This window comes from Streptosporangium minutum (genome assembly GCF_002149035.1).
In the GTDB taxonomy this organism is placed as follows: domain Bacteria; phylum Actinomycetota; class Actinomycetes; order Streptosporangiales; family Streptosporangiaceae; genus Streptosporangium; species Streptosporangium minutum.
In genome coordinates, this window is the sequence record NZ_NGFP01000017.1 from 1 (window position 1) to 57302 (window position 57302).

Consider the following 57302-nt stretch of genomic DNA (forward strand, 5'->3'; position numbering starts at 1 on the left):
TCTTGATGACGTGCTGCGCGGCCTGAGCCGCCAGCCCGTAGTTGTCCTTGATCTGCCCGTAGGCGTGCTTGCGCAGGTCGTAATTGCGAAATACCCGCTGGCTGTGGGCGAGCGCCGCCACCCAGGTGGCCGCGTCGTTGACCGCGCGCAGTGTCGCCTCCAGCGCCGCCGCCTGCTCAGGCGTCGGCAGGAGTCTCACCTGCACCACCAGCTTCACATCGCCCACACTATCCTTTGGTCTATGTCACCGTGATGGGAACCCGACTCCGACCTCCGCCGGGGCCGAACCGTTGTCCACACGCTGCACGCGCATTCGGTCGTCACCTCCAGGTATCGGTGCGGGGCCTTCACCGGCGAACCGCTGCGCCACTGCAAAGACATCACGATCGAGGTGTGCGGCAGCCTCGGCGCCCAGCTTGTCGAGTTCAACGGCGAGGAGGATCACGTGCACCTGCTCGTGCACTACCCACCCAAGGTCGCCCTCTCGACGCTGGTGAACAGCCTCAAGGGCGTGTCTGCCCGGCTACTGCGCAAGGAGTACCCGCTCACGTCCGCACGTACCTGTGGGGCGGCCATTTCTGGTCACCGTCCTATTTCGCCGCCTCCTGCGGCGGCGCACCCTTGAGCATCATCAAGGAGTGCATCGAAAACCAGAAATGCCCGGGCTGACGACCGGACGTTCACACCCCCAGGGCCGGGAAGCGATTCCTCCCGGGCGTGAACGCCTGGGGTTCCTCGCTAAACAACGCTGAAGATCGAGCCGCCCGGTGGGCCCGAACGCATCGTGCGCGGCTGCCGGGCCCGATTCGAGCGGGCGTTCTGTGAGCGGGTGACCGGGTGCCTGTCGGCCGACTCGACCGCCGCGCTGCTGGAGCTGGCCACGGGAGCGGACGCTCTTACTCCAGCTACTACCGGCGGATGTTGCCCAAGCTGCTGGCCGCGATCGAGTTCAAGTGCAACAACACCGCCTACCGGCCGGTGATGGACGCCCTGGACCTGCTGGGCCGCTACGCCGACGTGCCAAGCAACATCCGCCACTACGGCGGCGTCGACAAGGTGCCGATCGTCGGCGTGGTCCCGGACGGCTGGCGGGAGGCGGTGGTGGACGGCGATGGTGTGGTCGAGCGGGTCTCCTACGAGTTGTGCGTGCTGATCGCGGTGAAGGACGCGCTGCGCCGCCGGGAGATCTACGTCGACGGCGCCGCCCGCTGGTGCAACCCCGAAGAGGACCTGCCGGCCGACTTCGAGGACAACCGCGACGTGCACTACGAAAACCTGCGCCAGCCCCTGGACGCAGCCGAGTTCATCGCCATGCGTCTTCTCCCAGCTCAAGTCCTGTTCGACCTCGGAGGTCTCGGGGATGATCGAGGGCGTGCTGCGGCACTGCACCGATGCCACCATCGACCGGCAGTACACCGACACCCACGGCCAGAACCTGGTCGACTTCGCCTTCTCCCACCTGCTGGGCTTCAAGCTGCTGCCCCGGATGAAGAACGTCTCCCACCAAAAGCTCGTCCGCGTCGACGCCGAGCAGCCCGTACCCACATGCCTAGCCGACATCGTGAGCGAGCGCACCATCACTGGTGGAGGGGAGTTATTTCGACCGTGCGCTATTCCTCCAGTCTGGAGGGTCGCTCGCGAGGTTTGGTGAGCAGCGCAGCCGCCCAGAGGAACACCTTGGGATCGCCAAGACCTGAGTCGGTGAGCCATTGAGCGGCCTGGCGCGCGTCTTGTTCGTCCTGGATCAGCCCATTGAGATCCGGCTGGACGCCGGTGGCTTGGTGAACGTCGGTGACGAGGTCCCCGATGCAGGTCCAGGTGTGCCAGTGTCCGCTATCGAAACCGACCAGCTCGAAGCCCAGCCGCCGCTCGCCGGACCCGGGAAACTTCTCACCCCGGGTCAGCCGCTCCGGGAGGCTGCCGGCCGATGTGTCCCCGCCGCCGTCAGCCATGTCGGCCAGTAGCGCGGGAACATCGGTAGCGGCGAATCCGATCCCGAGCACGTGCAAGCCCGACGTGCCGGCTTGATCGCGGGCGATCTCAGCCTCCTGTGGACTGGCGAACCAGTCGTCCCAACCAGTGGGATCTACTGGCACCAGGTCCACCACGCAGTCGCTCAGCGAGAACAGATGAGGAGCAGGAAGTCCGGCCTCCTGCCAATCTTGCCGATCAGTGCGTGTAGCGACCCGATAGCCGGCAAGGACGTAACCCGGTTCCATGGCGCTATCCCCTCTCACTTGTTGCTGCATTACTGGGCAGGGCTTCCCTTCTACTCTGCGGCGCGGTCGGCGAGATAGCCGGCCCAGTCACTGCGGGCGTAGGTGACCCGGCGGACGGCGGTGTTGACGTGAAGGCCAAGGAGATCGGCGAGGATCGCGGCGGGAAGGTCGGAGGCCAGGGCCGCGAGCGCTCCGTTGCGGGCAGGTCGAGCGCTGATGCCGTGGCGGTTGAGCTGGTTGATGAGGCTGCGCAGATCGAGGGACTGGCCGGGAACCCGGCCGGGGAACAGCCAGCGGGGTGCGGCGGGCCCGTGGGAGATCATGAGGCAGGGTGGTGGCTGGGCGGCCAGTTCGCGGAGGAGGGCGCCGAGCCGCGGCGGCAGAAGCACAGGGTGACGGCCGACGGTCAGGTAGGTGCGGCCATCCTTCTCGATGATCTGGTCTGCGGTGAGATGGCGGATCCGTTGGACTTGGAACCCGAAAGGTATGGCGGGGTCTGGATGCGAAACTGCCATGCCTACTTCTCCCATCAGAAGCCGATGCCCTCTGATGCTTCTCGGACCGGATTTTCCGCATCGGAGGCGAACGTTCTGCCGTCAACCGCTCTCATCTCCGGCCTTCACGGCGAGTATGAGGTCAGCGACGGAGGCGAGGATGCACATCGAGCAGGGTGTGTCGCACTCCGTGGTCCGCTCAACGGAGCGGCCTATACCTCAGTCATAGGTGTGGACGGTCACTAGGAACTTCTGGCTGACGGTCATGCGAGTCCGGATACACGGCCACGAACCTCCTGGTGGGCGGCCGGCACCTCCTCCGCCCCATGGCCACTGGACTCGGGCGAAACTGCCCGAGGGAGGAGCCTGGTCAAGGCCCATCGGGAACAATCGGACACTCGTTGGCGATAGCCAGCCGTCGGGCCGGGGGATAGCGTCAATCACCGTTCCACTGCATCATGGGCCGGTCCGGCGGTGCTGGTAGGAAAGCGTGACGGCGGCGAGGAGCGGGGCCCACGCCACCAGCGGCAGGTAGATGAACCCGACGAGCAGACGTCCAGTCACGGTCATGCCGGGGTGCGGCAGCGTCCACCAGAACAGGAACGGGGTCCACAGCAGGGCGAGAACCCCGACGCCGAGCCAGGCTGGCACGGTAACGGCCGGGCGCGGGATCGTCCGGCCGCCGAGCAGCGGGATCCAGCGCGGTACTGCTTCGCCCCAGCGTCGCACCAGGCCGAGAGTGAGCAGGGCGGCGGCTTCGGTCAGCACGGAGAGGGCGATCAGGTACAGCGGCCCCCACGCGGTCGTGCCGACCAGGTCGCGCAGGCCCTGCTCGGTGTAGCCGAGCGGAAGTCCCAGGGCTAGGCCGATCCGCCACAGACTCGACGGCAGCGCGAGCAGGGGCACGACGTGCGCTACCCCGACGGCCCAGCGCGGGACCGGCCGTTCGGTGTCGATTGAAGGGGGGCGTACCGCCGCATCCTTGATCATCATCAACCCTTTCGAGACTGCAGTTTCGAAACTATAGTCTCGTATGATGATGGAATGGAGCACAACGGGCAACAGGTCGGGCGGCCGCGCGACAGCCGGGTGGACGAGGCCATCACCGCAGCCGTCCAGGAACTCCTGAGCGAGGTCGGATATGCAGGTCTGACGGTGGCCGCCGTGGCCGAGCGCGCGGGGATCGGCAAGGCCTCGATCTACCGGCGGTACGCCACCAAGCACGAGATGATCTTCGCCGCGATAATCCACGGAGAAGTGCTGGAGGTTCCGCCCGACACCGGGTCGCTGCTCGAGGACCTGACCGCGCTGGCGCGGGTGATCGTTGGCCATCTGAGCAACCCCGCGGCCGCCGGCGCATTGATGAGCCTGCTCGGCGAGATCGCAGCCGATCCCACACTCGCTGAACGGTTCACCACGACCTTCGTGGAACCGGAACGGGCCGGCAACGCCGAGCTGCTGGAGCGAGCAGTGCGGCGCGGCGAGCTGGAGCGGCTGCCTGACATGGACCTGTTCCACGCGATGTTCGGCGGCACTGTGTTGTCCTGGCTGTTCATCTCCCACCATGACCCGCATGACCTGCCCGAACGGCTCGCCCGGTTTGCCTGTGCCGCACTCCGGTCCACCGCCCACCAGCCGCTCCCATCCAACTGAGTCCCCGCTATCGCCGATGAACGTTCGGTTGCTCCTGATGGCCGGTCAAGGCCGTGCCGATCGCCGGCGAGCGTCAGACGCCGCTCATGGTCGGGGCGATCGGAGCCGCAGGTCTTTCCTCCGTCGGGCCCTACGGCATCGGGGCATCGCTCACGGTCAGGGGCTCGATGCCCGACCGGGCCACAGGGCGAGGGCGAAGGTGACCGTCCCCCGGGAGGTTTCGTGGCCGCCTGCCAGGAGCCATGTGGTCGCTCAACAGAATCGCCATGGCCGCCGACCGGGGTTTTTCCACGACCGCTTACAGCAGGCCCTCCACTCGGGTCGGTGTCATAGGCCGCAGTACCAGTAGGAACGTATCCCCAGGTCAGGACAGCGCGCTGATGGCTGTCGAAATCCGCTCACCCACCCGTTTACCGACGTCGATTCTCGGCACGAGTTCTCGACGCTCACCACCTGCGACCTCGTAGTTTCCCGGCGGAGTGTCGACAGACGAGGGTCTGCCGACACTGACACGCGACTACACAGAGCTACTTTCCGTCCTATGGCACCGACCCGAGCGCCGGGCCTCACAGGGCGGCCGCGAGGAACTCCACCAGCGCAGCGAAATGTTCCCTCGTCCGTTCCGACACCCACGGCCGCCGGAACGGTTCCGCCTTCTCCTCAACCCCCTGCACCTCAGCGACCAGACGCCGCGCGGCCGATCCGCCACCGCACCAGGCCGGCCATATCCCGGGCTGAGCCGACCTGTGCCGACAGCAGCTCCTCGACCTCGCTCGGCGGCATGTACCGCAGCAGCAGCGACACCAGATGCTCCAGGGAAGCCAAGCCGGTCTTGGTCGGCACCTCCGTTCCGGCCGGTACCCCTCCGTCCCGCTGCATCCGCCACACAGCCACGCACCTGTTCAGCACGTCCCGGGCCGCTCCTCATCCGTCGCTGCTGGTTTTGTCCCCCCACGGGCTGAGCCCGTGATCGTGCTGGACTCCGGGGTTCAGGAACAGCGGGACAGCCATTAGCGGTGAGAACGATCTTTCTTCTCGTAGCTGCCCTGAACTGGCCAAACGTGAAGTGCCAAGAAGCTCGGACCATCTGCGACAAAGCTCACGGCCACGAAAAAGGCTGCTGCGGCATCCTGCCTGACCTGCCCCTGACCTGCGACGGGATGCCCCAGCGCTGACAACCGCCCCGTTGTTCCTCAATCCCGGAAGAGCAGGAGAAATTGATCAAGCTCAACACCCTGCTGCTCAACCTGGTCGTCTTCCACAACGCCCTGGATATCTCCGACATCGTGCGCGACCTGGTCGCCGGAGGCTGGAGCATCACCGCTGACCAGCTCGGCCAGATCGCCCCCTACCTGCGGGCCCACATCAGCCGCTTCGACAGGCCGGCCGGCTCACCCGGGATCTGGGTGAACCGTCCTGAGTTCCCGGCGTAGCCGGGCCGGGTCGACTTCGGTCACGGCCGTCTTCCCGTCCAGCTTCCCCCCCTTCCCGTACGCCGCGGCGAAGGCTTCCTCTCCCAGCGCGGCCCGCCCCCGGCGGGTGAGCTCGCGAACCTGCCGATCGGTGCGGTCGTGAGCGCCGCGCAGCCGGGAGGCGGCGCCGAGCAGGGCGGCCGACTCGTGATGCCGTCCGTGCGCCTCGGCGAGCGCGGCCGCGTTCACCGCCACCAGCGACAGGATCGGCAGGTCCCGGGTCTCCAGCGCCGCCGCGTACGCCTTCTCCAGCGCCTTCTCCGCGCCGGCCAGGTCACCTGTCTCCAGGCAGAGCGAGGCCCGTACGCTGCCGGCCAGCGTCCGCGCGTGGTCACCGGGGAACGTGGTGTCGCCGCGCAGGCCCCGTTCGGCGTCGTCGAGCAGTTCCCGCGCCCGGTCCAGATCACCGAGCCGCACCCGGAAGACGGCCTCCCACGCGTCGACCAGGGCCGGCATCTCCGGCGAATTCGCGCGCAGCGCCCGCTCCCGGGCCGAGTCGATCACCGCGATCGCCAGGTCGGTGTCGCCGCGCCGCAGGTGCAGGTCGATCCAGCGCACGTCGATGAACACCTCGTCGCCGAGGTCGAGCGGGCCGAACTCGCCGGCCAGCGATCGGGCCTCGCGCAGGTCGGCCAGCGCGCCGTCGAGATCGTCGTACTGCCGCAGCTGGGCGCGCATCGGCAGCACGGCGGCCTGGCCCCAGCGGTCGCCGGCCTGCCGGAAGCAGGCCAGGGCCGCCTCCACGTCGGGGCGCATCCTGTCGAGCTCGCCCGCGTTCTCGGCGAACTGGGCCCGGAACATGCGGGCCAGCCCGGACAGCCAGACGTCGTCGCCGTCGGCCAGATGCTCGATGATCGTGGACGCGGTCTCCTCCTCCTGCAGGAACGCGAGCGTGAGCGCGGTGAGCGCGCCGTACGGACCCGGCAGCTCCGGGTACGCGAGCAGCCGGTCGGCCGGCTCGCGCATCCGCGCCCGGTCGTCCGCGGCCTTCTCGGCGGTCCTCCCCTGCCGGGTGTCGACCCGGTCGATCAAGGAGATCACGTGAGCGCAGTCGCGCTCAGGCGTCGGCTCGCCGCCGGGCACCGCCAGTGCCTCGCCCAGCCAGTAGGCCGCGTCGGGGTGCCGGCCGAGCATGTGCCAGTACCAGGTCAGGTTCAGGGCGAGAGCGACCGCGCCGGAGGCGTCGCCGGTGTCGCACCGCCGGCGCAGGGCGGCCAGCGCGTTGTCGTACTCGGCTCTGACGACTCGCATGGCCGCCAGCTGGCCGGGCCCGCGCAGCTGCGGGTCGTAGCGGGCCATCAGCTCGGCGAAGTAGCCGGCGGCCAGGTCGCGGACGGCGCCGAGGTCGCCCGTCCCGGCCAGGCGGCCGGTGCCGTACTCGCGCAGCGTCTCCAGCATGCGGTAGCGGCCCGGGTCGGGCGCGAGCTGCAGCAGCGACCGGTCGACCAGGCCGGCGAGCAGCTCGGGGATCTCGGCGGCCGGTACGGCGGTGCCGGCGCAGAGCGCGGCGGCCGAGGCCGGCGTGACGCCGCCGGGCAGGATCGAGACGCGTTCGGCGACCGTACGCTCGTGCTCGCTCAGCAGCTGCCAGCTCCAGGCGATGACCGCGCGCAGCGTGCGGTGCCGGGGCAGCGCGGCGCGGCTGCCGGTGGACAGCAGCCGGAACCGGTCGGACAGCCCGTCGGCGAGCTCGGGCAGCGACAGCGTCCGCAGCCGGGCCGCGGCCAGCTCCAGCGCCAGCGGCATCCCGTCCAGGCCGCGGACCACCCGCCGGATCTCGGGCAGCGTCGTCTCGTCCACGTCGAAGCCGGGGCGTACGGCCGCGGCCCGCTCGGTGAACAGGCGTACCGACGCCGCCCGCCGGGCCTGCTCGGCGCCGTCGTCCGGCCCGGGCAGCGCGAGCGGGCCGAGCGGCACCAGCGCCTCGCCGTCGACCGCGAGGGGTTCGCGGCTGGTGGCGAGCACGCGCAGCCCGGAGCATCGGGACAGCAGTGCCGCGACCAGGTGGGCCACGGCGTCGATCAGGTGCTCGCAGTTGTCGACCAGCAGCAGGCTCTCCCGGCCGCTGAGCTGGTCGACGAGTACGTCCAGTTCGTCGCCCTCGACGCGCATCCGGGCCTCGAACATCGCGCCGCCGCGCAACCCGATCCCGGCCAGCACGGCCGCGCCGACCTTGGCCGGCTCGGTGACCGAGGCGAGGTCGATCATCCAGACGCCGTCGCGGTACTCGTGGCGGTGGCGGCGGGCGGCCTCGACGGCGAGGCGCGTCTTGCCGGCGCCGCCGGGACCGAGCACGGTGATCAGGCGCCCGGCGGCGAGCAGCGTGTCGATCCGGGCCAGATCGTCGTCGCGCCCGATGAAGCTGGTCAGCGGCGCGGGCAGGTTACTCGGCCTGCTCCGCTCGGCGTCGGCGGACGGGGCGGGCCGCTCGGCGCGCAGCAGGCGCAGGTGGCGCTCGCGCAGGGCGGCGCCCGGGTCGGTGCCGAGGACGTCGGCCAGGGTTCCGCGGACCCGCTCGTACAGGGCCAGGGCCTCGGCTTGGCGTCCCTGGGCGGTGAACGCGTCCATGAGCAGCGCGGCGGTGCGCTCGTGGACGGGGTGCTCGGCGAGCAGGGCGGTCAGGCGGGAGGCGGCCGCGTCGGCACGGCCCAGGGTCAGCTCGGCGTCGGCGAGGTCGGCGACGGCCTCGATCGAGGCGTGGGCCAGCCGGGTCACGGCGGCGGGCGCTACCGCGGCGATGACCGTGGGCTCGGCTCCGGGACGGTCTCCCCACAGCGCCACGGCCTCGCCGAGCACGGCCGCCGCGGCATTCGGGTCACCGGCGCGCAGCCGGTCACGGCCGGCGGCGGCGAGCCGCTCGAACCGCAGCGCGTCCACGTCGGCCGCGTCCACGTCCAGCCGGTAGCCGCCCGCGACCTGCGCGACGTCGCCGGCCGAGCCGAGGGCCCGGCGCAGCCGCGAGACGAGGGCCTGCAGGGCGTGGGCGGGGCCGGCCGGCGGGTCCTCGGCCCAGATCGCGTCGACCAGGACGCCCTGCTCGACGGCGCGCCCGCCGGCGAGCGCCAGCCGTACGACCAGGCCCCGCAACCGCGCACCCCGAACGGGCAGGGCGGCGTCACCACGAGACGCCTGAAAGGCGCCGAGCAGCGTGACGCGAAGCCGCATGTCCCCGTCCACCTCCCGATCTTCGCGCACGCACCCTCGAGTCCCCAAATCACGGCAGGGCTCCGGCCTTCCTTCGCTCACGGGCGCCACCGCCCCTCCCCACCACGCCACCGGCCGAAGCGTGCCGGGTGCTCGAACGCGGCGCTGACGCGTCGCAGGACGGGAGTGTCAGCGCCATGTGTGCCCCTGTCAGCGCCGTGTGCGCCCCGTGTGAGCGGCCCGCGCCAGTCTTTGCGTGCCTCGGAGAACAGCCTGAAGGAGCCACCGTCTTGGACAGCCCTGTCACGATCATCGGCGCCGGACTCGGCGGACTCACGCTCGCACGCGTCCTGCGCGTCCACGGCATCCCGGCCACGATCTACGAGGCTGAGCCCTCCCCGACGGCGCGCGCTCAGGGCGGGATGTTCGACATCCACGACTGCAACGGGCAGCTCGCCCTCGAAGCGGCAGGCCTGATCGACGAGTTCCGCGGCCTCATCCTGGAGGGCCGCCAGGCGACACGGGTCCTCGCCCCGGACGGGACCGTCCTGCTCGACGAACCCGACGACGGCACGGGTGGACGCCCCGAGGTGCAGCGCGGCGGGCTGCGACGGATCCTGCTCGGCTCGCTCCCGGCCGGCACCGTCCGGTGGGGCCACAAGGTCAATCGAGGCCGCTCTCACCGAATACGAGCAGGCCCCGTTCCCCCGCGGCACCAAGGCCGCCACCCAAGGCGCCCGCGTCTACGAGCTCATGTTCGGCGACAACGCGATCCACAACCTGACCGACGTGTCCAGGGCTTGGCACCGCAACCGCATATCGGTGATGGATGGGCTTCAAGAAGGGGATCTCTCGTGCATGACGTAGTGATCGTGGGCGCCGGCCCGGTCGGTCTGTTCCTCGCCTGCGAGCTCGGTCTCGCGGGCTGCTCTGTCCTGGTGCTTGAGCGGGAGCCGGAGCCCCGCTCCCCGTGGAAGGCGGACCCGCTCGGGATGCGGGGCCTGTCCGCCGCGTCGGTCGAGGCGTTCTACCGCCGCGGGATGCTCCAGCCGCTGCTGGAGGCGTCGGGCGTCAACGACCGTCCCGGCGCGGACGAGCCGGCACCCCCTCGTGGCGTGGGCCATTTCGCCGGCATGATGCTCGATCCGGCCAAGGTCGACGTCACCGCCCTGCCCTTCCGGCTTCCCAGCCCGGCGATGGAGGGCGTGATGACAGCCCTCGAAGCGGTCGAGACGGTGCTGTCCGAGCGGGCATCCATGCTCGGTGTGGAGGTCAGGCGCGGTGTCACGGTCTCAGCCGTCGCGCAGGACGATCAGATCGTGGTCGCGCGAGCCGGCGGGCGCGAGTATCCGGCGCGCTGGGTCGTCGGCTGCGACGGCGGACGCAGCGCGGTGCGCAGGCTCGCGGGCTTCGACTTCGCCGGCACCGAGCCGCAGTTCACCGGCTACGTCGTGCTCGCCACCATCGCCGACCCCGACAGGCTGCGCCCCGGGTTCAATCTGACGCCGACGGGCATGTACCTCCGGACGCCCGCGAAAGAGTACATCGGCATGCTGGAGTTCGACGGCGGCGCTTTCGATCGCTCGCGGCGTCCGACTCGCGAACATCTCCAGGCGGTTCTGCGCCGTGTGTCCGGCACCGACGTGACGCTGAGCGACGTCCATCTCGCTTCGAGCTTCACCGATCGGGCGATGCAGACGACGACCTACCGGCAGGGGCGCGTCCTGCTCGCGGGCGACGCCGCTCACATCCACTCCCCCCTCGGGGCGCAGGGGCTCAACCTCGGCATCGGCGACGCCATGAACCTGGGATGGAAGCTCGCGGCGACCGTGCACGGGTACGCCCCGGACGGGCTTCTCGACACCTACACCCGCGAGCGCCATCCGATCGGCGCACGGGTGCTCGACTGGACACGCGCCCAGGCGGCGGCCATGAAGCCGGACCCGCATGCCCAGGCGATCCAAGGAGTGATCCGCGACCTGATCGGGACCCGCGACGGAACGACCTACGTGTTCGAGAAGGTATCGGGATCGTCGATCCGCTACGACCTCGGCAGCGAGCAGCCGCTGGTCGGCCGCAACGCCCCGGACCTCCATCTCGAGGACGGCACTCGCCTCGGCGACCTGATGCGGGACGGGCGGGGCGTCGCGCTGGATCTCAGCACCGACCGGTGCCTCCACGGTTCGGCGATGGGCTGGGAGAGCCGGATGCGGTATGCGGCCGGGCCGGCGAGAAACGACCTCGGGCTGGGTGCCGTGCTTGTCCGACCTGACGGCATAGTCGCCTGGGCAGGTGATCGCGCCCCTGACCGTGAAGCGTTCGAGCGGGCCGCCGGCCGTTGGTTCGGCAGTCCGGCGATCTGAAGCAGCCGCCCCGTTCCCTTGTCGTGGCCGTGGGCGTCGACGCCACTTGACCGATGTGAACTTTTCCTCTCCTCGACCGAGTTACAGGAGCACACATGACGATCACCCTCCGAGCGGGAAGCACCGTGATGTTCACCGGCGATTCGATCACCGACTGCCGGCGGTTGGAGAGCGAACAGGGTCTCGGGTCCGGCTACCCGCTGTACGTCGCGGGCGAGTGGGGCTCGCGGTACCCGGACCGGCCCGTGACCTGGCTGAACACCGGGATCGCGGGCGACAAGGTGATGGACCTCGAAGCCCGCTGGCAGGCGGACGTGCTCGACGCGCGCCCGGACGTGGTGTCGATCCTCGCCGGCGGCAATGACATGGGCTGGCACACGTACGACCCGGACGGCTACGTGATCCCCGCGGAGGACTACGCGGCAGGTTACGACCGCCTGCTCACGCCCCTCGCCGAGGCGGGCGCGGAGCTGATCCTCATCGAGCCGTTCCTCCTGCCGATCCGCGGCCTTGTCGAGGTCGGCGACGTGCACGTCGGCGAGGAGATCCGCAAGGAGTGGCGGGCCGACCTGGACCCGAAGATCCAGGTCGTGCGCGAGCTCGCTCGCAAGTACGGCGCGCACCTGCTCGCCGCCGACGGCATGTTCGCCGAGCTCGCCGCGACGACCGGGCCGGAGTACTGGGCCGCGGACGGCGCGCACCCGACGCCGGCCGGTCACGCCGCACTCGCGGCGGCCTGGCTGCGCCTGGTCGCGTGACCGTGCCCGGCGATCGCCCGCGACACCGGTGCCCGTCGGCCGGGGCAAGCGGGCCCTCGCCCCGGAACCGCACGATCGGGACCTGGGCCTGGGCCTCGGTGTGTCTCAGGTCACCAGGCCCCTGCGGTAGGCGTAGACCACCGCCTGCACGCGGTCGCGCAGGTCGAGCTTGGTGAGGATGCGCGACACGTACGTCTTGACGGTCTCCTGGCTGATCACCAGGGTGGCGGCGATCTCGCTGTTGGACAGGCCGTCGGCGATGAGGCTCAGCACCTCCAGCTCGCGCGGGGTCAACGCGGTCTCGCCCGGCGTGGCCTGGGCGGGGCGGATCCGGGCCGCGTACCTGCCGACGAGCTGCCGCGTCACCTCGGGTGCCAGCAGAGCGGCGCCGGTCGCGACGGTGCGGATGCCGTGCAGGAGCTGCGCCGGTGGGGCGTCCTTGAGCAGGAAACCGCTCGCCCCCGCGCGCAGCGCCTCGTAGACGTACTCGTCCAGGTTGAACGTCGTCACCACGAGCACCTTGACGGGGTCCGCCACCCCGGCGCCGGCCAGCCGGCGGGTCGCCTCGATGCCGTCGAGCACCGGCATCCGCACGTCCATCACCACGACGTCGGGGCGCAGCCGGCGGGCCAGGTCGACCGCGGTGCGGCCGTCGCCGCACTCGCCCACCACCTCCAGGCCGGGCTGCGCATCGATGATCGTCGCGAAGCCGGTGCGGATCAGCGCCTGGTCGTCGCAGACCAGGACCCGGACCGGCGTGGTCACGACGGGCGCCCCGCGGGGATGCGGGCCCGCACCACGAAGCCGCCGCCCGCCTGCCGGTCCGCGCTGAACTCGCCGCCCAGGGCGTCCACCCGCTCGCGGAGCCCGACCAGGCCCCGCCCGCTCCCACCGAGGGAGCCGGCCCGCGAGCCGGAACCGTCGGTGCTCACCGCCACGCTGATCTCCTTCTCGCCGTAGCGCACCCGGACCACGGTGCGGCTGCCGTGGGCGTATTTGAGCGCGTTCGTCAGGGTTTCCTGCACGACCCTATAGGTCACGGACTCGGCGCTGCCCGCCGATTCCGCCGGCATGCCCTCCTCGGCGAACTCCACCGGCTGCCCGGCCCGGCGGGTCTGCTCCACGAGCGTGTGGAGCTCGCCGGCGGAGGGCAGGCCGACGTCGGTGTCGTGATCGGCTTTGAGCAGGTCGAGCATGTGCCGCAGGTCGGTGATGGCTCGCCGGCCGGTGTCGGTGATGGCGCTCAGCGTCGCGTCGAGGCGGTCGGGAGCGGCGGTCAGGTAGCGTGCGGCCTCGGCCTGCACGACCATCGCCGTCACGTGGTGCGTCACGACGTCGTGGAGCTCGCGGGCGATCCGGGTGCGTTCGGCGGCGCGGGTGGCCTCGGCGACGTGGCGGCGGCGTTCGGCCTCGGCGGCGCGGGTGGAGCGCAGCCAGGCTCCGATGCCCCACGCGAGGGCCAGGGCCAGGTAGAACACCACGTAGCCTTCCACCCGCTCGGTCGCGCCGAGTCGGCCGAGCGCGAGCGCCAGCGGCACGTACGCCATGGAGAGGAGGACCACGGTGACCCGCCGGTGGCGCTCCAGGTGGGCGCCCGCGCTGATGAGCGCGATGGGCATCGCGTTGCTCGCGAACACGTGGTAGGAGAAGATCTGGTCGAGGGCGAAGCCGAGCGACACCAGCGCCAGGCACCCGGCCGGCCACCGCCGCCGCACGGCGAGCGGAAGGCACTCCAGGGCGATCACCACGAACGCCAGCGCGTCGAAGGGACGGGTCGGCAGGTCACCGACCTGCGTCCCCTTGCCGTGGAGCGCCGGCAGAAGCGATGCGACGGCCAGCAGCAGCCCGAACGGTAGGTCCCGGACCACGACATCACACCGCCGCCACAGGTCCGTGACCCGCCGTGGATCGATCATCAGGCGAGCGTAGCGGGCGTACGGCGACGGCGCGGGACCACGTTTCCACGACGGCGGGCCAGCCACATGAACGCGACCGTCAGCAGCAGACCGAACACCACCGCGTACAAGCTCGCCTCCGGCCCGAACTCGCCGCCCGTGAGCAGGGCGTTGCCCGACGTGACGCCGTGCAGCAGCCCCTCCACCGCGCCGTTGCCCGAGACCTCGGTGCCGAAGATGCCGGCCGCGGCGAAGTTCCAGCCGAAGTGCACGCCGATCGGCACCCACAGGGTGCGCGTGGCGGCGTAGGCGGCGGCGAGCATGCCACCCGCCTCGATCGCGATGGCGAGCGCGCCCCACAGGCTGGCGTGCGGGTTGAACAGGTGCGACAGGCCGAACAGCAGGGCGGTCAGCGCCAGCGCCACCCACGTCCCCGTGCGTTCCTCGATGATCCTGAACAGGATGCCGCGGAACAGCAGCTCCTCGGTCACCGCGGCGGCGGCCATGAAGCCGATCAGCCCGATCGCGCCGGTCAGTGAGCCCAGGCCGTCGATCCGGTAGCCGCCCATGAGGGCGATGTTCACGATGACGGCCGCGAACAGCGCGACCCCGATCAGGGTCCCCCGGGTGAGGGCACGGGTGGCTCCCTGCCTGGCCACCTCCACCGGTTCGCGGCGTTCGGACCACCGGACCATGCGGGCGTACACGAATACGGCGAGCGCGGCCGTCGCGAGGCCGAGGAGCAGGGTGAGGAACCAATTCCCCTGCACCGCGCCTACGATCGCGCCGCCGGCGAAGGCGACCAGCGCGACGGGCACGAGTTGTTTCAAGAACCGCATGACGACTACCTCACGTGGGGGACTCCGCGACGGGGCGCCGCCGCTACGCCGAGAAACGCTAAAGATTCGGCGGTCCGGAATCGTCCCCCTGCGGTGGACATTCGCGGGTAGCTCGCACGGGGGACAGATCGGGGTACGGGCCGAACCGGTCGATCGGCAGGTAGTGCTCGATGAACTTCCACCGCTCGCCGGTGAGTCGCCTACGCGTCACCTCCGGTGCCCTAACGGATCCCGCCCCGGGACGGGGACGGAACCCGGAGATCGATCACAACATCACACAGGCCCTAGTCGAGCCCGAGCAGGCGCACGCCCTCCTCGCGCATCTCGACCTTGCGGATCTTGCCGGTGACCGTCATCGGGAACCCCTCGACGACGTGGACGTAACGCGGGATCTTGTAGTGGGCGAGCTTGCCGGCGCAGAACTCCCTGACGGCCTCGGCGGTCAGGGGTGTGCCGCCCTGGCGGATGACGACCCAGGCCATGAGCTCCTCGCCGTACTTCTCGTCGGGCACGCCGATCACCTGCACGTCGACGATGTCCGGGTGGCGGTGGAGAAACTCCTCGACCTCGCGCGGGTAGACGTTCTCGCCGCCTCTGATGACCATGTCCTTGATCCGGCCGACCACGTTGACGTAACCGTCGGCGTCCATGGTGGCCAGGTCGCCGGTGTGCATCCAGCGGGCGGCGTCGATGGCCTCGGCCGTGCGCTCCGGCTCGTTCCAGTAGCCGAGCATCACCGAGTAACCGCGCGTGCACAGCTCGCCGGGCTCGCCGCGCGGCACGGTCAGCCCGGTCACCGGATGCGTGATCTTGACTTCGACGTGCGGCATCACCTGTCCGACGGTCTCGGTGCGGCGCTCCAGGCTGTCGTCGGACCTCGTCATGGTGGAGACGGGCGAGGTCTCGGTCATGCCGTAGCAGATGGCGACCTCCGCCATGTTCATCTCGGTGACGACGCGCTTCATCACCTCGACAGGGCAGGGCGAGCCCGCCATGATGCCGGTGCGCAGGCTGGACAGGTCGTACTGCCCCGCGAGGGTGAGCTCGGCGATGAACATGGTCGGCACGCCGTACAGGGAGGTGCAACGTTCCTGCTGTACGGCCCGCAGCGTCGCCTCAGGGTCGAAGCCGGGCGCGGGGATGACCACGCACGCGCCGTGGGAGGTGGCGCCGAGGTTGCCCATCACCATGCCGAAGCAGTGGTAGAAGGGCACCGGCAGGCACACCCTGTCGTGCTCGTCGTAGTGGATGAGCTCGCCGACGAAGAACCCGTTGTTGAGGATGTTGTGGTGCGAGAGCGTGGCGCCCTTGGGGAAGCCGGTCGTGCCGGAGGTGTACTGGATGTTGATCGCGTCGTCGGCGCTCAGCGACGCCATGCGCTCGCGCAGCCGCTCCTCGGGGGCGGTCAGCGCCAGCAGCCGGTGCCAGCCGGGGTCGCCGAGGTAGACGACGTCGGCGAACCCGATCTCCTCGACCATCGCGCGGTAGTCGCTGCCCTTGTGCGTGAGCGCGCTGATGAGCAGGCGCAGGCCCGACTGCCTGACGACGTAGTCGAGCTCGTGGCCGCGGTAGGCGGGGTTGACGTTGACCAGGATCGCGCCGATCTTCGCGGTGGCGTACTGGACGATCATCCATTCGGCGCAGTTGGGCGCCCAGATGCCGATCCGGTCGCCCTTGGCGATGCCGGAGGCGAGGAGCGCAAGGGCCAGCCGGTTCACGTCGGCGTCGAGCTCGGCGTAGGTCCAGCGACGGCCGGAGGGCACGTCGACGAGTGCCTCGCGGTCGCCGAAGCGCCGTACGGTCCGCTCGAAGTTGTCGCCGATGGTCTCGCCCAGCAGCGGGGTCGCCGCCACCGCGCTCGAGTAGGACTGCATGTCACAACCTCCGGTCGGTGGGTTCATTGAAGACCATGGTGTGCCCGAGTGGCCAGCCGGGATCGCCTGTGCGGGCGAAACGCACCCAGGCGGCGTGCATCGCGTCGGCCACGGCCTGCGGCGCGTCTGGCCCTGCGGTGCGTTCGACGCCGGGCGCGTCGAGCACGTCGAAGACGAAGGGCAGGTCGAGGTTGTGCACCGCGCCCACGCGTCCGCCGCCGACCGGGCTCTCGACGGGCGACTCCCACCGGAACTCGTAGGCGTAGGCGGGCCTGGCCTCGCGGATCCAGCGCGTCTCGCGGGTGAACAGGTGCTGGGTGAAGGCGCGTCCGACGCGCTCGGCGGGCGTGAGGCCGGGTCCGTCGACCTGGACGCCGAGATGGTCGAGCACGGCCTGCGCGGCGGCCTCGTCGAGGTCGGCGGCCAGGCGGCGGACGAACACGTCGGCCTCCTGGGAGGTGCAGCCGACCAGCAGTGGAAGGTGCCCGCTCGCGCCTGCGCGCAGGGCGGCCAGCGGGACGGCCGGGATCAGGTCACCGTCGACGACCGGCTTGACCGGCACCGACTCGTTCAGTCCGCCGGAGTCGCCGGTCAGCGGCGGCGGCTGTTCGGCGACGAGCGCCTCGGGGGACAGCCTGGCGAAGGAGGACCTGGTCGGGTCGGTCCCCAGCCGGGTGGCGAGCGTCTTGGCGTAGTCGCGCGCCTCCTGCTCGGTGGCGACCAGGTTGGCCGAGCCGCTCATCACGATCGCGCGCCGGAACAGCCCTTCGGCGCGGGGCATCGTCAGCAGGGTGGCGACGGCGGCGGCGCCCGCCGACTGCCCGGCGATCGTCACGTTGCCGGGGGCGCCGCCGAAGGCCGCGATGTTGTCGCGTACCCATTCCAGCGCGGCCAGCCAGTCGAGGACGCCCCGGTTGAGCGGGGCGTCCTCCAGGGCCAGGAAGCCCTCGAACCCGAGCCGGTAGTTGATGGCCACGCAGACCACGCCGTCGCGGGCGAAGCGGGGGCCCTGGTGCCAGGCCGCCCCGTTGCCGCCGATGGAGAACGCGCCGCCGTGGATCCAGACCAGGACGGGCAGCCCGGCCCGGCCGGTCTCAGGGGTGCGCACGTCGAGGTTGAGGCAGTCCTCGCCGACCTCGAAGACGTCGGGCGCGTACAGGCCGATGTCCTCACCGGCCGCCTGCGGGGCGGCAGGGCCCCGCGTGACGGCGGGCCGTACGCCGTCCCAGGCGGGTGGCGGGACGGGCGCGCCGAAGCGGTACTCCCCGAAGGGAGGGGCGGCGTACGGCACGCCGAGGAAGGCGAGCACGCCCTCCTCGGCCCTGCCCTCGACCAGCCCGGCAGTGGTTCGCACGATCATGCGCGGCGCCATCCGGCCGTCCCTTCGACGATTCTGATCGCCGCCCGGGTGAGCGGCTCAAGGCTGGCCTCGTGCACCTTGTCGAGGGTGTCGGCCGAGTCGAACAGGTACATGGGAGCCGACAGGAAGTGCACGAGCGGCACCCCTTCGGGGTGGAAGAAGGCCCCGTCGGTGGGCGGCATCGGGGAGAACACGTCCGGCGGCAGCACGAACGAGCGTCTCAGGTCCTCGGCGACGAGGGCCGCCGCCACCAGGCTCTCCAGCTCCGGCTTCCCGGTGGTGAACCACCAGCCGGGTTCGGGGTCGCCGGTGGGCACCAGCTCGTCGTCCACGACCACGCACCGCCGGGCGGCGTGCTCCAGGTGGAGCTGGAGCACGACGTCGCCCAGCAGGCCGCGGTTCTCCTCGATGAAGGCCCGGGTGCCCGCGGCGTGCGCCATGTGACCCGCGGTCAGAAGGAAGATCAGGTTGTGCGGCCGGTCCCGCTCGGGCACGCCCGCCCAGTACTGGGCGGCGGCCAGCACCAGTGCGATCCCCGAGGCGTCCTCGACGGCCGAGGCCCAGGGCGCGTCGTGGTGCGAGCCGATGATCACCCACTGGTCGGAGCGGCCGGGGAGCGTGCCGATCACGTTGTGCGAGACGGCCGGGCCCGTCTCCGACTCGACGGTGAGCGTGCCCGTGCAGGGGCCCTCGTCGACCAGGGCGAGCACCCGCCGCGAGTCGCGGCCCGACAGCCAGACGGCCGGGAGGTCGCGGCGCACGGCGTCGTAGGGCACGTAGTAGTCGCGTGTCTCCCACGGCACCCCGGTCAGCGCCCCCGCGAAGGCGGCGCCGCCGCCGTCCATGACGCCCTGGATGACGTCGAGGTAGTCGAGCTGGAACGGCAGGGTCTGGACCAGCTCGTCGAAGACGCCCTCGGGGTCGTGCACGGCCGTCGCCAGGTCCCTGAGGTAGGACTGCGGCAGCTCGGTGAAGGTGTACTCGGGCACGACGATCGCGCCCGGCACGACCTCGCGGCTGACCGGCGCGCTCACGGTCGCCTTCGGCGTGGTGTACGGCAGGGCGGACGCCGCCACCCGCACAGCTCTCGACGGGTCGGCGTCCAGGCGCACCACCAGGGCCGCCGTCACCGGTCGCCAGACGGGCAGCTCGACCGGCGCCAGCCGTACGTCGTGGAGCCCGAACTCGGTGAAGCGCTCGGCGGCCCACGCGGCGGTCCAGTCGTCGGCCGGGTAGCCGGGACGCCTGATGCCCCGCGAGGTGACCGTCTCGATCCACTCCATCATCCGCGCGGTGTCCGGGATCATCGTTTCAGCCCTCCGAAGGTGAGCCCCGCCACGTAGTAGCGCTGCAGCGCCACCATCAGGATGAACGGCGGCACGGCGGTGACCAGTGCCGCGGTGGTGGTCAGGTGATAGTTGAAGCCGACCTCGCTCTGGAAGTTGGCCAGCCCCACCGGCAGCGGCCACAGCTCCTGCTCGTTGGCCACGATCAGCGGCCAGAGCAGGTTGTCCCACTGCGCCAGGAAATGCACGAGGAACAGGGTGATGAGCGCGGGCTTGAGCAGCGGCACGGCGATGCGCGCGAAGATGCGGAACTCCCCCGCGCCGTCGACCCGCGCGGCCAGCAGCAGCTCCTTCGGGATGCCGAGGGCGAACTGCCGCACCAGGAAGACGCCGAACGCGCTGATCATGCCGGGCACCATCATGCCCTGGAAGGTGTTGACCCAGCCGAGCTCCTTCACGATGAGGAAGACGGGGATGACCAGGACCATCGGAGTGAGCGCGAGCGTGCCGATCACGAGCGCGAACAGGACGCGGCGGCCGGGGAAGGACAGCTGGGCCATCGCGTATCCGGCGGCGGCCGAGAAGATCACGTCCAGGATGCCGGTGCCGACGCACAGGATGAGGCTGTTGCGCAGGTAGGTGGGCAGGTTGCCCTCGCCGAACAGCAGTCCGATGTTCTCGGGCAGGTGGAAGCCGTTGAAGACCAGCCCGCGCAGGTCGGTGTCGTCGGGCGCCGAGGCGACGACGAGCATGGCGTAGACCGGCAGCAGCATGAACCCGACCGCGACGATCAGCCAGACGGTGCGCAGGATCGTTCCCGCTCTCATTCGTCGCCTCCCTTCAGGAACCCGAACTGCAGCGCCGAGACGATCACCATGGCGACGAGCAGCACCATGCCCATCGCGGCGGCGTAGCCCATGTGCTCGTAAGGGAAGGCGTTGGCCCAGATGTAGTACGGCAGCACCTGGGTGGCGTCGGCGGGCCCGCCGCCGGTGAGCAGGAAGGCGGGCACGAACGCCTGCATCGATCCGGCCACCGAGATGACCAGGACGAACAGCAGGGTCCTGCGCAGCAGCGGGAGCGTGATCCGGGTGAATGTGGTCACCGCCCCTGAGCCGTCGATGGCGGCGGCCTCGTACACCTCGCCGGGCAGCGCCTGCAGTCCGGCGGTCAGGATGATCACGAACAGCCCCATGCTCTTCCAGACGACCATCACGACCAGGGCCCAGATGGCCAGGTCGGAGCTGGTCAGCCAGGACTGCGGATCGATCCCGACCAGGCCGAGGAGGGTGTTGGCCATGCCGCGGTCGGAGTAGATGATCACCCAGACCATGGACGTGGCGGCGAGCGGCATCACGGCCGGAATCATGACGAGCGCTCTGAGCCGGCGGTTGAGCCGTCCCGGCTTGCTCAGCGGCACGGCCACCAGCAGGGCCAGCACGATCGTCGGGACGACCGTGCAGACCGTGTAGACGACGGTTATCCACGCCGAGTTGAGGAAGCCGGGGTCGGCGAACATGCGCTCGTAGTTGGCGAGGCCGATCCAGTTGGGCGTCCCCGCCATCTCGTAGTCGGTGAAGCTGAGATAGATGGCGGCCAGGAACGGGACGAGCCAGAACACGACGAAGAAGACGGCCACCGGGAGGGTCAGCGCCACACCCGCCGTGGCCTGGGGCCGGGCTCTGCCCCTGTCGAGCACGACGCTCACAGGGCCAGTCGCACGGTGGAGTCGAAGGCTGCCGCGGCCTGGGCGGGGGTCGACTTGCCGTGGGCGACGGCGTCGACGGCGCCGGCCGCGGCCTTCGCCAGTTCGAGGGTGCCGGGGATGATCGGGCCGAAGTCGACATGCGGGAGGCTGTCGGCGACGATCTTCATGATCTCGGACTTGCCGCGCGGCCCGGCGTCGCGCCAGCCCTTGGTCGGGATGATGATGCCGTTGTCGAGGTTGGCGGTCACCGACGGGGCGCCCTGCAGGTAGTTGACGAGGTGCCAGGCGGTGAACTGGTTGGGCGAGTCCTTGGCCACGCCCCAGCCCCAGGTGTAGGCGGGGACGACGGGCGGGCCGCCGGCCCAGGTGGGCATGGGCGCGACGCCGTACTGCTTGCCGAAGGTGAGCTTGTCCTTGCCCAGCTTCTCCAGCGCGGGGCCGAGGAAGGCGCCGCTGATGACCATGGCGGCCTCGCCGGAGTAGAACAGGCCGAGCGCGCCCAGCGGGTTGGAGAGCTTGGGGTTGCCGATCCCCGACATGTACGTCAGGGCGTTGAGGCCCTGCTCGGTGGCCAGCGACGCCTTCGCGCCGCCCGCCGCGACGAGCTCGCCGCCCTTGCCCTGGACGAGGGCGGTCAGCGTCATGAGGGCCCACTGCGGGTCGCCGTAGAGCCATTGCAGGCCAACCCGCCTGCGGTCCCCGGTGGTGAGCTTGGCGCTGTATTCGGCGGCCTCCTCCCAGGTCGCCGGGGGCTTGTCGGGGTCGAGCCCGGCCTCCTCGAACCGGTCCTTGCGGTAGTAGAGCATGCAGGGGTTGAAGTCGACGGGCACGCCGTAGGGCACGTTCTGGTAGGTGAGCGGGGTGGTCGTGCCCGGCTCGTAGTTCTGTAGCGAGAGCGCCTTGGTGTCGACGGGCGCGAGCCGCTTCTTCTTGGCGTGCGCGGGGAAGCTCCAGTGGCCGATCTTGAAGACGTCGGGCGGGGCGCCGCCGCTGAAGGCGGTCAGCAGTTTGGCGTCGAGCTGGCCCACGGGCAGGTAGAGCAGCTTTACGTCGACCTTGAACTCGGCGATGTAGCGGTGTACGAGCTCCTGGAACTGTTGGCCGGTGTCCTGCGAGCCGTGCAGCCAGACCGTGACCTCGCCGCGCGGCCTGCCGTCCGCGGCCTGCTGCCGAGGCTGGTCCTTGCCGCATCCGGCGAGCAGGGTGAGCGCGCCGGCGGCGAGGAGCCCACGCCGCGTCAGATCCGCCATGGTGGTTCTCCTAGGTGAGGTTCTTGAGGGCCTGGTTCTGCCAGGCGGTGTTGGTGGGGAGCTCCGCGGTGCTGCCGGCGAACGCCCCGCGGGCCTGGGGGTCGGCCTGGAGGCGGTACCTCAGCCAGGCGGTCACGTAGCCGAGGAAGGCCCCGCCGGCGTTCTGGATGTCGTTGTGCCCCGCGCCCTTGAGCAGCGCCCTGCCCGCTCCGGCGGTGGCCTGGTCGTAGTAGCCCTGCACGGTCGCGGCCGAGGAGATCAGCCAGTCGTTGGCGCCGCTGAGGAAGAGCACCGGGCAGGTCAGGTCGGCGACGGAGAACTCGTCTCCCGGGCTGGCCATCCACTGCGCGGGCACGGCGATCGGCACGACGGTCTTGATCAGCCCGGCGGAGTCGTTGGCCGCGTTGATGGATCCGCCCGCGCCCTGGGAGTGGCCGACGGCGGCGACCTGGGCGGTGTTCAGCTTGCCGTGGAAGACGCTGGCGGGGTCGGCGCCGAGGCCGATGAGGTGCTGGGCGGCGGCGAGGATCTCGGCGCCGGTGCCCGTGGTCGTGTCGGTGGAGGCGACCACCGCGAAGCCCCACGAGGCGAGGTGGTTGAGCAGTCCCGGATAGTTGTCGGGGGTGGCCCACGAGCCGTTGCCCCATGTGACGATCGGGTGGGTGACGCCGCCCGAGCCCAGGGTCGAGGGGTAGTAGAGCCGGTGGCCGCCCGAGGTGCCGGTGGCGACCGGCCACGGACCCGTTGCCTTGTAGATCGTCTCGATGGTGGAGGCGGCGTTGGCCTCGGTGGTCCACGACAGGAATCCGGCCGACATGAGGCCGAGCGCCCCTGCCCGCAATGCCTGCCGACGGGTGAAGTTCTCCATGGTCACCTCGTAGATTATTTGGAGACGTGAACGTCTCCAAAGAGAGGGAAGTACGATCGGTGAGCGATGTCAAGACATGAACAGAAGGAAATTCCGGCGGTCCGGCCACTCCCCCGGGGGCGGCACGGACTCTCCCCCGACACGGTGCGCGACTCCCAGCGAGAACGCCTCGTGGAGGCCATGCTGAGGCTCGTCGCGAGGCGTGGCTACGCCGCCACGAGCGTGCCGGACGTGATCGCCGCCGCGCGGGTCTCGCGCAACGCCTTCTACGCCCAGTTCGCCGACAAGGAGGCGTGCTTCCTCGCCGGATGCGAGCGCGACCTGCCCGAGATGATCGACTCGATCTACACGGCCGCGTCAGGGGCGGGCGACCGCTGGAGCGAGGCGCTCCGGCTGGGGATGGCCGCCTACCTGCGGTGGTGGCAGGAGCGCCCGGAGTACGCGCAGGCGTACTTCGTGGAGTTGCCGAGGGCGGGTGAGCGGGCCGTCGAGCAGCGTGACGCCGCCTACCGGCCCTTCCTCGACATGTTCGGGGCACTGGCCGCGCGGGCCAGGCTGGAGGATCCCTCGCTGCCGCCGCTGCGAGCCGCGGTGCCCCGGCTGATCGTCTACGGGATCACCGAGTTCATCGCCTCGGAGGTGCGCGAGGGCCGCGCCGCCACTCTGACGTCGTCGGCCGGCGACCTCTACCACTACACGGTCGCCCTGCTGGCCGGCCCCGATCACGGCATCGCGACCACCCCTTCCGCCTGAACCAGCCAGCCTTCGGGGAAGCACTCCTCCGCCGCCATGTGGGCGACGGCGGCCAGCAGGCCGCCGTTGCCCGGCAGGTAGAGGGGCAGCAGGCCGGGCCACTGGTGGTTGTGGCCGCTGGCCAGGTAGGTGTTCTTCGGGGCGTCCATCAGCAGCGCGTCCACGGCGGTGTCGGGCTCGCCGAGCCTGGCCGCGCACATGGCGAGCATCGGATAGTCCCAGCCCCAGGTGCTCTCCATGTCCCAGTCGGCGAGCACGTCGTGCAAGGTGGCCCGCATGGTCTCGGGGTCGATCAGCGGGGTGGGCGGCACGAACCCGAGCGCGCCGGTCATCGAGGGGTGGTCGGTCCTGATCGTGTACGGCTCCACGCCGATGGCCGTGTAGACGCCGTCGCGCACCAGCGGCCGGGCCAGGCCGTGCAGGACCCGCGCCCACTCCGGGTCGGGGTCGAGGCCGAGCAGGCCCCGCCACCGCTGGGCCGTCTTCAGCCCCCACCACCAGTAGGCCAGCTCGAACGCGGGATCGCGCACCGACCGCCTGGACTCGTAGTAGGACTCCTGCGCCGGGACCAGCGGCGGCCCCAGATGCCCGCCGCCCGCGAAGGAGGCCATGAACTCGGCCGTCTCGAACACCAGGTCCCGGTAGTCCTCCAGCGCCCCCGGGCGGACCCGGCGGAGCAGCTCGGCGAAGTAGATCAGGTGCGGCTGCTGCCAGACGATGAAGGCGCCGATCTCGCTCGGGCTCTCCCTGCCCTCCGGCCCCACCTGCTTGGGCCAGCGGGCGCCGCGGAAACCCTGCCGTACGGCCGTGGCCCTGGCCCGCGGCAGGATCGAGCGGTACCACGGCAGGCTCCGCTCCAGCAGCTCGGGCCTGCCCCACAGGGCGAAGTGGGCGGCGTGCCACCAGTGCATCTCCAGGTGGAACTTGCCGCTCCAGGAGTTGACGGCCAACCCGGTCTCCTGCGGCGGGGTGGAGCCCGCGCAGTTGACCGCGGTGAGGTACTGCGAGAGCACGACCCGGCGTTCGAGCTCGGGTGCTCGCGGGTCGGTGCTGCCGTCGAAGCTCACCGCTCCACCGCTCGTCCAGAACCTCTCCCAGTGGGCGGCGGCAGCCGTACGGACCTGGGAGAAGGACGGGAGGGCGGCGCCGGCGGGGTGGCGTGCGAACTCGACGACGAGCTCCAGCTCGTCGCCCTGGATCAGGTACACGTGACCGCCGGGCGACGTGAGCCGCGCCGCCCCCGCCCACTCGGCGGCCACGTGGTATCGGTCCGCGTCCAGGACACGGGTGAAGTCGCAGCGCGAGCCGTACGGCGTGCGCGTGAGCGCGTGCGTGGTGGTGTGCCTGTCAGGTTTGTCCCAGTCGGCGGTGGTGTGCCAGCCGTCGCTGGCGTAGGGGAAGGCGATCCTGATCCCCGCGCCGCCCACGACGCGGATGGCCAGCAGGTCCCGCTCGGGGTGACAGACCGTCTCCACCTCGTACGGCAGGCCGCCCAGCTCGAAGGAACTGGACAGCGTGCCGGTCCACAGGTCGAGGGTCTGCGCCGACCGGCCGAGCGGGGCGGCCTCGTCGACGTCGAGGCCGATCCGGCCGAGATGCAGGCGGTGCGGGTTCACGTGCAGCCAGCCACCCGCCTCGGTGGCCGGATACAGGTCCGGATAGCCGACGCCGTCGTAGTCGGTGAGCGCGTCCTCCAGCACGTGGCCCTCGGGGTTGGGCATCGTGTGCCAGCCCCACTGCGCCTGCGTGCCCAGCGGCGCGAAGGTCTGCAGCCCGGTGGCGTCGGCGGTGAAGGCGAACTCCCCGTTGCCGACGGTGAGCGGACACCCGGCGTCGGCGATGGTGTGCCGACGCACGAGCGTCCTCCTGTCTATGCTCACGCACACCCCGGCGTGCCGGAGGCGCGCTGCTGGCGCATGGCGGTCACGTCGCCCGCGACGGCCGACTGGGCCATCGGTCCGAGGTCGAGCACGACGTCGGTGAAGGCGAGCGACGCCTTGCGCATCGCCGGCAGGTCGATCGCCTCGGCGCCGAACTGCGGCGAGAACAGCGTCTTGGGCGCGGCGATGGGCGAGATGACGGGCAGCAGGTGCTGGTTGTACGGCGTGCCCTCGCCGCCGAAGCCGCAGTGGTGCGGCACCGTGGCGGGGTCGGCCGCCGACAGGCCCTTGAGGATCGCGGTGCGCTTCACGTCCCAGTACTGGATGTGGCCCTTGACCAGTTCGCGCAGCGGCGTGCTCTCGCTGACGGGGACCATCAGCAGTTCGGTGAGGGTGGGGCTGGCGACGAGCTGCTTGCCCGGCAGGCCGTTCGGCCTGGCGACCGCGTCGTAGCGCTTGGCGCCGAGGTGCTCGAGCACGACGACGGAGGAGACCCCGCCCTGGTCGTACTCGGCGTCGAGCTGGGCGGCGAGCTGGCCCGCACCGCCCTCGCGGACGGCGGGGCCGGTCAGGTGCTGGTAGAGGTGGCCGGTCACGAACGCGAACTGCACGGTACGCGGACGGCACTCCACCGGTAGCGACGACAGGTAGCGGGCCATCTCGATCATGGTGAGCGGGCCGTTGTCCCACACCGGGTTCATGCCGTCGGTGTGGCTCTCCACGACGATCTTCTGGGCGCTCCCGCCGGGAAGCGTCGCGAGCAGGGTGCGGGTCGTCGTCGGCGTCCAGGCGGCGTTCACGGTCAGCGCGGCTTGGACCGGCTGCCCGGCGGCCAGCGCGTCCTTGATCTGCTTGCCCTGGTCGGCGCCGACGTACGCGCCTGGCACGCCGTACGGCAGGCCCTCGTAGGGCGCGTACAGGCCCTGGATCTGGGCATGTGGGAGCTGGCTGATCTCGATCACGCCCACCGCGCCCGCGGCGGCGGCCGCCTTGAGGTCGGCGTCGGCCGCGGCCGGGGCCTCCATCGACTCCGAGCCGAGCAGGTTGATCGTGTGGGCCGGGTCGTACATGGAGTAACCGAGGCCGAGCGGATAGAACAGCAGGTTGGGCACGCTGGTCCACGGCAGGTCCCTGACGACGATCTTCCCGGCGGCGTTGGCCGCGGTGATGTTCGTCCCTGCGGCCAGGTGGACGAGCGGCGCCGAGACGCCGCCCGCGCCGGTGGAGGAGGAGAACGGCACGGGGGCCGCGACCTGCACGGCCGTACCGCCGACGGTCAGGCCGGTGCCGAGGCTGTCCCAGCGGTCGATGGCGTAGGGCAGGGAGGAGAACTGGAGGCCGGGGATGGCCGCCATCTCGTCCTCCAGCCAGTCGACGTAGTCGGCGTGCGCGGTGGAGCCGGTCGGCCTGGGGCCGAACGCCTCCTGCCGCTCGGCCAGGGTGCTCAGGCGGGCCTCGGAGGCGAACGCGGCGGGGTCGACCCTGACCGGGCAGACCGGAGCGGCCGCCTGGGCGAAGGCCGATTGCGCGGGTGCGACCAGCGGGAGGAGAAGGGCGAGGAGAGCGAGCCGTCTCACGTGGGGAGTCCTTCCAATAAATCGTTTTAATACGTGGTCCGCGACAGTCCCCCGACGTGCGGTTGGTTCTCAGAGGCGAGGCGGTCCTGTGGTTCCGCGGACGATCAGCGTGGGCGACACCGACGACGTCACCGATCGCGAGCGTCCCTCGATGCGTTCGACGAGCAGGCGCGCGGCGGTCGCCCCGATCACATGCCCGTCCTGATCGACGCTGGTGAGCGAGATGCGTTTGAGCGAGGCGATGCCGATGTTGTCGTATCCGGCGACGGAGAGGTCCTCCGGCACCGACAGGCCCGCCTCGTCGGCGGCGCGCAGCACGCCGAGCGCCGCGATGTCGGCCCCGGCGAAGATCGCGGTGGGCCGGTCGTCGCGCGCGAGCAGTTCCCGCGCGCCCTCGAAGCCGCCCTCCTCGGTGAAGGAGGTGGCCAGCACGTCGTCGGCGAGTCCATGGGCGCGCATCGCCTGGCGGTAGCCTTCGGCGCGCACCGTGTGCGGCAGTCCCTGGGCGCGGGCCCGCTCCAGGTGGGTGATGTGCGCGATCCGGGTGTGCCCGAGCCCGACCAGGTGGTCGACCACGAGCCCCGCCCCCATCACGTCGTCGTCGACGACCGCGTCGTAGGCCGCGGCGCCGCCGTGCCTGCCCACCACGACGACCGGGACGGCCGTCGCGACGGCGGCGAGTTCGGCGTCCGTCATGACCGGCGAGATCAGGATGAGCCCGTCCATGCTCCGGTCGATCATGGCGTCGGTCATCCTGGCCTGCGTCTTGGGCTCGATCCCGCCAGGTCCGAGCAGCACCTGGTACTCGGTGTCGCCCAACCGGCCGGTGACGCCCTCGATGATGTCGGGGAAGAACGGGTTGCGGGTGTCCGAGAGCATGACGCCGAGGGTGTAGGTGCGTCCGCGCAGGGCGCGGGCCGCGGCGTGCGGGCGGTAGCCCAGCTCGTCGATGGCCTGCGTCACCTTGGTCTGCATCTCCGCGCTCACGCCGTAGGCCCCGCGCACCACCTTGGACACGGCGGCCGTGGAAACCCCGGCCCGCCTGGCCACATCGGCGATCGTCACCCGTCCGCTCGTCACACGCCGTCCTTCGTCGAGTCTCGTAGAACGAACTACACACTTTTCTGAAAAGGGAGGCTAGCCCGTCACTGCTACTCAGGTCTACCTCTTGACGGGCGATTCTCTCATGCCCTAACAATGGAGAACGTTCTACACAATCCTTAAGATGAACAGGAGCACGGGCGTGAGAGCACCATCCCGTCTGCTCGGCGCGGCGATCGGCGCCGTCCTCGCCCTGTCCCTCTCCGGCTGCGGGTCGTCCGCCCCGGAGGGGACCGGTCAGGTGAAGCTGACCCTCTGGCACAACAGCGCGGACCCGGCGCCGCTGCTGGAGATGTACAAGAAGTTCGAGAAGCAGTCCGGCCACAAGATCGAGCTCGTGTCGATCCCGTCCGACGGCTTCGAGGACACCACCCAGACCAAGTGGGCCACCGGCGACCGCCCGGACATCGTGGAGTACCACGCGACGGTGAGCGGCCTGCTCGCCCTCAACCCGGCCGAGAACCTGCGCGACCTGACAGGCGAGGCGTACATCGCCAGGTCCGGCGACCTCTACCGGAGCGCCGGGTCCGTCAACGGCAAGGTCTACGCCGCCATCACCGGCTTCCCCCAGGTCTTCGGCCTCTACTACAACAAGAAGGTCTTCACCGCGGCCGGGCTGACCCCGCCCACGAACTTCGCCGAGCTCGCCGCCTCCTGCCCCAAGCTCAAGGCCGCCGGGGTCACGCCGGTCTTCGAGTCGGGCGGGTCGATCTGGCCGGTGCAGATCCTGCCCATCCTCTATATGGCAGGCGCCAACCAGTCCAACGCGTACGGCAAGGCCATCGCCGGCCACAGCAGCACGCTGGCCGACGCGGGCTCGCCCTTCGTCTCCGGCCTGACCGCCTACGCCAAGCTGAAGGCCGACGGCTGCTTCAACAAGGACATCGTCACCGCCAAGTTCGAGGACTCCATGAAGGCCCTCGTGACCGGCGAGGCCGCCATGGTCGCCCAGCACTCCGACATGCTCCCGGCCCTCCTCGCAGCCGCCGGCGGCGACCAGAAGACCGTCGACGAGTCCGTCGGCTTCGTCGGCCTGTCGAGCGACAAGCCGCTCGTGACCTACGCGCCCGGCCCGATCGGCACGTTCTACCTGCCCAAGACCGGTGACGCGGCGCGGGAGAAGGCGTCGCTCGACTTCGTGCGCTTCATGACCGGCCCGGCCTACGCCGAGTACATCACCGCGTCCAAGACCTTCCCCGTGTTCAAGGACGTGCCCGACCCGCAGGGCGTCTCGTCCGTGCTGCAGGACGTCAAGAAGGCGTACGACACCGGCGCGGTCATCGCCTTCAACTCCGACATCCCCGGCATGGGCGGGCTGGCCCAGCTCATGTCCGAGCTGATCGCCGGGCAGAAGGATCCGCAGAAGGCGGCGACCCAGCTACAGGGCCAGGTCGAGCAGGCGGCCAAGGCGGCAGGGCTGCCCGGATGGTGATGCGGAACAGGGCGGCCTGGCTGCCGTGGGCACTGCCCGCGATCGTGCTGGTCACGGTCTTCTTCGTCGCCCCGTTCCTGCTCAACGTCCGGTTCGCGTTCTCCTCCTGGACGAGCTTCCGGGCCGAGATCACCTGGAACGGGCTGGAGAACGTCCGCACGCTGATCGACCAGGAACTGCTGGCCAACGCGGTCACCGTGACCGTGCTGTACGCGATCCTGTGCATGGCGATCCAGAACACGGTCAGCCTCTCGCTGGCCCTGGCCCTCCAGCGGACCAGCGGGATCAACACCGTCTTCCGCTCGGCGTTCTTCCTGCCGACGCTCATCTCGCCGCTGGCCGCCGGATACATCTGGCGCGGGCTGCTCGCCCCCGACGGGGCGGTCAACTCCTTCCTCGGCGTCGAGTGGGCGTGGCTCGGCGAACCGTCCACCGCGCTGGTGGTGGTCGCGTTCATCGACGCGTGGAAGTGGAGCGGGCTGATCACCCTCGTCTACATCGCGGGCCTCAACTCCATCCCGAAGTCGCTGCTGGAGTCGGCGATCGTCGACGGGGCCGGGCTGTGGACCAGGTTCCGGCGGGTGGTGTTCCCGCTGCTCGCCCCGGCGCTGACCTTCAACGTGGCGGTCACGCTGGTGGGCGCGCTCAGCGCGTACGACGTGATCGCCGCCACCACCGGCGGCGGGCCCGGCGACCACACGCGGGCCCTGAACGTGGTGATGCGCCAGCAGTGGGGGCAGGGCTTCTTCGGCTCCGCCAGCGCGCTGGGGTTCACCGTGACGCTGCTGGTGATCGCCACCGCCGTGCCCCTCGTGTGGTGGCTGCGGCGCAGGGAGGTGACGGGATGAGAACGGTCCTCAAGTACACGGCGCTGACGCTCTTCGCGATCCCGTGGGTGCTCGTGCCCATCTGGCTCGTGGTCGTCAACTCGTTCAAACCCGCGGGCGAGGCCGCCGAGCTGGGCCTCGGCCTGCCCAGGACGTGGGCGATCGCCGAGAACTACGGCATCGTGCTCGACCGGGGCGGCTACCTGATGGGGCTGGTCAACAGCCTCAAGGTGACCGTGCCGATCGTGGTGGCCGTGGTGTTCCTCGGCGCGGCGGCGGCGTGGGCGTTCGGGCGCAGCCGGTCGCGGTGGTTGCAGGCGGCCTACTTCGTGCTGGGGCTGTCGATCCTGCTGCCGCCGTCGATCATCCCGACCGTCTACCTGCTGCGCGCCCTGTCGCTGGACGGCGGCTCGCTCGGTTACGTGCTGACGATGACCGGCTGCCGCGTGGGCATCGTGATCTTCCTGGCGACCGGATTCGTCCGGGCGTTCCCCCCCGACCTGGAGAACGCCGCCGCCATCGACGGCGCCTCCCGCCTGCAGGTCTTCGTCCGCATCCTGCTGCCCCTGCTGCGGCCGGTGCTGTTCGTCGGCAGCGTGGTCCTGATCATCAACGTCTGGAACGACTTCTTCTTCGCCCTCTTCCTGCTCCAGGGCAGCGCGAACGCCACGCTGCCGCTGAGCCTGTTCCAGTTCGCCTCCGGCACCCTGCAGAGCCTGAACTGGAACCTCGTCTTCGCCCACGTCCTGCTCACCACGCTGCCCCTCGTGGCGGTGTACGTCGTCGCGCAGAAGCGCGTCCTGGCCGGTCTTACGGAAGGTGCACTCAAGGGATGACCACTCACGACATCGCGCTCGACTGGGTCAGGCGCGAGATCAAGGAGGGGCGGCTGCCGTGCGCGGTGTTCGGCGCCGCCACCTCCGACGGGATCCAGGTGCTGGAGGCATTCGGCGAGCACGACGGCCGGGAGACCAGGACCGAGGACCACTTCGCGCTGTTCTCGGTGACCAAGCCGCTGGTGGGGCTGGCCGCCCTGCGCCAGGTCGAGCGCGGGCTGCTGTCGCTGCGCCGCCCGCTGCGGGACGTACTGCCGAACTTCGCGCGGCCCGACGTGACGCTCTGGCACCTGCTCACCCACACCAGCGGCATCGCCGAGCAGACGCTCACGCCCGACGACCTGCTGGAGCATCTCGTCACCGCGCCGTCGATGTTCGAGGCAGGCACGCTCAGCCAGTACTCCAACCTGGCCTTCGCCGGGATCGCGGAGATGGTCCGCGACGTCACAGGCCGCGACGTGGCCGACGTGATCGACTCCGACCTGAACACGCTGGTGCCGGGCGGCGGGCGGATCACGTTCGACCCGGCGTGCGACGCGGCCGAGGTCCACGGCATCGAACTGCTCGGGCCCGGCTTCGACTTCGACAAGTTCGTACGGCTCCGCCACCCGGCAGGGGCTCTGTTCTCCCGCGCCGAGGACCTCCTGGCGCTGGGCGGGGCGCTGCTGCGCGGCGACCGCGAGCTGATCCACCCGACCACCCTGGCCGCCATGACGACCCCGCAGACGACGGGCCTGGTCAAGCTGCAGCCCGACCCGGTCAACGCCGGGCAGGACTGGGGTCTCACCTGGAACCTGCGCCACTCGGCTCCCGGGCTGCTCGACCGGCGGCTGTACGGGCACGGCGGCGCCTCGGGGTGCCAGTGGTGGATGTACCCGGAGCAGGACGCGTGCTTCGTGCTGCTGATCAACGTGATGGCGCCGAGCCTGTCCGGCGTTGACGTCGACGGTCTGCACAACGCCTTCACCACCGGGCTCGATGCGTGAACCGGGATTCGGGGGTGCTCGGAGTGCAGGTCTCAGGCGCGCAGGCGCCGTTCGTCCGTTCGGCCCCGCCCGGGTCACGGGCGGGCCTGACGTGCGGTCTGGCGGATCCGGTGGGCGTGGACGAGCCGTCGCCCCGGCTGTCGTGGGACGCCCGGCTGATCGGGGAGGCCACCGTGGTGGTGTCCTCGGACGGGCGCGAGGTGTGGCGGTCGTCCGTGCCCGCCGGATCGCACGACGTGGACGTGCCGGGTGAGTGGCTGGCGCCGCTGACGCCGTACACGTGGAGTGTGGAAGGGTACGCGACCGGCGCGTTCACCACGGGCCTGCGGGCGCGCGGCGGGTGGGACGCCCCCTGGCTGGCGGGCGACCCCCGGGCGGCGGTGAGCCTGCGCGGGTCGTTCACGTGGCATCCCGCTCCCGGGCGCGCCTGGCTGGCCGCCACCGCGCTGGGCGTCTACCGGGCGCTGCTCAACGGGGTACGGCTGGGCGAGGAGGAGCTGGCCCCCGGCTGGACCGACTACGGCCACCGGACGCGCTATCGGCTGCTGGAGCTCACGGAGCTGCTCGTGTCCGGCGAGAACGAGCTGGAGCTGTGGCTCGCTCCCGGCTGGTACGCGGGTCACGTCGCCGGCGGAGGGCCGCGCCGCTACGGCGACCGGCCCGCCGCCAGCGCTCAGGTGCTCGTGCGGGACGACGACGGGGTCCGCCGCGTGTTCGCCACCGACGCGGCCTGGACCCGGCGGGACCTCGGTCGCCCGCGCGCCGACCTGGTGATGGGCGAGACCGTCCGGGCCCCTTCCGGGCAGGCCGGGCCCGCCGAGACGACGGCCGCCCCGGAGATCCTGGTGGAGGCCGACCCCGCTCCCCCGGTGCGGGTGATCGGCACGGTGCCCGCCGTGTCCGTGACCGAACCCGCGCCGGGCGTCCAGGTGGCCGACTTCGGGCGGAACGTCGTCGGGCGCGTACGGCTGCGCGTCGACGCGCCGGGCCCCGTACGGATCGTGGTGCGGCACGGGGAGGAGCTGACCGCGACCGGGAGGCTCTACACCGACAACCTGCGCACCGCGGACCAGCGTGACGAGTTCGCCCTCGGCCCCGGCTCGCACGTCGTGGAGCCCGCGTTCACCCTGCACGGGTTCCGCTACGCGGAGGTCACCGGCTGGCCGGGCGCGCTGACGCCGGACGACCTGGAGGCGGTGCTGCTGTCCTCCGCGCTCGCCGTCACCGGCTCGCTGACCGTGAGCGATCCCGCCGTACGGCAACTCGTCGCCAACATCGGCGCGTCGGCGGACGGCAACCTGGTGAGCGTGCCGACCGACTGCCCGCAGCGCGACGAGCGGACCGGCTGGACGGCCGACATCGCGGTGTTCGGCTCGACGCTCAGCTTCCTGCGGCACACGCAGGCGTTCCTGTCCGGCTGGGTGACGACGCTGATCGACGGGCAGCGGGCCGACGGCGCGGTCCCGCATGTCGCGCCGGTCCTGCCCGAGTACGGATACGACTCCCCCGTGTGGTCCGACGCGCTGATCGAGGTGCCGTGGCTGCTGTGGCGGCGCTACGGCGACGACCGCACGCTGCGCCGCGCGTACGACCCGATGCGGCGGTGGGCCGACTACTGCCTGGCCCAGGCCGAGGACGGCATCAGACCGGGCAGGGCCCTGGGCGACTGGCTGGCCCCCGGCACGGTCGAGACGCCCAAGAGCCTCATCGCCACCGCCGCCCTCGCCCGCAGCCTCCGCCTGGTCGCACACGTGGCCGACGTGCTCGGCGAGCCGCACGCGCCGGAGTACGGCGAGGCGTTCACCCGCGTGTCGGGCGCCTTCCAGCGGGCCTTCCTCAGCGGGCCGAGGCTGCGCACCGAGACGCAGACCGGCTACGCCGTCGCCCTCGCCTGGGACCTGGTCCCGCCAGAGGACCGGGCCGCGTCGGCGCAGGCGCTGGCCGAGCTGGTCCGCGCCGACGGGCACCGGCTCATGACGGGCTTCGTCGGCACCCCCCTGCTGCTGCCCGTGCTGTCGGAGACCGGCCACCACGACCTGGCGTGCCGGATCTTCAACCAGGAGGGCTATCCGTCCTGGCGCTACCAGCTCCGCGCCGGGGCGACGACCATGTGGGAGCGCTGGGACGCCTGGCACCACCGGCACGGCCTGCAGACGCCGGCCATGAACTCCTTCAACCACTACGCCTACGGCTGCGTGGGCGACTGGCTGTTCCGGCACGTGGCGGGCCTGGGCGACGACCCGCGCGGGACGGGTGGCGGCTTCGGCGAACTGCTGCTGCGTCCCGGCCCCGTCCCGCTGCTGCGCCAGGCGCACGCCCGCTACGAGAGCGCGTCGGGGACCGTCGAGTCGGGCTGGCGGGCCGGGCCCGACGGGGTCCAGTTCACGTTCGCCGTCCCGGAGGGCGTGACCGCCCGCGTGGAGCTGCCCGTGCGCGGCGCGTGGGACGGGATGACCGTCAACGGCACCTTCCTCATGGGCCTCAGCGAGCAGCTGCCGACCACCAGGCTGGCCGACGGGGGCTGCGCCCTGAACCTGCCGCCGGGCCGCTGGTCGTTCACGGCCCCTGCGGCGGCCACGGCCCACCTGCTCCAGGAGTGGGACGACCTGGGCCAGTAGTACTTCGCTAGGTTGGTTCTGGTGGGTGGTGTTCCGGCCGGACCGAGGCGGGAATGACGCGGCGACAGGTGGGGTACGTGCTGCAGCCACGACAGGGTCGAAAGGCCGGAGCGCGCTCAGGCGATCCGGCTTCACGATCAAGGGCGTGTCACGGTTGCGGGACAGCGTCGGACTCGCACCGGTTTCCCCGGAGAACACACGCGGGTGACAGGACACCCCATGCCGGAGCGTCCGCGTCCGGAAGCGCCCGCTAGCATCGGGTTCTCCCGGTTCCGCCTCGCCGATGCTCCCACCGCGACGGACGCCCGGCCGACTCGCGACGGAGCCCGCGTGCCCACGATCGACCCCCGACGTCTCCTCATCCTCCGTGCCTTCGTGCTGTCCGACTCGGTCACCGCGACCGCGGCGGCGCTGCACCTGACGCCGTCCGCGGTGTCGCAGCAGCTCGCGGCGCTCGAGCGCGAGGTCGGCCACGCGCTCGTCGTACGCACGGGGCGCAAGCTGGCGCTCACGCCGGCCGGGCGCATCCTCGCCGGGCACGCCGAGGAGATCAGCTCCCGGTTGAAGATCGCCGAGGCCGACCTGGCCGCGCACGCGGGCGGTGTCCTCGGGCAGCTCCGGATCGGCGCCTTCCCCACGGCGATCAGCTGGTTGGTGGCACCTGCCATCGTCGAGTTGCGCCGCCAGGCGCCGGGCGTCAACGTCACGGTCGTCGACGCGGAGGCGCACATGAGCCACCGGATGCTGATGCGCGGCGATATCGACGTGACCGTCAGCCTGGAGTACGAGTTCGACCCCGAGCGCGACTCCCCCGGCATCGTGAAGTTCCCGCTCTACATCGAGCGGTTCAAGGCCGTCCTCCCCCACGCGCACCCGCTCGCCGGCGAGGAGGGCATCGGGCTCACCCAGCTCACCGAGGAGGGCTGGATCATGCCCTCACCCGGTAACCCGTGCCGCACGATGGTGCTGCAGGCGTGCGCCGAGCTCGGCTTCCACCCTCCGATCACCCACGTCTCGGACGACTACCGCGCCGCGCTGGCGCTGGTCGCCGCCGAAGCGGGGATCTGCCTGGTGCCGGAGTCCGCGCTCTCCGCCCGCGACGCCGACTGGGTGACGATCCTGCCGACGCGCGGCATCGCGCCGCTGCGCAAGGTGATCATGACGACGCGGCGCGACAACCAGGGCCACCCCGTCGTACGCGCGGGGCTGGAGGCGATGCGGGCCGCTGTCGCCGAGCCGGCCTCGGAGATCTACGGTCCGCTCGCGCGGTCCGACACCTTCAACGTCGAGTGACGGCTCTGGCCGACGGCGCGTTCTCGCGGAGGAAGGCGTCGACGTGCCGGTGGTACTCGTCCGGCTTGTCGCGGCGCACGCAGTGGTGGGCGCCCTCGACCACGACGACGTCGAAGCCGGGCGCGACGGCCGTGAGGCGCTCACGGGAGTGCTTGTCGACGATGACGTCGCCGGTGCCGGTGATGAGCAGCGCCGGTACGCCGGCCGGGCCGACCGTGATCTGCCGCGCGGTCGGCGTCCAGATCCGGCGCTTCTCGTGGACCCGCTGCTCCATGTAGTCGATGTCGACGGCCTTCATCGCCTCGGCGAGCGGGCGCAGCTCCTGCTCCGCCCAGTGGGGCTTGAGCTCGCGCTGCATGTCCATGAGCTCCTCTACCGACGCCGTGTCGGCGTAGTCGAAGGGGTCCTTCACGGTCTGCTCGACGCTGAGCCACGGGTTGGGACCGGCCTCCGGCACCCACCACGGCGGGTCCTCGAGCACGACGCCGGCCACGAGGTGCGGAGCGTCGGCGGCGACGAAGGCGGCGATCCGCGCGCCCATGGAGTGCCCGACGACGAGCGTCTTGCGCCCGGTCTCGTCGAGCATGTCCTTGAGGATGTCGATCGCGTCCTGCACCATCACGTCGGTGGACGGAACGCCCTCGTGCTCGGGCAGGCGGCCGGGCGACTTCCCATGGCCCCGGGCGTCCGGCGCCACGATGTGGTAGTCGCCGCCCCAGCGGTCGACGGCGTCGCCGTAGCACGCGCCGGACTCCACGGCGCCGTGCAGGATGAGGATGGCGGGCGCATCTGCTGCGTCCCGCCCGTATTCTCGGACGAACAGGTCGGTTCCCACATGTCCTCTTCAGTACTCTGTCGCGCCGGCCTCCGGCCAGCTCACGACGGGGTGGTCGTTCGGTGAGTCATGGTCATGATCGTGACACGCCTGGTCGGCGTCGCGCAACGCTCCCGCCGGTCAGGCCGGCAGCTCCGCCTCCGGTGTCGCCTCGACCAGCGCGCGCGTGCAGGGGTGCTGCGGGGAGCGGAAGATCTCGTCGGACGGGCCGGTCTCGACGATGCGGCCGCGCTGCATGACGGCGACGCGGTCGCTGTAGAGCCGGATCACCGCCAGGTCGTGGCTGACGTGGAGGAACGAGATCCCCTGGTCGCGCTGCAGGTCGGCCAGCAGGTTGAGGATCTGGGCACGCACCGACACGTCGAGCGCCGAGGTCGGCTCGTCCGCGATGATCAGGTCCGGCTTGAGGGCGAGCGCGCGCGCCACGGCGACGCGCTGGAGCTGCCCGCCGGACGCCTCGTGCGGGTAGCGCCCCAGGTAGTCGGCGCCGAGGCCGACCGACTCCAGCAGCGCGACCAGCTCGGCGGTCGACGTCGTCTCGCCGTGCGCACGGAAGACGTTCTCCAGCGTCTGCCGTACAGTCTGCAGCGGGTTCAGCGACGCCAACGGGTCCTGGAAGACCATGGCGACGTTGCGCCGCAGCCGCCGCAGTCCTCGCCGGCCGAGGCGGGCGACGTCCTGCCCGTCCGTGCGGACGGTGCCGGACGTCGGCACCACCAGGCCGTTGGCCATCCGCGCCAGCGTGGACTTGCCCGAGCCGGACTCGCCGACCAGGCCGAGCGCCTCGCCCCGCTCGACGTGGAGCGAGACGCCGTCGACGGCGAGGAAGCCCTTGCGCCCGCGGCCGAACCCGCCGGCGGTGCGGTAGCGCTTGCTGACGTCGGTCATCTCCAGGATCGGCTCACTCACCGGGCGACCTCCTGCGTCGCGGGGAGACGATCGAGGTGGCAGGCCGCAAGGTGCAGGCCGCCGCCCTCGCTGGTCGGGCGGACGGTGGGCAGCGGTGCCTCGACGACACAGCGCTCGCCGACCTGATCCGCGAGGCCGCAGCGCGGCGCGAAGGCGCAACCCGGTCCGGCGTCGCGCAGCGACGTGGGCGCGCCGGGGATGGCGCGGAGCCGGGTCCGCTCTCCTCCGGTGTCGAGTCGGGCGTCCAGCCGCGGCGTGGCCGCGCGGAGACCGGCGGTGTACGGGTGGGCGGGATGATCGAAGATGTCGCGGAGGCTGCCGTACTCGGCCTGGCGGCCGGCGTACAGCACGAGGACGTCGTCCGCCGCGCTTCCCACCACCCCGAAGTCGTGGCTGATCAGGAGCATCGCCATGCCGTACTCCTGCTGGAGCTCGCGGAGCAGGGCCAGGATCTGCGCCTGCACCGTCACGTCGAGCGCAGTGGTCGGCTCATCGGCGATGAGGAGCGCCGGCCGGTTCACCAGGGCCATCGCGATCACCGCGCGTTGCCGCATGCCGCCGGAGAACTCGTGCGGGAAGCGGCGCACGGCGTCCGCGGGCCCGGGGATGCCGACCCGGTCGAGCATCTCGACCGCACGGGCCCGCGCAGCGCGGCGGGTGACCGAGGGGTCGTGCAGGCGGACCGCCTGGGCGATGTGCGCGCCGATGTCGAGGTACGGGCTGAGCGCGGACATCGAGTCCTGGAACACCATGGCCACGTCGGAGCCGCGGGCCCGGCGCAGCTCGCGCTCGTCGGCGGAGAGCATCTCCCGGCCGGCGACGACGATCCGGCCCCGGGCGCTCGCCCCGCGCGGCAGCAGCCGCATGATCGCCCGGCCGGTGATCGTCTTGCCCGACCCCGACTCGCCGACCACGGCGAGCGTGCGGCCGCCGTCCAGCCTCATGGAGAGGTCCCGGACGACATCGGCGGTGACGCCGCCGCTGGTGAACGAGACGCACAGGTCCTCGACCTGGAGTACGGGGTCAGGCACGGCGGATCCTCGGGTCGAGAAGCGGCATCAGCAGGTCGGCGATCAGGTTGCCGACGATGATGAGGAAGGCGGAGAAGAGCGTCACCCCGACGACGATGCTCAGGTCGGACTCGTTCACGCCGGACAGCAGCAGGTCGCCGAGCCCGTGCAGGCTGAACACCCTCTCCGCGATCACCGACCCGCCCAGGAGCGCGGTGACGTCGAGCGCGAACATCGCCACGACCGGCACCATCACGCCGCGGACGGCGTGCCGGTTCACCTGCCGGGTCGACGCCCCGCGCGCGGTCATCGCGACAAGGTGGTCGGCCGAGAGCTCATTGAGGAGCTGGGTGCGGGTGACCCGGATGTAGCCGGCGGCGAGGATGAACGACAGCACCATCCATGGGCCGATCAGGTGCCAGGCCCAGTCCGTCGGTGACTCCGAGAACGACACGAAGCCGGAGTACGGCAGCGCGTTGAGCATGAAGCCGAAGACCTGGACGACGAGCAGGCCGACGAGGAAGGTCGGCACCGACAGCCCGAACATCGCGAAGCCTGTCGAGAACCGGTCGACGGCCCCGCCCTTGCGTATCGCCGACAACGCGCCGAGGCCGATGCCCACGACGAGGCACAGGACGGCCGCGCCTAACGCGAGCGACAACGTGACGGGCAGCCGCTCGGCGATGAGCGTCGTGACGTCGCTGCGGTTCGGGAACGAGTAGCCGAAGCAGGGTGCGTGGCAGTGAACCTGCTGAGCGCCCTCGCCGTACGTACGGCCGACGAAGAGGCCCTTCACGAACTCGGTGTACTGCCACACCACGCTCTGGTCGGTCTGCATGTAGGCGCTGACCTTGGCCCGGGTCTCGGGCGGGCACGGCTTGCCGCACATGGCGCGGGCCGGGTCCTTCGAGGCCCCGAAGAAGAGGGATATCGTCACGAAGGCGATCGCGAGGAGCATGAACACCGCGGTGAATATGCGGCGGGCGATGTAGACGATCATGCAGCATCCTCCGTGCGCACGTCGAGGACGTCGCGGAGCGCGTCACCGGCGAGCGTGGCGCCGAATACGATCAGGAACACCACGGCGCCCGGGAAGATCATGTACCAGACGTCCGCACCGCTGTAGATCCACGGCAGCGAGTCCGAGAGCAGCTTGCCGAGGTCGGGGACGTCACCACGCAGGCCGACGCCGAGGAACGACAGTCCCGCGACGACGCTGACGTTGCCGGGCAGTGACATCGCGAACAGGACGACGACCAGGCCGAAGAGGTGCGGTAGCATCTCGCGGCGGATGATCTGCCAGGGCGGGGCCCCGGTCGCGCGCGCCGCCTCGACGAAGGCGCGGGCGTTGACGGCGCCGGCCTGGGCGCCGATGATCCGGGCCGGAACGGTCCAGCCGAAGAAGGCCAGCACCAGCACGAGGACCAAGCCCCGCGGCATCTCCGGCGGCACGATCGCCATGACCGCGATGACGAACATCAGGCCCGGGAAGCCGAACATGAAGTCGATCACCCGCCCCGCGACGGCGTTGAGCCAGCCGCCGAAGTACCCGATCGCCGTACCGAGGACGGCGGCGAAGGCGATCGACAGGATGCTCGCCCCGAACGCGATGAACAGCGACGAGCGGATGCCGTAGACGATCTGGGCGAACAGGTCGACGCCCGTCACCGGGACGACGCCGAGCCAGTGGTCGGCGCTGACGCCGCCGAAGGCGCCCAGCGGACGGCCGCCGTCCGGGTCGAGCAGGTCGGTGTGCATGGTGTTCGGGTCCTGTCCCTCGATCCGAACGAGCAGCGGGGCGCAGAGCCCCGCGACGAGCGGCACGATCAGCATGACCAGGCCGACGGCGCCGGACCGCTTCCGGAGGAGGCGGCCGAGGACCGGCGTACCCCGGCCCTCCGCCTGCTGGATCTCAGCGATCGACACCGACGACCAGCTCATTCGCGAACGGCGGGTAGGCGGGGATGAAGTAGTTCAGGATCTTCGAGCCGGCCAGGGCCTGCGTGCGCTGCACGAGGATCGGCACGATCGGGGCGTCCTCCATGATCTGCTTGTCGATCGCGGCCCACATCTCGGCGGCCTTGTCGAGGTCCGGCTCCGCGATCGCGGCGTCGATTGCGGCGTCCACCTCGGGGTTGGAGAACTTCGAGGCGTTGCCGCCGCCGTTGTCGATCTCGCTCGACGCGAACAGCGGCTGGATGGTGCTCATGCCGCTCGGGAAGTCCGCTCCCCAGCCGTTCGTCGTCATGTCGTAGTCGCCGTCGGCGGACGAGACGAGCTCGGACCAGGTGTTGCCGTCGAGGCCCTTGAGCTCGACCTTGACGCCGACCCGCGCCAGCGAGTTCTTGATGCTCTGGGCTTCCTTCTCCTCGATCGCACTCACGTCGGTCGGGTAGGTCAGCGTGAGCTTCAGGCCGGAGACGCCGGCGTCGGCGAGCAGTTCCTTCGCCTTGTCGACGTTGCCGGTGTCACCGCCGTCGTACAGGTTGTACTCGGTGTAGCCGGGGATGCCGGGCGTCATGATGGTCGAGGTGATCTGGCCGCCGAACTTCGGGCCGCCGTACACGCTCTGCAGCTCGGCCTTGTTGACCGCGTAGTTGATCGCCTGCCGCACGCGGACGTCGGAGAGGCCCGGTCGCTTGACGTTCATGGCGAGGTAGCGGAAGTAGCCCGACGGGCTGTTGGCCATGCGGTCGGAGATCGACGGGTCGGACTCGATCCGCTGGAACTGCGACGGCGAGATGAGCGCGTTGCTGATCGCGGTCTTGTCCTCGCCCTTGTCGTCGATGAGACGCTGCACGATCGTGTCGTTGTTCAGGCCCATGTCGAGGACGATCTTGTCCGGGCCGGCGAACCGTGTCTGGTCGGTGTCGGCCTTCCAGTTCGGGTTGCGGTCCAGCACCGCCTGCGAGCCCTTGCGGAAGCTCGTCACCTGGTACGGGCCGCTGGCGACCGGGTGCTCGCCGTACGTCTCCGGCTCGGTGTCGGCCGCAGCCGGCACCGGCGCGAAGGCCGGCATGCTGACGATCCACGGCCAGTTGCCGAACGGACGCGTCAGATGGAAGACGATCTTGTGGTCGCCGACGACCTCGATGGAGTCGAGCTCCTTGCCGTCGTACGGGCCGTCGTAGTCGGTGGCGCCGACCAGCAGCGTCTTGTGGTAGCCGAGGCCACCCTGGAACATCGGCGCGAACGACCGCTCGATGCCGTACTTCACGTCCTGCGCGGTGATCGGGCTGCCGTTGGAGAACTTTAAGCCCTCCTGCAGCGTGAAGGTCCACGTCTTGCCGCCGTCGTCCGTCGTACCGGTGTCGGTGGCGAGGTCCGGCACGAGGATCGTGTCCTTGTCCGGGAGCGTCCGCCACGACGTCAGCCCGCGGTGCACCCACCGCAGCCGGCTGGTCGGCACCATCTGTGCGTTGGCGGTCTCGAAGGACTCGGTCGCGCGCCGCGAGAGGTAGTGCAGGGTCCCGCCCCGGGGCGCGGACTTGAGCGCCGTCGTGTTCTTGTCCTTCGTCGGCTCGGTGGACTGCGAGTTCGCGTTGCAGCCCGCCGTCACGAGGGCCAGGACGAGTGCGAGCCCTGCGGGCACCACTCTCCGGGATCGATTCGCCATAGATCGCGCTTCCTGTGAGGCGGTCCCGATCGATCGGGTCCGCTGCTTGGATCTCAGGAAGGGAGTCTGTTGGCGGGCGAGAGCGCGCGTCCATCGAGGAGTTCTGCAGGGGACCTTTCAGAAAATCTGAAAGATCGCGGAGATCTCCGCGCGGCGTCCACGATAGCCCGCGGTCCCGGTGGCTGGAAGACCGCGGCGCACACCCGCGGGCGGGACCTGGCGTCCGCCCTATGACGCCGAAGTCGTGGTGGGGATCGAAACTGACCGCGGCCTGTGGGGGCAGGCGCTGGTGGCCGCACCGCGACGGCCGGGACCTCCGCCTGGGACGCGGTCACCTGGGACCTCACGAGGATCAGCCCGGATCCGCTGCGCGACGCCCGCGCCGACCCGAGAGTCCGGGGCGGCGTCGGCCGGGAGCCGTGGGACTCCCCGGCTGCCGGTGGGAGGCTCGGCGACTACGACGATTCTCACCTCTGCCCTTGACGGTGTCGTAGGCTCGCGCCATGCGATCCCGTCTTCACAGACGCCTGCTCCTCCTGGTGGTGCCGCTCGCCGCCTCCGCGCTTCTCGTGGCCAGGCGGCGGCTGGTCGTCGTGCGGGTGCGGGGAACCAGCATGGTGCCCACTCTCCAGCCGGGTGACCGGGTGCTGTTGCGGCGGGCTCCCGCCGAACGGCTGCGCCGGGGTCAGATCGTCGTTCTCGAGCCGATCGGCCTGGAGGGGCAGTGGGGTACGGGGCCGTTGCCCGACCCGGCGGCGGCCGACTGGCTGGTCAAGCGGATCGCCGCGATGCCGGGTGACCCGGTGCCCGAGGAGGTCGTGGACCAGCAGGGGCTGCCCGCCGGGACCGTGGTCCCGCCGGGGCAGCTCGTGGTCCTTGGCGACGGCGTCCACAGCTCTGATTCGAGGGTATGGGGATATGTCCCTTTCGACAGGGTCTTGGGTGTGATGTTGCGACCCCTTTCAAGCATGTCCTGACATCCCCATAATCCGAGTTATCGGACGGAGCCTGACAGCGGGGTAGGGCAGCTGGAGGTGAGGCGTGCGCTTGGTCTTCACGGCCGCGGGGCTGGCCAGGACCACGTTCACGATCTCTCCGTTGCATCACACGCTGTTCGCCGCGCTCTGTCTGCGTAACCCCGGCTACGCGGCCACCGGGTCGTTCTGGCGGGACCTGGCCCAGCGCGTGCCGCCACGCGCGGCGGCCTTCCTGGAGCGGGTCGACGCCGGGACCACGGCGGACACCGGGTTCGTGTGGATGAGCGCGCCCCTGATGGAGAGCACCCGGCCCACCCTCGGCGACGAGCTGGAAGCGCTGGCGAATCTGGGCGGCGCGGAGCAGCCCGCGGAGCCGTACGGCTTCGCGTATCCGGGGCAGCTCGGCGACGTGGGCCTGAGCGACCCGGCGAGGCCGGGCAGGTGCGACGCGGCCTATCTGCGCGGGAACGTGTCCGGACTGCGGGAGGTCGCCGACGCGGTGCGGGCGTTCTACACGAGCTGCATCGCGCCCGAGTGGGCCGGGATCCGGCGGCAGCTCGAGACGCATCTGGCCAGCAGGGCCGAGGCGGTCTGCCTGCACGGGCTCGGGCACGCGCTGCCGAAGCTGAGCCCGCGGTTGCGGTGGGGGGACTCGACCCTGCACATCGACACCTCGGGCGTACACGCCCCCGAGGTCGTGCTGGGCGCCAGGGGGCTGGCGCTGTCGCCGCTGCTGTCGGCGAGCCAGCGGTTCGTGGCGGTCGCCTTCAGCCCTGACGCGCGGCGGCCGGTGCTGGCCTACCCTGTGGCCGATGAGCGGTCGGAGCCGATGGCTCGGGGGACGGCCCCGGTGGACGCGCTGGCCAGGGTGGTGGGTCATGCGCGGGCGCGGGTGCTGCGGTCCATCGGCGCGGGGCGGGCGACGGGAGAGCTCGCCCAGTCGCTTGCGGTCAGCGCGTCCACGGTGTCCGAGCACATGACGGCGCTGCGGCTGGCCGGGCTGGTGGTCACGTACCGGGAGGGGCGCGCGGTGCGGCACGTGCTCACCGCTCTGGGACACCGGCTACTCGAATCTTCTGTCTGATTTGTCGCATTTCGGTGGGTGGCCGAATAGATTGCGACCCGCTTTGAAGATCGTGATCCTGAGCGTGGTACTGCCCACATCTGGGAGGTCGCATGACCCGCTCACTGAAGGCACTCGGAGACAGGATGCTCAACAGCCTGCTCCCCTCCACCACGGCGGACGCCAGCGCGTGCACCGTCACCTGCTGGTGCTACCACTGGCTCGACCACACCGCGTACACCTGCAGGCAGCCCGACTGCTCGACGACGGTCGTCTGCTACGAGTGCTGCTGACGCACTCGTCCGGTAACCCGCCCATGGCCGGATGACACCGCCGGCCATGGGCGGCCATCGGTACGGAGGAGAGGTGCGCCATGGAGTATGTGGATCTGATCTGCCGGTTCACGACCGGGCTGGTGTTCCTGGCCGCGTTCGTCGGCAAGCTCGCCGGGTGGGCCGCCTTCCGTGCCTCGGTGCCCGATCTGGCGCCAGGCCTTCCCCCCACCCCGGTCGCGGTGGCCGTCGTGATCGCGGAGGCGGGCGTCGTCGTGCTGCTGGCCGTACCGATGAGCGTGTCCGCCGGGTACGCGCTCGGGGCCGGGCTGCTGGCCGCCTTCACCGTGGCCGTCTGGCTGGCGCTCCGCCGTGGCACGTCGGGGACGTGCCGGTGTTTCGGGGTCACCGCCACGCCGCTCGGATTCGCACAGGTCGTGCGTAACGCGCTCGCGGCCGCCGTCGCGGTGCTCGGCTGGGCCGTGCACGCCGGTGGCACCGCCCCCGATCTGGCGGGTGTGGTGCTCAGCCTCGCCGCCGCCGCGACCCTGGCGTCCGTGCTGGTGTTCTTCGACGACCTGGCCGACGTCCTGAAGCCGATGTCATGACCGCCCCACCAGAAAGGCAGGAAGCCTGATGCCGTTCCTCATCGCCGCTGTGGTCCTCGTCGGCGTCGTGTGCGCCCTCAACCTGGTGCTCACCTTCGCGATGATCCGCCGCCTGCGTGAGCACTCCGCGAAGCTGGCCGACCAGCGGACCGGCGGCCCGGAACTGCTCACCAGGGGGTCGAGGATCCCCGAGGTCGTGGCGACCGGCATTGACGGTGAAGGCGTCCCCCGGCGTCCGGCGCTGATCGGATTCTTCGACACCGAGTGCAAGGCCTGCCCCGAGCAGGTGCCGCACTTCCTCAGGCTGGCCCAGGACGCCGGTTACGACAGGTCGCGGGTCCTGGCCGTGGTGTCGGGCCCCGGCGGCGACTCCTACATCCAGACCATGCGATCCGCGGCGACCGTGGTGGCCGAGCCGTTCAACGGCCCCATGGTCACGGCGTTCTCCGTCAGCGCCTTCCCTTCCTTCTACCTGGTGGGCGAGGACGGCCGGGTCAGGTCGGGCGCGGTGACCGTGCTCGGGCTCGGCGTCCCGGTCACCGCGTGAGTCCCGGCCCGGGGGAGCGGGCGGCGGGCGGCGAGCTGGTACGGCGGGCAGGTGCGGCGTGGCGGCTCGCGTGGGAGACAGGACCGGTCGCGGTGCTCGCCTCGGTGGTCGTGGTCATCGGCGCCGGAGTGCTGCCGGTGGCCGTCGCCTGGCTGACCAAGCTGATCCTCGACACGCTCGCGACGGGCCGCTCAGGGATCGCCGACGTGCTCGCGCCCGCCGTGGCGCTGGGCGTGGTCGGGCTCGCCGGCGCCCTGCTGCCGCACCTGTCGCAGTACGTGGAGGGCCAGCTCAGGCGCGGGATCGACCTGGCGGCAAGGGACCGGCTGCTCGGGGCGGTCAACAGGTTCGTGGGGCTGGCGCCTTTCGAGGATCCGCACTTCAGGGACCGCCTCCGGCTCGCCGAGCAGGCGGGCGGCGGCGCGTCGAGCCAGATCATCTCGCCGTCGCTGGGCCTGGCGCAGGGCCTCGTCACCGTCTGCGGCTTCGTCGGCACGCTGATCGTGCTGAGTCCGGTGATGACCGGCCTGGTGCTGCTCTCCGTCCTGCCTTCGCTGGCCGTACAGCTGTCGCTCAGCCGCCGCCGCGTACGGTTCGACTGGAGGGTCAGCCCCGCGATGCGCAGGCAGATCTTCTATGCCGAGCTCCTCACCGAGGTGGCGTCGGCGAAGGAGGTGCGGCTGTTCGGGCTCGGGTCGTTCCTGCGGGGACGGTTGCTGACCGAGGTCCGCGCGGTGCACGAGTCGGAGCGGGCCCTTGATCGCAGGGCGCTGAGAGGGCACGGCCTGCTCGCCCTGCTCGGCGCGGCGATCGGCTGCGCCGGGCTGGTGTGGGCGGTGGTCGCCGCGGCAGGGGGCCGGTTGACCGTCGGCGACGTGGCGGTGTTCGTCGCCGCCGTGGCCGGGGTGCAGACCTCGCTGTCCAGCGGGGTGGCCCAGTTCTCGCGGCTGCACCAGGCCCTGCTCATCTTCGGCCACTACCTGGACCTGCTGCGGGCGGAGCCCGACCTGCCCGTACGGCCGACGCCCCTGCCCCTGCCCCCGCTCCGCGCTGGCGTGGAGCTGCGCGACGTCTGGTTCCGCTACAGCGACGAGCACCCTTGGGTGTTGCGGGGCGTCGACCTCTTCATTCCGTACGGGAGGTCCGTGGCGCTGGTCGGCCTGAACGGTGCGGGCAAGTCCACCCTGGTCAAGCTCCTGTGCCGGTTCTACGACCCGCAGCGCGGCGCGGTGCTCTGGGACGGCGTGGACCTGCGTGACGCCGACCCCGCCGAACTGCGGGTCCGGCTGGCCGCGGTGTTCCAGGACTTCGTCGCCTACGACTTCACCGCCGCCGAGAACATCGCGGTGGGCGACCTCGACACGCTCGGCCAGGACGCCCGTATCGAGGCCGCCGCCGCCCGTGCCGGGGTCCACGAGCTGCTCTCGGCGCTGCCCCGAGGCTACGACACCCTGCTCAGCAGGCGTTTCTTCGACAACCTCGGCGGCCCGGACCAGGACGCCCAAGGGGTGGTGCTGTCGGGCGGCCAGTGGCAGCGCCTCGCGCTGGCCCGCGCCTTCGTCAGGAACGACCGCGATCTGCTCATCCTCGACGAACCGAGCTCGGGCCTCGACGCCGAGGCCGAACACGCCATCCACCACGACCTCCGCGGGCACAGAGAGGGCAGGACGAGCCTGCTCATCTCCCACCGCCTGAGCGCCGTCAGGGACGCCGACCTCGTCGTGGTCCTGTCCGAAGGGAAGATCATCGAAAGCGGGACGCACCAGGCGCTCATGGCGGCGGCGGGAGAGTACGCGAGACTGTTCACCCTGCAGGCCAGCGGCTACCAGTCGGTGTCATAGTGTGCCGCGCGGAAGAGCATGCCTGTGATCGGCGGTCGGCGGTCGGCGGTGCTGGGACTGCCTCGCAGGGGTCGTCACCCCCGGCCCTTTCGACGGATCTTGATGTCGCGCATGTCCGTCACCGCGGTGCGGAGGATCCGGTACCGCTGGCCGTAGGCGTCCAGTGCCGCGATCGCCCGTCCCGTGGCCTCGTTCTCGCCCTCGCCGGGGCCCGCGGGGAGCTGGCAGCGGAAGGTGAAGGCCGAGAGGCTCCCGTCGTGGGTGAACGTGCCCGCCTCGGTGAACGCGATGCCATCCGCCGCGAGGATCGCGTCGCGTCCGGAGTCGGTCAGCGCGTCGAACTTGCCGGAGATGATCACTCTGAACACGGCTGGTCCTTTCGTACGGCATAGGTGAGGACGCGTTCGCCGAGCAGGCTCTCGACGACGTCGAGGAGATCCAGCACCGCCTCGGCGATCACGTCGGGGCGCTCCCCCGCCGCGGTGCGCCTGCCGATCTCGGTGTACACCAGCGAGTGCACGCAGCCGAGATGCCAGGCCACCACGCGGGGAAGCGGGTCGTCCGGCGCCGCCCCGGTCTCCTCGGCGAGCGCGTCGGCGAACGCGTCGGTCATCTGCCCGCCGAGGTCGCCCAGCCGGGCGGTGAGCGTGGGTGCGGCCCGCATCATCTCCAGAACCCGGCCGAACCCCTCGGTCAGCCCAACCTTGCGGTCGCGACGCCGTACCTCGTCACGTAGACGGGCCAGCACGGCCTGTACGGCGGGCTCGCCGGGAGACCGGCCCCGCACGATATCGGCGAGCCGCTGCGGCGACGCCTCCTCCGGCGGCAGGACGAGGTCCTCCTTGGTCGCGAAGTAGTTGTAGACGGTGTTCACGGACACCTCCGCCGCCGCGGCGACCTCGGCGATCGTGACGTGCTCGAAGCCCCGCTCCACGAACAGGCCGGTGGCCACCCGGGAGATGCGCTCCCGCGTCTGCCGCTTCTTCCGTTCTCGCAGCCCTTCGGTCATGGCCAGAAGATTAACTCAACTCCAAGTATGGAGTCGACTCCAATTTTATAATGCATTCTGTGTTTGTCGACAGCACATCCCACCGGCCATCCGCCTCCGGGGCCTGTCGCCGATCCAAGTGATGGCGATGACCGCGAGCGGCGCGTTTCCCGCGTGGGCGGTGCGGGTGCGCGCCGAGCGGAAGGCGCGGGGCTGGGACGTGGAACGTCAAGGGAAACAGGGCGGCGGGATACGCTCCCGTCGGCGCCCTGTGGGCGACCATGGACGGCGGCTCCGAGCAGGTCGGCCGGGTCTCTACACGGCTCAAGGCACGGCGTCACCGAGGCGCGCGGCGGCGACGAAGTCCCTGATGAGCCCGGTGTCCTTCACCCCGGGAGCGACCTCCACGCCGCTCGACACGTCGACCCCCCACGGCCGGGCGGCGGTGATCGCCTCGGCCACGTTCGACGGGTCCAGGCCTCCCGCCAGCATCCAGCGGCCCGCCGGGCGCCCTCGCACCGCCGCCCAGTCCCACGGCTCCCCCGAGCCGGGTCTGGGCGCGTCGACGATGAGCAGGTCCTCGTCGAAGGCGCCGCAGCGCAGGTCGGCGCCCGCGGCTCCGGCGCGGACCAGCGTGACGCCGAGGTCCTTCAACGCGGTGAAGTCCCCGTGCGGGTGGTCGCCGTGCAGCTGGACGGCGCGCACCCCGGCCTCCAGGGTGGCCGCCCGGACCTCCTCGGTGCTCTCGCCGGCGAACACCGCCACGGTCAGCACGTGCGGGGGCACCGCCGCGGCCAGCTCCCGCGCCCGCGCGGGGGTGACCCGCCGGGGGCTCCTGGTGAGGACGTAGCCGATCGCGTCGGCGCCCGCCTCGACGGCGGCCGTCACGTGCTCGGGCTCGCGCAGCCCGCAGATCTTCACATACACCCCTCGCACACTAGCGGCGGAGGGGCATACGCCGCCCGGCTACGGGCGAGACAGCCGGTGCGCGGAGTCCGAGAGCAGGCGGGCGGCCGTCTCGATCTCGTCCTCGGTGGTCCAGCGGCCGAGTGAGAGCCGCACCGCGGAGAGCCCTCGCTCCCGTCCCAGGCCCATCGCCCGCAGGACGGGAGACGGCTCCCGGCTGCCTGCGTGGCAGGCCGATCCGGTGGCGGCGGCGACGCCTGGAGTGGCGGCGATCAGGTCCGCTCCGCCGACACCCGAGACGCTGATGTTGAGCGTGCCGGGCAGCCTCCGGGCGGGGTGACCGTTGAGGCGGACCCTCTCCGGCAGCCGCTCGTCCAGCCGCCGGTGCAACAGGTCACGCAGGATCCGGAGGCGATCGGGACCGTACGCCAGCTCGGCGGAGGCCAGCTCCGCGGCGACGCCCAGCGCGACGGCGTAGGCGACGTTCTCGGTTCCGGCCCGCAGCCCGTGTTCCTGCCCTCCCCCGTGGATGACGGGCTCAAGGACGACGCCTTCGCGCACGTAGAGAGCGCCGACCCCCTTGGGCGCGTACAGCTTGTGCCCCGCCACCGTGAGAAGGTCGACCTCCAGCTCGTCCACGTTCAGTGGGATCTTGCCGACCGCCTGGGCCGCGTCGGTGTGGAACAGGGCACCGCGGCGGTGGGCGATCCCGGCGAGCTCGGCGATCGGCTGCAGCACCCCCGTCTCGCTGTTGGCCGTCATGATCGAGACAAGCGACGTCCGCGGCGTGATCGCCGCCTCCAGAGCCGCCGGATCGACCAGTCCGTGCTTGTCGACGGGCAGGTAGGTGACCTGAACACCGTGCAGTCGCTCCAGGCTCAGGCACGTCCGCAACACCGCGGGGTGCTCGGTCCGCTGGGTTATCACGTGGTCGCCGCCGCCTGCCAGGGCGATCCCGCGGATGGCCAGGGTGTCGGATTCGGAACCGCCGCCGGTGAGGACGATCTCCCCGGGCCGACTCCCGATGAGGCCGGCCAGCCGGCGGCGCGCCTCCTCCAGGGCGCGGCGCGGCTCCTCGGCGTACCTGTAGGAGTTGGAAGGGTTGCCGAAGAACGTGGTCACGTACGGCCAGGCGGCCTCGGCCACTCGCGGGTCGACCGGGGTGGTGGCGTTGTAGTCGAGATAGATCAGATCGTCTTCGAGACCAGGATGGCTCATCGCGGCCCTTCCCATGAGGCGGGCGGCCGGCGGCCCGGACCGTCGCCGCCCGGCCCGGTTCTCTCGGGAGACCCGGCCGGGCGGCTCATGACCGGGCCGCCTCTGTCATCCGGCGTCCCGGCGCAGCCCGTCGAAGAGGTCGTCCTCGCGGTCGGCGGCGGGGACGCGGCTGAGGTGGCGGGTGAAGGCCTCGTGGGCGAGCGCCCGGTGCTGCGCTTCGGCGGGCATGCGCAGCAGGAAGATGTTCTCCCCCTGGCTCGCGTGCGCCTCCAGCGCCTTGAGCTTGCGCTCGACGTGAGGGGACACGTCGACCACGGCGGTGATCTGCTCGTCCGGGGTGCCGAAGTCCGGGGGGAGCTCCAGGTCCTCGGGGGCGGCGCCGGTCGAGCGGAGGTAGGCGAACAGCTCGGCGACCCGCTCGCGGGGCACCGCGGTGTAGTAGAGCTTGCTGGGGACGCCGCAGGCCTCGACCGCGGCGAGGGTGATCCGGTGCGCCTGGATGTGGTCGGGGTGGCCGTAGCCGCCGTTCTCGTCATAGGTGACGACGACCTGCGGCCGGTAGCGCTCCATCAACGCGGCGAGCCGCCCGGCGGCCTGGTCGACGGGGACGTTGGCGAAGGCCTCCGGCGCCTCGTTGGCCGCCCAGCCGACCATGCCGGAGTCGCGGTAGCCGAGCAGCTCCAGGTGGTCGATCCCGAGGTGTGCCACGGACTCGCGGAGCTCCTCCAGCCGCTGCGCGCTCACCGCGTCCTCGTCGTGGCCCGGCTCCCCCGGTTTCACCCCGCCGGGACCGTCACCCTGCTCACCGTTCGTGCAGGTGACCAGGACGGTGCGGATGCCCTCGTCGGCGCACCGGGCGAAGAGGCCGCCCGTCCCGAGCACCTCGTCGTCGGGATGGGCGTGAACGGCCATCAGTGTCAGCTCGTCATCCATGGATATCGCGACCCCTCCGTAGCAGAGGGCCATACGGCCCCGCTCACTCTACGGTGACCGGAGGACAGCCGGAATCGGCGGGTGCGACACCTGCCGGGCCCGCACACGGCCACCGTCCCGAGCCGGCGGCCGCGCTCCGGTGCCGGCTCGGGACGGGCGGGGCAGACGGCTCGGCGCGGGTAGAATGCCGCGGTGAGCAGGCCGCTGTACCAGCTGAAGGCCGAGTTCTTCAAGACACTCGGGCATCCGTCGCGTATCCGGGTGATGGAGTTGCTCAGCGAGCGGGAGCACTCGGTCGCCGAGATGCTTCCCGAGGTGGGCATCGAGCCGGCGCATCTGTCGCAGCAGCTCGCTGTGTTGCGGCGGGCCAACCTGGTGGTCTCCCGCAAGGAGGGCTCCAGCGTCTACTACTCGCTCGCCAGTCCCGACATCGCCGAGCTGCTGACCACGGCCCGGTCGATCCTCACAGGCGTGCTCTCGGGGCAGGCCGAACTCCTGGAGGACCTCAGGGGCTCGGCCCGCAACGGCGGGTGAACGCCCCGGCCCGCGGCGGCCGTACGGCGGCCGCCGGCCGCCGTCACCCGGGCGTGCCCGGCAGGGGGCAGGGGGCCGAAGCCGGCGTCGAGGCCGCCGTCGCGGGGCCGGAGCCCCCCGGGAGCGCGGGCATGGAGCCGGACGCGCCGCGGGGTGGTCAGCGCGGGTTGTCGAAGGCCATCCGGTAGGACTGGCCGCCGAACGTCACGGTGAAGTTGGACGGGTTGGCGATGGGCAGGTCGTAGCGGAGCTGGACCTCCTTGGACTGCCCGGGGGCGATGCTCTCCCAGGTCGGGACCGTCAGGCGGACCCGGTGGAAGTCACCCTTCAGGCCGCCGGTGTTCGGCCCGGTATGGCCGGTGGACACGGTGGAGAGCGTCCAGCCGGTCTGCTGGGTCATGGTCGCCGGCGCGGAGGTGCCGTAGTCGAACTCGATCGTGGCGCCGCCGGGGATGGCGGTCGTGGAGTTGTTGGTGAACTTGAGCTTGGGCGAGATCGGATAGTTGGCGTCTCCGACCGCGAAGCCGTACAGCTCGGCCTGGACGTTCAGGGTCTGGGCGGGCATCGTCCTGGTGCCGGCCTTCAGGTTCCCGTACGGCCCGGCCGCCTTGAGGGTGTTGTAGATCTTCGTGGTGAGCGTGTCGCCGATGAAGTACTCGCCCCTGCCGCCGTCACGCTCGGGGTGGTAGGCGTAGTCGCCGGCCAGCTCCCAGATCATGATGCCGCCGAGGCCCTTGCCGACCACGTAGTCGGCCTTGGCCTGGACGGACTGGTCGTCCTCGGTGGACAGGTAGACCTTCTTGTCGTTGTTCCACAGCCAGGGGGCGACCATGGAAGAGGAGTACTTGCGGGTGTAGGTTCCGGAGACGCGGTCGGCCGGGTCGGTGTCGGGGGTGAGCCCGTACTGGGTGATGTAGCTGCCCTGCCTGCCCTCCTGCAGGTTCTTGAGGTGCCAGACCGGGTTGACGCCCGCCGGCACCTCCTTGCCTGTTCTGTCCAGGTCGTGCCAGAGGTTGTCGATGCCGATCGCGCCGTCGCCGCACGGCACCGTGGAGCCGATCTTGCCTCCGGTGCCCTCCGGGCAGTCGTTCTGGTTGGGCAGCGCCGAGGTCCCCCAGAGCCCGTCGGCGCCGCCGGTGACGCCCTTCCAGCCGCGGCTGTAGTAGCCGAGGCCCAGGTTGATCCGGCCGGACTGGATGGCGCCGCGCAGGTGGTGGTAGGCCCAGTCACCGTTCAGGTAGCCGATGCCGCTGTAGGTGCCGTACACGTTCCAGTGCTTCATCTCGGCGTCGGTGCCGTCGTCGTACAGCGCCTGCAGCGGGCCGACGAACTGGTTCCACGCCCCGTGCAGGTCGTAGGTCATCATGTTGGCGTAGTCGAGGTACGGGGTGACCTGGTAGCTCTCGCTGCCGCGCAGGATCCAGCCGGACGCGCTGGTGGCGGCGGTCAGCAGGTAGTACTTGCCGTCGGCCGCGGCGGCGGCGTCCAGCTTCTGGCGCAGCGTCCTCATCAGGTTGACGTAGCCGGCCATCAGCGTGGCGCGGCGCGGGTTGGAGAAGGCGAAGTCGTCCGGGTTGCCGGCGCTCGGGGCGGACGTCGCGTACTCGTAGTCGATGTCCACGCCGTCGAAGCCGTAGTCCTTGATGAACTTCACGGCCGAGTCGGCGAAGGTGTTGATGCCCGCCTGCGAGCTCGCCATCGTGTAGAAGCCGCCGGTGGCCTGCCGGACTCCGTTGTCGTCGAGGTAGCCGCCGGTCTCGGCCCAGCCGCCGATCGACAGGATCGTCTTGACGCCGGGGTGCTGCTTCTTGAACTTGTTGAGCAGGTTGAAGTGGCCCTTGTACGCGTACGACGGGTCCATCTCGGCTCCGGCGACGCCCGGCCACTGCATGCCGAGGGCGGGGTTGTCCGGTCCCGGGGTGCCGACGGAGACCTTGCCCTGGCCGTCGATGTGCGCGAAGGCGTAGTTGATGTGGGTGATCTTGTCCCACGGGATGTCGCCCGCCAGGTAGGCGGGAGCGCCGTTCCTGCCGGTCCGCCAGCTCGTGAAGTATCCGATCACCCGGCGCGGGTGGTCGGCGCCCATCTTCTCGCGTCCGTCGGTGTCGTAGACGGAGCAGTAGGGGACCCCGGTCACGCCGGGCGACCGGTAGAGCCCGTCGGGACGGCAGGCCGACTGGTCGGCGGGTTGCTTGTCGGTCCGTACGGTGACCGTTCCGGAGAAGGCCGACCGGTTGCCCGCTCCGTCCCCGGCGCGGACCTTGAAGGTGTACTCGGTGTCCTCGGCGAGGCCGCCGACCGTCGTGGTGGCGCCCGGCGGGGTCCCGGTCACCGTGGTGGCGAGCGTGTCGCCGTTGTACACCTCGTAGGAGGTGACGGCCCGGTTGTCGGTCGACGCGTCCCACCGCAGCGTCACTCCGGTGGCCGACTTGCCGGTGGCGGCCGGCGTGCCCGGCACGGTCGGCGCCTCGGTGTCCGGGGTCGGGTCCTTGAGCGTGCGCACGGTCGTCGCCGGGGAGGACGCCGACTCCTGGTTCGCGCTGTCCCTCGCCTTGACGGTGAAGGTGTACTCGGTGTCGGCCGCGAGGCCGTCCACCGTGGCCGCGTTGGTCGTGACCGACCTGACCTTGGCGCCGCCCTGGTAGACGTCGTACCCGGCGACCTGCTTGTCGTCGGTGGAGGCGGTCCAGGTCAGCGCCACGCTGGTGGTGTCCGGGGTCGCGACGGGCCTGCCCGGCGCGGTCGGCGGGCTGTCCGGCGGGGGCCCGCCCTCGCAGGGGTTACCGTTGATCTTGCAGTTGGCGGGCGGGGTGCTCGGCCCCGTCCCGACGAACCCGAAGCTGTTGCCGCCGGTGGTGCCGCCCGCGGGCACGTTGGCGTTGGTGCTCGACGGCCGCACGGTCACGTGACCGCCGCTCACGGTCGGCGTGCCGTTCCACCAGTTGCCGATGGACTGGCCGGAGTTGAGGTCGAATTCGAGGGTCCAGGTGGTGGCGGCGGTGTCGCCGGCGTTCCTCACCTCGTAACCGCCCTGCCACCACGTGCCGCGGTCGGCGGCGGTGAACTTGGCGGACAGCGACGCCGCGGCATGCGCGACCGGCGTGCCGACCGTGGCCATGCCCACCGTGGCGGCCGCGTAGACGACCGCCACGGCGACTGCTCTCCACGAACGGAGACGGGACATTGTGTTTCCTCTCTAGAGGAGCAAATGAGGCGTGGGGTCCCCCGGTGATCCGTACGGATGCGCGACCTTCCTCGGAAACGGTCAAAGCCGCCCGTCAAGGAAGCAACAAACAAGAAACCTTCTTATTTAATTCGGGAAGTTACGCCCGCTGACATGGGCCGTCAACCCTTGGCTTCCGATTTGTTTCGCCGCTCCACCCGGAACCCGCGCCACCGCCTCACGCGCGGGCGGAACGGGCGCGGGCCCGCCCCGGCGACCGCCGGCCCCCTCGGAGACCGGACGGACAGCCCCTCCCCCGTCGTGCCCGCGTCACGGAAGGCGCGCGGGAAGACAGGCGTCTCAGCACGTCATCCGCACACCTCGAAGCGCTGGATCTCGGGGAGGTGCAGCTGCCATTCCTGTGGGGTCATGGTCCGGCCCGCTCTGGCGCAGACGGCCGCCGCGACCCGCCCCTCGTCGAGGAGGTGCCGTCGCACGACGCCCTCCCCTGTCACGCTGTACAGCGTCCCGCCGTCCGCGCTGAACGCCATCGAGGCGCTCCTTGAGAAGCCGGGCTCTGCCAGGCCGTCGAACACGACGCCGAGGAGTTGCCTGCTCGGCACGTCCCACAGCCGGATCCGGTCACCGGACTCGTACGAGGCGAGCGTGCGCCCGTCGGGCGACCAGGCGAGGAAGGTGCTTTCGCCCACGGCGGGAAGGTCCCCGACGGCGGACGTGAGAGCGGGGTTCCACAGGGAGATCCGGCCGGAGCCGCTGAAGGCTACGAGCCCGCCGTCGGGGCGGAAGACGTAGGGGTCCGAGAGGCTGCCGAGGCCCTCCGGCCGCGGGCGCCGGGAGCCGTCGGCCGGGTCGATGAGTTCGGGGACGTGGCCGGCCACGAGGAGCCCGCCGTCGGGGCGGAAGGCCATGGAGCCGCCGTCGGCCACGTCGGTACGGGTGACCACACCGGTCTTCAGGTTCCGCAGTTCCAGGGGGAGGATGCCGTCCCGCCCGCTGACCGCGACCGCCAGCGTGCCGCCGTCCGGGCTGAACACCAGGCCGTCGACGCCTGTGGCCCGCCTGGTCGCGACCTCGAAGGCGGTGAGCGGCCTGCCCGAGCTCATGTCGACGACCCGCACCCGCCTGCCCGTTCTGTCGCCGATGGCCACGCGCCCGCCGTCGGGGCTGAAGGCGAACACGTTGGCCCGCCCGGCGAGGGCCGCTCCGACCTGCCGGGCGTCACGGACGTCCCACAGCCGCGCCTCGTCATCTGTGCCGATCGCGAGGATCCGCCCTCCCGGTCCCAGGAGCGCGCCGCCGTAGGACGACACCCCCGCGGCCACTGGACTGTCGAACATCGGTGAGATGTCGAGCGTGTGGATCCTCCCTCCTGCCG

At 71.0% G+C, this 57302-nt stretch carries 50 protein-coding genes and 3 pseudogenes (1 of these 53 running past the window's edge); 20 read left to right on the top strand and 33 right to left on the bottom strand.

Going from position 1 to position 57302, the window contains the following annotated elements; genetic code table 11:
* Positions 1 to 226 (bottom strand): annotated as a pseudogene (locus CA984_RS06000) (RNA-guided endonuclease TnpB family protein); the annotation flags it as partial.
* A gap of 75 nt (positions 227 to 301) precedes the next feature.
* Between CA984_RS06000 and tnpA the strand changes: the two are divergent.
* A pseudogene (tnpA, locus tag CA984_RS06005) lies at positions 302 to 669 on the top strand (IS200/IS605 family transposase).
* Positions 670 to 738: 69 nt separating this feature from the next.
* On the opposite strand, the gene CA984_RS47730 reads toward tnpA, so the two are convergent.
* Positions 739 to 1332: a hypothetical protein gene (locus CA984_RS47730; RefSeq protein ID WP_242675767.1), complete on the bottom strand. Its 594-nt coding sequence runs from the start codon at positions 1330 to 1332 to the stop codon at positions 739 to 741.
* 28 nt (positions 1333 to 1360) lie between these two features.
* Here CA984_RS47730 and CA984_RS06010 point away from each other — a divergent pair, with 28 nt between their 5' ends.
* Positions 1361 to 1651, top strand: a complete 291-nt coding sequence (locus tag CA984_RS06010) for a Tn3 family transposase (RefSeq protein ID WP_086569052.1) — start codon at positions 1361 to 1363, stop codon at positions 1649 to 1651.
* Here the strand turns inward: CA984_RS06010 and CA984_RS06015 are convergent.
* The 3 genes from CA984_RS06015 to CA984_RS06025 all read right to left on the bottom strand — a co-directional run bounded on the left by CA984_RS06015 (position 1611) and on the right by CA984_RS06025 (position 3706).
* Positions 1611 to 2219: a hypothetical protein gene (locus CA984_RS06015; RefSeq protein ID WP_133061560.1), complete on the bottom strand. Its 609-nt coding sequence runs from the start codon at positions 2217 to 2219 to the stop codon at positions 1611 to 1613. The two genes, CA984_RS06010 and CA984_RS06015, sit on opposite strands and share 41 nt — an antisense overlap.
* A 50-nt stretch (positions 2220 to 2269) precedes the next feature.
* Positions 2270 to 2734, bottom strand: a complete 465-nt coding sequence (locus CA984_RS06020; RefSeq protein WP_133061561.1) for a hypothetical protein — start codon at positions 2732 to 2734, stop codon at positions 2270 to 2272.
* A 435-nt stretch (positions 2735 to 3169) separates the two neighbouring features.
* Positions 3170 to 3706, bottom strand: coding sequence for a hypothetical protein (locus tag CA984_RS06025; protein WP_242675768.1), 537 nt, complete (start codon positions 3704 to 3706; stop codon positions 3170 to 3172).
* A 51-nt stretch (positions 3707 to 3757) separates the two neighbouring features.
* Here CA984_RS06025 and CA984_RS06030 point away from each other — a divergent pair, with 51 nt between their 5' ends.
* Positions 3758 to 4366 carry a TetR/AcrR family transcriptional regulator gene (locus tag CA984_RS06030; protein WP_207620754.1) on the top strand — a complete coding sequence of 203 codons (609 nt, stop codon included), beginning with the start codon at positions 3758 to 3760 and terminating at the stop codon, positions 4364 to 4366.
* A gap of 675 nt (positions 4367 to 5041) precedes the next feature.
* Here CA984_RS06030 and CA984_RS45915 read toward each other — a convergent pair.
* Positions 5042 to 5275 carry a hypothetical protein gene (locus CA984_RS45915; protein WP_165781119.1) on the bottom strand — a complete coding sequence of 78 codons (234 nt, stop codon included), beginning with the start codon at positions 5273 to 5275 and terminating at the stop codon, positions 5042 to 5044.
* Between the two features lie 290 nt (positions 5276 to 5565).
* Here CA984_RS45915 and CA984_RS06040 point away from each other — a divergent pair.
* Positions 5566 to 5742 (top strand): annotated as a pseudogene (locus CA984_RS06040) (Tn3 family transposase); the annotation flags it as partial.
* A 15-nt stretch (positions 5743 to 5757) separates the two neighbouring features.
* Here the strand turns inward: CA984_RS06040 and CA984_RS06045 are convergent.
* Positions 5758 to 9003, bottom strand: a complete 3246-nt coding sequence (locus CA984_RS06045; protein WP_086569155.1) for an ATP-binding protein — start codon at positions 9001 to 9003, stop codon at positions 5758 to 5760.
* Between the two features lie 833 nt (positions 9004 to 9836).
* Here CA984_RS06045 and CA984_RS06055 point away from each other — a divergent pair.
* Entirely contained in the window at positions 9837 to 11345 is a 1509-nt protein-coding gene (locus CA984_RS06055; RefSeq protein WP_086569157.1) for an FAD-dependent monooxygenase, read from the top strand.
* Positions 11346 to 11440: 95 nt separating this feature from the next.
* Positions 11441 to 12103 carry an SGNH/GDSL hydrolase family protein gene (locus CA984_RS06060; protein ID WP_086569062.1) on the top strand — a complete coding sequence of 221 codons (663 nt, stop codon included), beginning with the start codon at positions 11441 to 11443 and terminating at the stop codon, positions 12101 to 12103.
* A gap of 105 nt (positions 12104 to 12208) precedes the next feature.
* On the opposite strand, the gene CA984_RS06065 is transcribed toward CA984_RS06060, so the two are convergent.
* The 10 genes from CA984_RS06065 to CA984_RS06110 all read right to left on the bottom strand — a co-directional run bounded on the left by CA984_RS06065 (position 12209) and on the right by CA984_RS06110 (position 23183).
* Positions 12209 to 12868, bottom strand: a complete 660-nt coding sequence (locus tag CA984_RS06065) for a response regulator (RefSeq protein ID WP_086569065.1) — start codon at positions 12866 to 12868, stop codon at positions 12209 to 12211.
* The gene (locus tag CA984_RS06070) at positions 12865 to 14019 is read right to left on the bottom strand and encodes a sensor histidine kinase (protein WP_086569068.1); all 1155 of its coding nucleotides are present in this window, start codon (positions 14017 to 14019) and stop codon (positions 12865 to 12867) included. The genes CA984_RS06065 and CA984_RS06070 overlap by 4 nt, the downstream gene beginning before the upstream one ends.
* On the bottom strand, positions 14019 to 14837 hold the full coding sequence (locus CA984_RS06075; protein WP_086569071.1) for a CPBP family intramembrane glutamic endopeptidase: 819 nt from the start codon (positions 14835 to 14837) through the stop codon (positions 14019 to 14021). The genes CA984_RS06070 and CA984_RS06075 overlap by 1 nt, the downstream gene beginning before the upstream one ends.
* Positions 14838 to 15121: 284 nt before the next feature.
* Complete coding sequence (locus CA984_RS06080) at positions 15122 to 16711, bottom strand: AMP-binding protein (protein WP_086569073.1); 1590 nt, start codon at positions 16709 to 16711, stop codon at positions 15122 to 15124.
* 1 nt (position 16712) lies between these two features.
* Positions 16713 to 18071 (bottom strand): carboxylesterase/lipase family protein, encoded by a 1359-nt coding sequence (locus CA984_RS06085; RefSeq protein WP_165781120.1) that lies wholly within the window; start codon positions 18069 to 18071, stop codon positions 16713 to 16715.
* Complete coding sequence (locus CA984_RS06090) at positions 18068 to 19378, bottom strand: M28 family metallopeptidase (RefSeq protein ID WP_086569077.1); 1311 nt, start codon at positions 19376 to 19378, stop codon at positions 18068 to 18070. Before CA984_RS06090 ends, CA984_RS06085 begins: the two co-directional genes overlap by 4 nt.
* The gene (locus CA984_RS06095) at positions 19375 to 20184 is read right to left on the bottom strand and encodes a carbohydrate ABC transporter permease (protein WP_086569079.1); all 810 of its coding nucleotides are present in this window, start codon (positions 20182 to 20184) and stop codon (positions 19375 to 19377) included. Before CA984_RS06095 ends, CA984_RS06090 begins: the two co-directional genes overlap by 4 nt.
* Positions 20181 to 21065 carry a carbohydrate ABC transporter permease gene (locus CA984_RS06100; RefSeq protein WP_133061562.1) on the bottom strand — a complete coding sequence of 295 codons (885 nt, stop codon included), beginning with the start codon at positions 21063 to 21065 and terminating at the stop codon, positions 20181 to 20183. Before CA984_RS06100 ends, CA984_RS06095 begins: the two co-directional genes overlap by 4 nt.
* Positions 21062 to 22315, bottom strand: coding sequence for an extracellular solute-binding protein (locus tag CA984_RS06105; RefSeq protein ID WP_086569083.1), 1254 nt, complete (start codon positions 22313 to 22315; stop codon positions 21062 to 21064). Before CA984_RS06105 ends, CA984_RS06100 begins: the two co-directional genes overlap by 4 nt.
* A gap of 10 nt (positions 22316 to 22325) precedes the next feature.
* Positions 22326 to 23183 carry a poly(ethylene terephthalate) hydrolase family protein gene (locus tag CA984_RS06110; protein ID WP_086569085.1) on the bottom strand — a complete coding sequence of 286 codons (858 nt, stop codon included), beginning with the start codon at positions 23181 to 23183 and terminating at the stop codon, positions 22326 to 22328.
* 66 nt (positions 23184 to 23249) lie between these two features.
* On the opposite strand from CA984_RS06110, the gene CA984_RS06115 reads away from it, so the two are divergent.
* Positions 23250 to 23936, top strand: a complete 687-nt coding sequence (locus tag CA984_RS06115) for a TetR/AcrR family transcriptional regulator (RefSeq protein ID WP_086569087.1) — start codon at positions 23250 to 23252, stop codon at positions 23934 to 23936.
* Here CA984_RS06115 and CA984_RS06120 read toward each other — a convergent pair.
* The 3 genes from CA984_RS06120 to CA984_RS06130 all read right to left on the bottom strand — a co-directional run bounded on the left by CA984_RS06120 (position 23906) and on the right by CA984_RS06130 (position 28473).
* Positions 23906 to 25792, bottom strand: a complete 1887-nt coding sequence (locus CA984_RS06120; RefSeq protein ID WP_207620755.1) for a hypothetical protein — start codon at positions 25790 to 25792, stop codon at positions 23906 to 23908. The two genes, CA984_RS06115 and CA984_RS06120, sit on opposite strands and share 31 nt — an antisense overlap.
* A gap of 20 nt (positions 25793 to 25812) precedes the next feature.
* Positions 25813 to 27393: a zinc-binding metallopeptidase family protein gene (locus CA984_RS06125; protein ID WP_086569089.1), complete on the bottom strand. Its 1581-nt coding sequence runs from the start codon at positions 27391 to 27393 to the stop codon at positions 25813 to 25815.
* A 69-nt stretch (positions 27394 to 27462) separates the two neighbouring features.
* On the bottom strand, positions 27463 to 28473 hold the full coding sequence (locus CA984_RS06130) for a LacI family DNA-binding transcriptional regulator (protein ID WP_086569091.1): 1011 nt from the start codon (positions 28471 to 28473) through the stop codon (positions 27463 to 27465).
* A gap of 163 nt (positions 28474 to 28636) precedes the next feature.
* On the opposite strand from CA984_RS06130, the gene CA984_RS06135 reads away from it, so the two are divergent.
* The 6 genes from CA984_RS06135 (at position 28637) to CA984_RS06160 (ending at position 36486) form a co-directional block, all read left to right on the top strand.
* Entirely contained in the window at positions 28637 to 29926 is a 1290-nt protein-coding gene (locus CA984_RS06135) for an ABC transporter substrate-binding protein (protein ID WP_086569093.1), read from the top strand.
* Positions 29926 to 30774, top strand: a complete 849-nt coding sequence (locus CA984_RS06140) for a carbohydrate ABC transporter permease (RefSeq protein WP_242675770.1) — start codon at positions 29926 to 29928, stop codon at positions 30772 to 30774. Before CA984_RS06135 ends, CA984_RS06140 begins: the two co-directional genes overlap by 1 nt.
* The gene (locus CA984_RS06145; protein WP_086569097.1) at positions 30771 to 31589 is read left to right on the top strand and encodes a carbohydrate ABC transporter permease; all 819 of its coding nucleotides are present in this window, start codon (positions 30771 to 30773) and stop codon (positions 31587 to 31589) included. Before CA984_RS06140 ends, CA984_RS06145 begins: the two co-directional genes overlap by 4 nt.
* Positions 31586 to 32575, top strand: coding sequence for a serine hydrolase domain-containing protein (locus CA984_RS06150; protein ID WP_086569099.1), 990 nt, complete (start codon positions 31586 to 31588; stop codon positions 32573 to 32575). Before CA984_RS06145 ends, CA984_RS06150 begins: the two co-directional genes overlap by 4 nt.
* Positions 32572 to 35193, top strand: a complete 2622-nt coding sequence (locus CA984_RS06155) for an alpha-L-rhamnosidase (protein ID WP_086569102.1) — start codon at positions 32572 to 32574, stop codon at positions 35191 to 35193. The genes CA984_RS06150 and CA984_RS06155 overlap by 4 nt, the downstream gene beginning before the upstream one ends.
* 330 nt (positions 35194 to 35523) lie before the next feature.
* Positions 35524 to 36486, top strand: a complete 963-nt coding sequence (locus CA984_RS06160) for a LysR family transcriptional regulator (protein WP_165781121.1) — start codon at positions 35524 to 35526, stop codon at positions 36484 to 36486.
* On the opposite strand, the gene CA984_RS06165 is transcribed toward CA984_RS06160, so the two are convergent.
* From CA984_RS06165 to CA984_RS06190, 6 genes are all read right to left on the bottom strand, one after another.
* Positions 36473 to 37321, bottom strand: coding sequence for an alpha/beta fold hydrolase (locus tag CA984_RS06165; protein ID WP_086569105.1), 849 nt, complete (start codon positions 37319 to 37321; stop codon positions 36473 to 36475). The two genes, CA984_RS06160 and CA984_RS06165, sit on opposite strands and share 14 nt — an antisense overlap.
* Positions 37322 to 37441: 120 nt before the next feature.
* Positions 37442 to 38230, bottom strand: coding sequence for an ATP-binding cassette domain-containing protein (locus CA984_RS06170; RefSeq protein ID WP_086569108.1), 789 nt, complete (start codon positions 38228 to 38230; stop codon positions 37442 to 37444).
* A complete protein-coding gene (locus tag CA984_RS06175) occupies positions 38227 to 39261 on the bottom strand; it encodes an ABC transporter ATP-binding protein (protein ID WP_242675771.1) in 1035 nt (344 codons plus the stop codon). Before CA984_RS06175 ends, CA984_RS06170 begins: the two co-directional genes overlap by 4 nt.
* Complete coding sequence (locus CA984_RS06180; protein ID WP_086569110.1) at positions 39254 to 40240, bottom strand: ABC transporter permease; 987 nt, start codon at positions 40238 to 40240, stop codon at positions 39254 to 39256. The genes CA984_RS06175 and CA984_RS06180 overlap by 8 nt, the downstream gene beginning before the upstream one ends.
* Positions 40237 to 41166 (bottom strand): ABC transporter permease, encoded by a 930-nt coding sequence (locus CA984_RS06185; protein ID WP_165781122.1) that lies wholly within the window; start codon positions 41164 to 41166, stop codon positions 40237 to 40239. Before CA984_RS06185 ends, CA984_RS06180 begins: the two co-directional genes overlap by 4 nt.
* Complete coding sequence (locus CA984_RS06190; RefSeq protein ID WP_086569114.1) at positions 41153 to 42856, bottom strand: ABC transporter substrate-binding protein; 1704 nt, start codon at positions 42854 to 42856, stop codon at positions 41153 to 41155. The genes CA984_RS06185 and CA984_RS06190 overlap by 14 nt, the downstream gene beginning before the upstream one ends.
* 503 nt (positions 42857 to 43359) lie before the next feature.
* Here CA984_RS06190 and CA984_RS06200 point away from each other — a divergent pair.
* The 6 genes from CA984_RS06200 to CA984_RS06225 all read left to right on the top strand — a co-directional run bounded on the left by CA984_RS06200 (position 43360) and on the right by CA984_RS06225 (position 48164).
* Positions 43360 to 43833 carry a S26 family signal peptidase gene (locus CA984_RS06200; protein ID WP_086569119.1) on the top strand — a complete coding sequence of 158 codons (474 nt, stop codon included), beginning with the start codon at positions 43360 to 43362 and terminating at the stop codon, positions 43831 to 43833.
* A 64-nt stretch (positions 43834 to 43897) separates the two neighbouring features.
* Positions 43898 to 44917 (top strand): ArsR/SmtB family transcription factor, encoded by a 1020-nt coding sequence (locus CA984_RS48575; protein ID WP_086569121.1) that lies wholly within the window; start codon positions 43898 to 43900, stop codon positions 44915 to 44917.
* A gap of 92 nt (positions 44918 to 45009) precedes the next feature.
* Entirely contained in the window at positions 45010 to 45189 is a 180-nt protein-coding gene (locus CA984_RS06210) for a hypothetical protein (protein WP_086569123.1), read from the top strand.
* A gap of 80 nt (positions 45190 to 45269) precedes the next feature.
* On the top strand, positions 45270 to 45776 hold the full coding sequence (locus CA984_RS06215; RefSeq protein WP_086569126.1) for a MauE/DoxX family redox-associated membrane protein: 507 nt from the start codon (positions 45270 to 45272) through the stop codon (positions 45774 to 45776).
* Between the two features lie 28 nt (positions 45777 to 45804).
* Positions 45805 to 46323, top strand: coding sequence for a thioredoxin domain-containing protein (locus CA984_RS06220; protein WP_086569128.1), 519 nt, complete (start codon positions 45805 to 45807; stop codon positions 46321 to 46323).
* The gene (locus CA984_RS06225; RefSeq protein ID WP_086569131.1) at positions 46320 to 48164 is read left to right on the top strand and encodes an ABC transporter ATP-binding protein; all 1845 of its coding nucleotides are present in this window, start codon (positions 46320 to 46322) and stop codon (positions 48162 to 48164) included. Before CA984_RS06220 ends, CA984_RS06225 begins: the two co-directional genes overlap by 4 nt.
* 74 nt (positions 48165 to 48238) lie before the next feature.
* On the opposite strand, the gene CA984_RS06230 is transcribed toward CA984_RS06225, so the two are convergent.
* From CA984_RS06230 to CA984_RS06250, 5 genes are all read right to left on the bottom strand, one after another.
* Positions 48239 to 48532 (bottom strand): DUF6204 family protein, encoded by a 294-nt coding sequence (locus tag CA984_RS06230; RefSeq protein WP_086569133.1) that lies wholly within the window; start codon positions 48530 to 48532, stop codon positions 48239 to 48241.
* Positions 48520 to 49173, bottom strand: coding sequence for a TetR/AcrR family transcriptional regulator (locus CA984_RS06235; protein WP_086569135.1), 654 nt, complete (start codon positions 49171 to 49173; stop codon positions 48520 to 48522). Before CA984_RS06235 ends, CA984_RS06230 begins: the two co-directional genes overlap by 13 nt.
* A 303-nt stretch (positions 49174 to 49476) precedes the next feature.
* Positions 49477 to 50079 carry a phosphoribosylanthranilate isomerase gene (locus tag CA984_RS06240; RefSeq protein WP_086569137.1) on the bottom strand — a complete coding sequence of 201 codons (603 nt, stop codon included), beginning with the start codon at positions 50077 to 50079 and terminating at the stop codon, positions 49477 to 49479.
* 39 nt (positions 50080 to 50118) lie between these two features.
* The gene (locus CA984_RS06245) at positions 50119 to 51276 is read right to left on the bottom strand and encodes a cysteine desulfurase family protein (RefSeq protein WP_086569138.1); all 1158 of its coding nucleotides are present in this window, start codon (positions 51274 to 51276) and stop codon (positions 50119 to 50121) included.
* Positions 51277 to 51381: 105 nt separating this feature from the next.
* The gene (locus tag CA984_RS06250; RefSeq protein WP_086569163.1) at positions 51382 to 52209 is read right to left on the bottom strand and encodes a PIG-L family deacetylase; all 828 of its coding nucleotides are present in this window, start codon (positions 52207 to 52209) and stop codon (positions 51382 to 51384) included.
* Between the two features lie 192 nt (positions 52210 to 52401).
* Between CA984_RS06250 and CA984_RS06255 the strand changes: the two genes are divergently transcribed.
* Positions 52402 to 52743 carry an ArsR/SmtB family transcription factor gene (locus CA984_RS06255; protein WP_086569140.1) on the top strand — a complete coding sequence of 114 codons (342 nt, stop codon included), beginning with the start codon at positions 52402 to 52404 and terminating at the stop codon, positions 52741 to 52743.
* Between the two features lie 157 nt (positions 52744 to 52900).
* On the opposite strand, the gene CA984_RS06260 is transcribed toward CA984_RS06255, so the two are convergent.
* Both CA984_RS06260 and CA984_RS06265 read right to left on the bottom strand, forming a co-directional pair.
* A complete protein-coding gene (locus tag CA984_RS06260; protein ID WP_242675772.1) occupies positions 52901 to 55927 on the bottom strand; it encodes a chitinase C-terminal domain-containing protein in 3027 nt (1008 codons plus the stop codon).
* 347 nt (positions 55928 to 56274) lie between these two features.
* A protein-coding gene (locus CA984_RS06265) for a WD40 repeat domain-containing serine/threonine protein kinase (protein ID WP_086569144.1) crosses the window boundary here: on the bottom strand, positions 56275 to 57302 show its 3' portion. It continues 2440 nt past the right edge of the window; only the last 1028 of its 3468 coding nucleotides appear in the window; its start codon lies off the right edge, out of view; its stop codon occupies positions 56275 to 56277.

Coding starts and splice junctions, on each gene's coding strand:
- CA984_RS06010 (WP_086569052.1), top strand. CDS start 1,361: ATGATCGAGGGCGTGCTGCGGCACTGCACCGATGCCACCATCGACCGG.
- CA984_RS06015 (WP_133061560.1), bottom strand. CDS start 2,219: ATGGAACCGGGTTACGTCCTTGCCGGCTATCGGGTCGCTACACGCACT.
- CA984_RS06020 (WP_133061561.1), bottom strand. CDS start 2,734: ATGGCAGTTTCGCATCCAGACCCCGCCATACCTTTCGGGTTCCAAGTC.
- CA984_RS06025 (WP_242675768.1), bottom strand. CDS start 3,706: ATGATGATCAAGGATGCGGCGGTACGCCCCCCTTCAATCGACACCGAA.
- CA984_RS06030 (WP_207620754.1), top strand. CDS start 3,758: ATGGAGCACAACGGGCAACAGGTCGGGCGGCCGCGCGACAGCCGGGTG.
- CA984_RS06045 (WP_086569155.1), bottom strand. CDS start 9,003: ATGCGGCTTCGCGTCACGCTGCTCGGCGCCTTTCAGGCGTCTCGTGGT.
- CA984_RS06060 (WP_086569062.1), top strand. CDS start 11,441: ATGACGATCACCCTCCGAGCGGGAAGCACCGTGATGTTCACCGGCGAT.
- CA984_RS06070 (WP_086569068.1), bottom strand. CDS start 14,019: ATGATCGATCCACGGCGGGTCACGGACCTGTGGCGGCGGTGTGATGTC.
- CA984_RS06075 (WP_086569071.1), bottom strand. CDS start 14,837: ATGCGGTTCTTGAAACAACTCGTGCCCGTCGCGCTGGTCGCCTTCGCC.
- CA984_RS06080 (WP_086569073.1), bottom strand. CDS start 16,711: ATGCAGTCCTACTCGAGCGCGGTGGCGGCGACCCCGCTGCTGGGCGAG.
- CA984_RS06085 (WP_165781120.1), bottom strand. CDS start 18,071: ATGATCGTGCGAACCACTGCCGGGCTGGTCGAGGGCAGGGCCGAGGAG.
- CA984_RS06090 (WP_086569077.1), bottom strand. CDS start 19,378: ATGATCCCGGACACCGCGCGGATGATGGAGTGGATCGAGACGGTCACC.
- CA984_RS06095 (WP_086569079.1), bottom strand. CDS start 20,184: ATGAGAGCGGGAACGATCCTGCGCACCGTCTGGCTGATCGTCGCGGTC.
- CA984_RS06105 (WP_086569083.1), bottom strand. CDS start 22,315: ATGGCGGATCTGACGCGGCGTGGGCTCCTCGCCGCCGGCGCGCTCACC.
- CA984_RS06110 (WP_086569085.1), bottom strand. CDS start 23,183: ATGGAGAACTTCACCCGTCGGCAGGCATTGCGGGCAGGGGCGCTCGGC.
- CA984_RS06115 (WP_086569087.1), top strand. CDS start 23,250: ATGTCAAGACATGAACAGAAGGAAATTCCGGCGGTCCGGCCACTCCCC.
- CA984_RS06140 (WP_242675770.1), top strand. CDS start 29,926: ATGCGGAACAGGGCGGCCTGGCTGCCGTGGGCACTGCCCGCGATCGTG.
- CA984_RS06145 (WP_086569097.1), top strand. CDS start 30,771: ATGAGAACGGTCCTCAAGTACACGGCGCTGACGCTCTTCGCGATCCCG.
- CA984_RS06150 (WP_086569099.1), top strand. CDS start 31,586: ATGACCACTCACGACATCGCGCTCGACTGGGTCAGGCGCGAGATCAAG.
- CA984_RS06180 (WP_086569110.1), bottom strand. CDS start 40,240: ATGATCGTCTACATCGCCCGCCGCATATTCACCGCGGTGTTCATGCTC.
- CA984_RS06190 (WP_086569114.1), bottom strand. CDS start 42,856: ATGGCGAATCGATCCCGGAGAGTGGTGCCCGCAGGGCTCGCACTCGTC.
- CA984_RS06200 (WP_086569119.1), top strand. CDS start 43,360: ATGCGATCCCGTCTTCACAGACGCCTGCTCCTCCTGGTGGTGCCGCTC.
- CA984_RS06210 (WP_086569123.1), top strand. CDS start 45,010: ATGACCCGCTCACTGAAGGCACTCGGAGACAGGATGCTCAACAGCCTG.
- CA984_RS06215 (WP_086569126.1), top strand. CDS start 45,270: ATGGAGTATGTGGATCTGATCTGCCGGTTCACGACCGGGCTGGTGTTC.
- CA984_RS06220 (WP_086569128.1), top strand. CDS start 45,805: ATGCCGTTCCTCATCGCCGCTGTGGTCCTCGTCGGCGTCGTGTGCGCC.
- CA984_RS06235 (WP_086569135.1), bottom strand. CDS start 49,173: ATGACCGAAGGGCTGCGAGAACGGAAGAAGCGGCAGACGCGGGAGCGC.
- CA984_RS06245 (WP_086569138.1), bottom strand. CDS start 51,276: ATGAGCCATCCTGGTCTCGAAGACGATCTGATCTATCTCGACTACAAC.
- CA984_RS06250 (WP_086569163.1), bottom strand. CDS start 52,209: ATGGATGACGAGCTGACACTGATGGCCGTTCACGCCCATCCCGACGAC.
- CA984_RS06260 (WP_242675772.1), bottom strand. CDS start 55,927: ATGTCCCGTCTCCGTTCGTGGAGAGCAGTCGCCGTGGCGGTCGTCTAC.